At 58.7% G+C, this 57,671-nt stretch carries 51 protein-coding genes and 1 pseudogene (1 of these 52 running past the window's edge); 30 read left to right on the top strand and 22 right to left on the bottom strand.

Going from position 1 to position 57,671, the window contains the following annotated elements; all coding sequences use genetic code 11:
- Positions 1 to 509: 509 nt before the first annotated feature.
- Entirely contained in the window at positions 510 to 1,469 is a 960-nt protein-coding gene (locus AKL27_RS08150) for a cupin-like domain-containing protein (protein WP_050462317.1), read from the top strand.
- Positions 1,470 to 1,528: 59 nt separating this feature from the next.
- Entirely contained in the window at positions 1,529 to 1,909 is a 381-nt protein-coding gene (locus tag AKL27_RS08155) for a nuclear transport factor 2 family protein (RefSeq protein ID WP_050462318.1), read from the top strand.
- Positions 1,910 to 1,953: 44 nt separating this feature from the next.
- Here the strand turns inward: AKL27_RS08155 and AKL27_RS08160 are convergent, their stop codons facing one another.
- The gene (locus AKL27_RS08160) at positions 1,954 to 2,847 is read right to left on the bottom strand and encodes an SDR family oxidoreductase (protein WP_050462319.1); all 894 of its coding nucleotides are present in this window, start codon (positions 2,845 to 2,847) and stop codon (positions 1,954 to 1,956) included.
- Between the two features lie 125 nt (positions 2,848 to 2,972).
- Here AKL27_RS08160 and AKL27_RS08165 point away from each other — a divergent pair, with 125 nt between their 5' ends.
- The gene (locus AKL27_RS08165; protein WP_050462320.1) at positions 2,973 to 3,962 is read left to right on the top strand and encodes an AraC family transcriptional regulator; all 990 of its coding nucleotides are present in this window, start codon (positions 2,973 to 2,975) and stop codon (positions 3,960 to 3,962) included.
- A 111-nt stretch (positions 3,963 to 4,073) separates the two neighbouring features.
- Here the strand turns inward: AKL27_RS08165 and AKL27_RS08170 are convergent, their stop codons facing one another.
- Positions 4,074 to 4,712: a TetR/AcrR family transcriptional regulator gene (locus AKL27_RS08170; protein ID WP_050462321.1), complete on the bottom strand. Its 639-nt coding sequence runs from the start codon at positions 4,710 to 4,712 to the stop codon at positions 4,074 to 4,076.
- A gap of 242 nt (positions 4,713 to 4,954) precedes the next feature.
- Between AKL27_RS08170 and AKL27_RS08175 the strand changes: the two genes are divergently transcribed.
- Positions 4,955 to 6,199 carry a TCR/Tet family MFS transporter gene (locus AKL27_RS08175; protein ID WP_050462322.1) on the top strand — a complete coding sequence of 415 codons (1,245 nt, stop codon included), beginning with the start codon at positions 4,955 to 4,957 and terminating at the stop codon, positions 6,197 to 6,199.
- A gap of 211 nt (positions 6,200 to 6,410) precedes the next feature.
- Entirely contained in the window at positions 6,411 to 6,944 is a 534-nt protein-coding gene (locus AKL27_RS08180) for a hypothetical protein (RefSeq protein WP_157056850.1), read from the top strand.
- A gap of 108 nt (positions 6,945 to 7,052) precedes the next feature.
- Here the strand turns inward: AKL27_RS08180 and AKL27_RS08185 are convergent, their stop codons facing one another.
- From AKL27_RS08185 to AKL27_RS08195, 3 genes are all read right to left on the bottom strand, one after another.
- On the bottom strand, positions 7,053 to 8,240 hold the full coding sequence (locus AKL27_RS08185; RefSeq protein ID WP_050462324.1) for an ABC transporter substrate-binding protein: 1,188 nt from the start codon (positions 8,238 to 8,240) through the stop codon (positions 7,053 to 7,055).
- Between the two features lie 104 nt (positions 8,241 to 8,344).
- Positions 8,345 to 9,301: a PDR/VanB family oxidoreductase gene (locus AKL27_RS08190; protein ID WP_050462457.1), complete on the bottom strand. Its 957-nt coding sequence runs from the start codon at positions 9,299 to 9,301 to the stop codon at positions 8,345 to 8,347.
- A gap of 42 nt (positions 9,302 to 9,343) precedes the next feature.
- Positions 9,344 to 10,411, bottom strand: coding sequence for an aromatic ring-hydroxylating dioxygenase subunit alpha (locus tag AKL27_RS08195; RefSeq protein WP_050462325.1), 1,068 nt, complete (start codon positions 10,409 to 10,411; stop codon positions 9,344 to 9,346).
- 395 nt (positions 10,412 to 10,806) lie between these two features.
- On the opposite strand from AKL27_RS08195, the gene AKL27_RS08200 reads away from it, so the two are divergent.
- Positions 10,807 to 11,307: a MarR family winged helix-turn-helix transcriptional regulator gene (locus AKL27_RS08200; protein WP_050462326.1), complete on the top strand. Its 501-nt coding sequence runs from the start codon at positions 10,807 to 10,809 to the stop codon at positions 11,305 to 11,307.
- A 20-nt stretch (positions 11,308 to 11,327) separates the two neighbouring features.
- On the opposite strand, the gene AKL27_RS08205 is transcribed toward AKL27_RS08200, so the two are convergent.
- Positions 11,328 to 12,233: a LysR family transcriptional regulator gene (locus AKL27_RS08205; protein WP_050462327.1), complete on the bottom strand. Its 906-nt coding sequence runs from the start codon at positions 12,231 to 12,233 to the stop codon at positions 11,328 to 11,330.
- Between the two features lie 181 nt (positions 12,234 to 12,414).
- Between AKL27_RS08205 and AKL27_RS08210 the strand changes: the two genes are divergently transcribed.
- The 4 genes from AKL27_RS08210 (at position 12,415) to AKL27_RS08225 (ending at position 16,094) form a co-directional block, all read left to right on the top strand.
- A complete protein-coding gene (locus AKL27_RS08210; RefSeq protein WP_050462328.1) occupies positions 12,415 to 13,608 on the top strand; it encodes an ABC transporter substrate-binding protein in 1,194 nt (397 codons plus the stop codon).
- Between the two features lie 25 nt (positions 13,609 to 13,633).
- The gene (locus AKL27_RS08215) at positions 13,634 to 14,662 is read left to right on the top strand and encodes an aromatic ring-hydroxylating dioxygenase subunit alpha (protein ID WP_050462329.1); all 1,029 of its coding nucleotides are present in this window, start codon (positions 13,634 to 13,636) and stop codon (positions 14,660 to 14,662) included.
- A gap of 11 nt (positions 14,663 to 14,673) precedes the next feature.
- Positions 14,674 to 15,627 carry a PDR/VanB family oxidoreductase gene (locus AKL27_RS08220; RefSeq protein WP_050462330.1) on the top strand — a complete coding sequence of 318 codons (954 nt, stop codon included), beginning with the start codon at positions 14,674 to 14,676 and terminating at the stop codon, positions 15,625 to 15,627.
- 239 nt (positions 15,628 to 15,866) lie between these two features.
- Positions 15,867 to 16,094: a hypothetical protein gene (locus AKL27_RS08225; RefSeq protein ID WP_050462331.1), complete on the top strand. Its 228-nt coding sequence runs from the start codon at positions 15,867 to 15,869 to the stop codon at positions 16,092 to 16,094.
- 83 nt (positions 16,095 to 16,177) lie between these two features.
- Here AKL27_RS08225 and AKL27_RS08230 read toward each other — a convergent pair whose 3' ends face one another.
- The 7 genes from AKL27_RS08230 to AKL27_RS08260 form a co-directional block, all read right to left on the bottom strand.
- Positions 16,178 to 16,879 (bottom strand): ABC transporter ATP-binding protein, encoded by a 702-nt coding sequence (locus AKL27_RS08230; RefSeq protein WP_050462332.1) that lies wholly within the window; start codon positions 16,877 to 16,879, stop codon positions 16,178 to 16,180.
- Positions 16,872 to 17,630: an ABC transporter ATP-binding protein gene (locus AKL27_RS08235; RefSeq protein ID WP_050462333.1), complete on the bottom strand. Its 759-nt coding sequence runs from the start codon at positions 17,628 to 17,630 to the stop codon at positions 16,872 to 16,874. Before AKL27_RS08235 ends, AKL27_RS08230 begins: the two co-directional genes overlap by 8 nt.
- Entirely contained in the window at positions 17,630 to 18,622 is a 993-nt protein-coding gene (locus AKL27_RS08240) for a branched-chain amino acid ABC transporter permease (RefSeq protein ID WP_232310942.1), read from the bottom strand. Before AKL27_RS08240 ends, AKL27_RS08235 begins: the two co-directional genes overlap by 1 nt.
- A gap of 68 nt (positions 18,623 to 18,690) precedes the next feature.
- On the bottom strand, positions 18,691 to 19,557 hold the full coding sequence (locus tag AKL27_RS08245) for a branched-chain amino acid ABC transporter permease (protein ID WP_050462334.1): 867 nt from the start codon (positions 19,555 to 19,557) through the stop codon (positions 18,691 to 18,693).
- Positions 19,558 to 19,749: 192 nt separating this feature from the next.
- The gene (gene pcaF / locus AKL27_RS08250; RefSeq protein ID WP_050462335.1) at positions 19,750 to 20,952 is read right to left on the bottom strand and encodes a 3-oxoadipyl-CoA thiolase; all 1,203 of its coding nucleotides are present in this window, start codon (positions 20,950 to 20,952) and stop codon (positions 19,750 to 19,752) included.
- A 20-nt stretch (positions 20,953 to 20,972) separates the two neighbouring features.
- Complete coding sequence (locus AKL27_RS08255) at positions 20,973 to 21,611, bottom strand: CoA transferase subunit B (RefSeq protein ID WP_050462336.1); 639 nt, start codon at positions 21,609 to 21,611, stop codon at positions 20,973 to 20,975.
- Positions 21,612 to 21,613: 2 nt separating this feature from the next.
- Positions 21,614 to 22,276 carry a 3-oxoacid CoA-transferase subunit A gene (locus tag AKL27_RS08260; protein ID WP_050462337.1) on the bottom strand — a complete coding sequence of 221 codons (663 nt, stop codon included), beginning with the start codon at positions 22,274 to 22,276 and terminating at the stop codon, positions 21,614 to 21,616.
- Between the two features lie 314 nt (positions 22,277 to 22,590).
- Between AKL27_RS08260 and AKL27_RS08265 the strand changes: the two genes are divergently transcribed.
- Positions 22,591 to 23,481 carry an IclR family transcriptional regulator domain-containing protein gene (locus AKL27_RS08265; RefSeq protein WP_050462338.1) on the top strand — a complete coding sequence of 297 codons (891 nt, stop codon included), beginning with the start codon at positions 22,591 to 22,593 and terminating at the stop codon, positions 23,479 to 23,481.
- A 114-nt stretch (positions 23,482 to 23,595) separates the two neighbouring features.
- Here AKL27_RS08265 and AKL27_RS08270 read toward each other — a convergent pair whose 3' ends face one another.
- On the bottom strand, positions 23,596 to 24,693 hold the full coding sequence (locus tag AKL27_RS08270) for a porin (RefSeq protein ID WP_050462339.1): 1,098 nt from the start codon (positions 24,691 to 24,693) through the stop codon (positions 23,596 to 23,598).
- A gap of 562 nt (positions 24,694 to 25,255) precedes the next feature.
- Between AKL27_RS08270 and AKL27_RS08275 the strand changes: the two genes are divergently transcribed.
- The 16 genes and pseudogenes from AKL27_RS08275 (at position 25,256) to AKL27_RS08350 (ending at position 44,243) form a co-directional block, all read left to right on the top strand.
- A complete protein-coding gene (locus tag AKL27_RS08275; RefSeq protein WP_050462340.1) occupies positions 25,256 to 26,431 on the top strand; it encodes an ABC transporter substrate-binding protein in 1,176 nt (391 codons plus the stop codon).
- A 365-nt stretch (positions 26,432 to 26,796) separates the two neighbouring features.
- Complete coding sequence (locus tag AKL27_RS08280) at positions 26,797 to 27,588, top strand: crotonase/enoyl-CoA hydratase family protein (protein WP_050462341.1); 792 nt, start codon at positions 26,797 to 26,799, stop codon at positions 27,586 to 27,588.
- 74 nt (positions 27,589 to 27,662) lie between these two features.
- Entirely contained in the window at positions 27,663 to 29,513 is a 1,851-nt protein-coding gene (locus tag AKL27_RS08285) for a feruloyl-CoA synthase (protein WP_050462342.1), read from the top strand.
- A gap of 8 nt (positions 29,514 to 29,521) precedes the next feature.
- Positions 29,522 to 30,775: a thiolase family protein gene (locus AKL27_RS08290; RefSeq protein ID WP_050462343.1), complete on the top strand. Its 1,254-nt coding sequence runs from the start codon at positions 29,522 to 29,524 to the stop codon at positions 30,773 to 30,775.
- A 52-nt stretch (positions 30,776 to 30,827) separates the two neighbouring features.
- Positions 30,828 to 31,592, top strand: a complete 765-nt coding sequence (locus AKL27_RS08295) for an SDR family NAD(P)-dependent oxidoreductase (RefSeq protein WP_050462344.1) — start codon at positions 30,828 to 30,830, stop codon at positions 31,590 to 31,592.
- A gap of 45 nt (positions 31,593 to 31,637) precedes the next feature.
- The gene (locus AKL27_RS08300) at positions 31,638 to 32,057 is read left to right on the top strand and encodes an acyl-CoA thioesterase (protein WP_050462345.1); all 420 of its coding nucleotides are present in this window, start codon (positions 31,638 to 31,640) and stop codon (positions 32,055 to 32,057) included.
- Positions 32,058 to 32,134: 77 nt separating this feature from the next.
- Entirely contained in the window at positions 32,135 to 33,283 is a 1,149-nt protein-coding gene (locus tag AKL27_RS08305) for an ABC transporter substrate-binding protein (RefSeq protein ID WP_050462346.1), read from the top strand.
- A 92-nt stretch (positions 33,284 to 33,375) separates the two neighbouring features.
- Positions 33,376 to 34,413 carry a branched-chain amino acid ABC transporter permease gene (locus AKL27_RS08310; protein WP_050462347.1) on the top strand — a complete coding sequence of 346 codons (1,038 nt, stop codon included), beginning with the start codon at positions 33,376 to 33,378 and terminating at the stop codon, positions 34,411 to 34,413.
- Between the two features lie 5 nt (positions 34,414 to 34,418).
- On the top strand, positions 34,419 to 36,212 hold the full coding sequence (locus tag AKL27_RS08315; RefSeq protein ID WP_050462348.1) for a branched-chain amino acid ABC transporter ATP-binding protein/permease: 1,794 nt from the start codon (positions 34,419 to 34,421) through the stop codon (positions 36,210 to 36,212).
- Positions 36,209 to 36,937: pseudogene (locus AKL27_RS08320) on the top strand (ABC transporter ATP-binding protein); the annotation flags it as partial. The gene AKL27_RS08315 and the pseudogene AKL27_RS08320, both read left to right, overlap by 4 nt.
- Positions 36,938 to 36,983: 46 nt before the next feature.
- Positions 36,984 to 37,550, top strand: a complete 567-nt coding sequence (locus tag AKL27_RS08325; RefSeq protein WP_050462349.1) for a DUF3237 domain-containing protein — start codon at positions 36,984 to 36,986, stop codon at positions 37,548 to 37,550.
- Between the two features lie 32 nt (positions 37,551 to 37,582).
- Positions 37,583 to 39,400 carry an acyl-CoA dehydrogenase family protein gene (locus tag AKL27_RS08330; RefSeq protein WP_083438935.1) on the top strand — a complete coding sequence of 606 codons (1,818 nt, stop codon included), beginning with the start codon at positions 37,583 to 37,585 and terminating at the stop codon, positions 39,398 to 39,400.
- Entirely contained in the window at positions 39,378 to 39,887 is a 510-nt protein-coding gene (locus tag AKL27_RS08335; protein WP_050462350.1) for a MarR family winged helix-turn-helix transcriptional regulator, read from the top strand. Before AKL27_RS08330 ends, AKL27_RS08335 begins: the two co-directional genes overlap by 23 nt.
- Before the next feature lie 318 nt (positions 39,888 to 40,205).
- Positions 40,206 to 40,703, top strand: coding sequence for a sigma factor-like helix-turn-helix DNA-binding protein (locus AKL27_RS08340; RefSeq protein ID WP_232310935.1), 498 nt, complete (start codon positions 40,206 to 40,208; stop codon positions 40,701 to 40,703).
- A 26-nt stretch (positions 40,704 to 40,729) separates the two neighbouring features.
- The gene (locus tag AKL27_RS08345; RefSeq protein WP_050462351.1) at positions 40,730 to 41,713 is read left to right on the top strand and encodes a FecR family protein; all 984 of its coding nucleotides are present in this window, start codon (positions 40,730 to 40,732) and stop codon (positions 41,711 to 41,713) included.
- A gap of 91 nt (positions 41,714 to 41,804) precedes the next feature.
- Positions 41,805 to 44,243 carry a TonB-dependent siderophore receptor gene (locus AKL27_RS08350; RefSeq protein ID WP_083438936.1) on the top strand — a complete coding sequence of 813 codons (2,439 nt, stop codon included), beginning with the start codon at positions 41,805 to 41,807 and terminating at the stop codon, positions 44,241 to 44,243.
- 152 nt (positions 44,244 to 44,395) lie between these two features.
- Here AKL27_RS08350 and AKL27_RS08355 read toward each other — a convergent pair whose 3' ends face one another.
- The 5 genes from AKL27_RS08355 to AKL27_RS08375 all read right to left on the bottom strand — a co-directional run bounded on the left by AKL27_RS08355 (position 44,396) and on the right by AKL27_RS08375 (position 48,850).
- Positions 44,396 to 44,695, bottom strand: coding sequence for a DUF4148 domain-containing protein (locus tag AKL27_RS08355; protein WP_050462353.1), 300 nt, complete (start codon positions 44,693 to 44,695; stop codon positions 44,396 to 44,398).
- A gap of 269 nt (positions 44,696 to 44,964) precedes the next feature.
- Positions 44,965 to 45,336: a RidA family protein gene (locus AKL27_RS08360; protein ID WP_050462354.1), complete on the bottom strand. Its 372-nt coding sequence runs from the start codon at positions 45,334 to 45,336 to the stop codon at positions 44,965 to 44,967.
- Complete coding sequence (locus AKL27_RS08365; protein WP_050462355.1) at positions 45,333 to 46,208, bottom strand: alpha/beta hydrolase; 876 nt, start codon at positions 46,206 to 46,208, stop codon at positions 45,333 to 45,335. The genes AKL27_RS08360 and AKL27_RS08365 overlap by 4 nt, the downstream gene beginning before the upstream one ends.
- Positions 46,209 to 46,337: 129 nt before the next feature.
- Entirely contained in the window at positions 46,338 to 47,456 is a 1,119-nt protein-coding gene (locus tag AKL27_RS08370; protein ID WP_050462356.1) for a porin, read from the bottom strand.
- 122 nt (positions 47,457 to 47,578) lie between these two features.
- Positions 47,579 to 48,850 (bottom strand): MFS transporter, encoded by a 1,272-nt coding sequence (locus AKL27_RS08375; RefSeq protein ID WP_050462357.1) that lies wholly within the window; start codon positions 48,848 to 48,850, stop codon positions 47,579 to 47,581.
- Positions 48,851 to 49,285: 435 nt separating this feature from the next.
- Between AKL27_RS08375 and AKL27_RS08380 the strand changes: the two genes are divergently transcribed.
- Positions 49,286 to 50,035, top strand: a complete 750-nt coding sequence (locus tag AKL27_RS08380; RefSeq protein WP_083438937.1) for a GntR family transcriptional regulator — start codon at positions 49,286 to 49,288, stop codon at positions 50,033 to 50,035.
- Between the two features lie 23 nt (positions 50,036 to 50,058).
- On the opposite strand, the gene AKL27_RS08385 is transcribed toward AKL27_RS08380, so the two are convergent.
- Together AKL27_RS08385 and AKL27_RS08390 are read right to left on the bottom strand one after the other, a co-directional pair.
- Positions 50,059 to 51,375 (bottom strand): MFS transporter, encoded by a 1,317-nt coding sequence (locus AKL27_RS08385; RefSeq protein WP_050462359.1) that lies wholly within the window; start codon positions 51,373 to 51,375, stop codon positions 50,059 to 50,061.
- A gap of 258 nt (positions 51,376 to 51,633) precedes the next feature.
- Positions 51,634 to 52,734, bottom strand: coding sequence for an AI-2E family transporter (locus AKL27_RS08390; protein WP_332308336.1), 1,101 nt, complete (start codon positions 52,732 to 52,734; stop codon positions 51,634 to 51,636).
- A 510-nt stretch (positions 52,735 to 53,244) separates the two neighbouring features.
- Here AKL27_RS08390 and AKL27_RS08395 point away from each other — a divergent pair.
- Both AKL27_RS08395 and AKL27_RS08400 read left to right on the top strand, forming a co-directional pair.
- On the top strand, positions 53,245 to 54,768 hold the full coding sequence (locus tag AKL27_RS08395) for a CYTH and CHAD domain-containing protein (protein ID WP_198155915.1): 1,524 nt from the start codon (positions 53,245 to 53,247) through the stop codon (positions 54,766 to 54,768).
- 108 nt (positions 54,769 to 54,876) lie between these two features.
- On the top strand, positions 54,877 to 55,146 hold the full coding sequence (locus AKL27_RS08400; RefSeq protein ID WP_050462362.1) for a hypothetical protein: 270 nt from the start codon (positions 54,877 to 54,879) through the stop codon (positions 55,144 to 55,146).
- 232 nt (positions 55,147 to 55,378) lie between these two features.
- Here AKL27_RS08400 and AKL27_RS08405 read toward each other — a convergent pair whose 3' ends face one another.
- On the bottom strand, positions 55,379 to 57,671 hold the 3' portion of the coding sequence (locus tag AKL27_RS08405) for an efflux RND transporter permease subunit (protein ID WP_050462363.1). The gene runs 815 nt beyond the window's last position; only the last 2,293 of its 3,108 coding nucleotides appear in the window; its start codon lies off the right edge, out of view — the gene reads right to left on this strand; its stop codon occupies positions 55,379 to 55,381.

Raw genomic sequence — 57,671 nt, forward strand, 5'->3', positions numbered from 1 at the left:
AACAAGCGGTATTGCCGGATGGAACCGAGCGCGAAAATTTACCGCTGATAAAGAAAAAGCTGCCGACGCTTTCTCAAGCACCGGCCTGTGATGACGTCCGCAGCAGTGAAAGCGCTGTTGTCGAGGTTTCCTCCGCGAGCAGCGCCACAGATAAATAGAGGGGATTTGAACGCTGAATCCAGCGTGGCATGCTGGATGATTTCTTCCGGTGAGCGGGCGTTACTGCTCAGCTACTGCTCCCCGACGGCGGCTGCTCGAAACGCCGACCGCCAGCCGATATAAAACGCAGTGCCTTGAGCGGTGGCACGCAACATCAGCGCAGCAGTCCCGCTGTTGCCAACCTGGCTTGCAACCCGACGGTGTGTTTTCGAAACACCACGGATCAGGTTGCGGTGTATCCTTTCTCGTTTCGGATGGCATGTAAATACTGCAAATGCAGTACGCGTGCGGCGACGTGCCGGCACCGCAGCCATCCAGCCTCACGAAGAAATTTACACAGCGAAGAACAAATGAACCACGAAAAACCCGGCAGCCGGTCATCCCGGATACTGCCGCCCCGGCCGTCATCGGCGGCCATGTCGCCGGCAGACGTGCTGGCCAGAAAGCAGGCGCGGGAACACAAGGATGCGCTGGTGCGCGGCGTTACCTCAATTCAGGAGATGCGGGCGGCGATCAGACAGGCCAGTCGCGAGTTGCCTGCGATTTCTGCGGTGCCACGCCTGCGCTTGCCCGATGCGGCGACATTTCGCATGCGGGCGGCAGCAGGCTTGCCGTTCGTCATCAGCGGGCTGGTCGGCAAATGGCCGTTGTCGGCCCTGACGCCGCAAACGCTGCGCGACCGCTTTGGCGCGTTGCCCGTGCGCGCGCGCGTGGGTGACTATATCAATACCGCTTTCGCACCCGACCGGGCGATGCAAGACATGTCGCTGCTGGCCTACCTTGATCTGGTCGCCAATGACACGCAGGACCTGCCGCCGTATCTGGGCAATCTCGAATTGCGTGAATTGAATGCCTTGTGCCACTGGCCCGCCTGGTTCAAGAAAATGGGGCCGCCGCGTTTTTGGCTCGGTCCGTCAGGGACGGTGACGCCGCTGCACTGCGACTATGACGACAATATTTTTGCCCAGGTCTGGGGTCGCAAGCGGATTTTCCTGTCCCCGCCCCACCACGATGAATTCCTTTATCCGCGTGAAGCGAATGCCATTCTCTTCGGTTCGCCGTTCGACCCCGAAGCACCGGATTTCGACAATTTCCCGCTGGCCCGCCAGGCCACCATGATCGAGTGCATCATGCAGCCCGGTGAACTGCTGTATGTGCCGGCCGGGTGGTACCACCAGGTGCGCGCGCTGACTTTTTCGTTGTCGGCCAACCGCTGGGCGCGAGCACTGCCGCTGGTGCTGAACGGCGCCACTGCGCTGACGGCCGGTCCGGCCGATCAAGGCCGGATGACCGAAGCCGGTCAAGGTTGATGCCGCAACACATGCATAAACAATCACCATCGCCAATTTCATTTCATGAGGAACATGTAATGCCGGACACCCTGCCTGCTGCCGTTATCCAGCAACAACTCGATGCTTACAACGCAAAAGATCTCGACGCCTGGCTCGGCACCTATGCACCGGACGCTGAGCAATATACTTTGCACGGGGCACTGCTGGCGCGCGGCCATGCTGACATGCGCGCGCGCATGACAAGCCGCTTTGCAGAGCCGGATCTGCACGCCCGCCTCCTGTCTCGCAGCGTCATGGGCAACATTGTGGTCGACGTCGAAATCGTTACCCGCAATTTCCCCGAAGGTCGTGGCACAGTAGAAATGCTGTGCGTGTACGAGGTGGCCAACGGCGTCATCCAAAAAGCGTCGTTCGCCCTGGGAAAGAGCCAGCTCGATGCCCGTCAGGCAGCGCCATGAACGTATCGGCGGACGGCTGCTGACGCTGCCCCATCCTGGCAACCTTATACAGAACGGTATTGCATCCGTTCCAGATCGGCAATCAGGCCCGGCCCGCCCGGATGCCAGCCCAGCCAGTCCTGCGTGTTGGCACCGGACGCCGGCAAGTCCCGCCGGACAAAATCGCTGAGCCAGCCGAAATGCGCTGGCGCTTCGTCTTCAGAAAGACTGACCAGCGGCACTTGCAAACCGCGTCCGATGACTTCGGCAATATCCCGCAGCGCAATCCCCTCTTCCGCGACGGCATGGTAGCGACGGCCGGCTTGCTGTTTCTCCACCGCCAGCCGGTAGAGCCGGGCGACGTCGCTGATGTGCACCGCCGGCCAGCGGTTGCGGCCGTCGCCGACAAATGCCGCCACGCCTTTTTCGCGTGCCAGTGCAATCAGCGGACTGATGAGACCTTGCTTCACGGAATCGTGCACCTGCGGCAAACGCACTACCGAGACATTCACGCCGCAGCCGGCAAGCGCCACGCCGGCCAGCTCCGATGCCTTGCGCGGATTCGGATGAGCGGGATTGAAGTTGTCTTCAGTCGCCGGCTGACCTGACGTGATGGCGCCCATACCGGTAGTCGAGGTAACGATCAGGGGACGATTGCTGCCCATCAGTGCGGAACCCATCGCTTCGATGACTTGCCGGTCGGTTTCGCAATTGGCAGCGAACTGCGAGAAGTCGTGATTGAAGGCGGTATGAATGACGCCATCCGCTGCCGCAGCGCCACGCCGCAGACTGTCCAGGTCGTCCAGATCACCGCGAACCACTGCTGCGCCGGCCGCGATCAGCGCCTGCGCACCGGCTTCCGAACGGGTCAATCCGCGTACCTGATGGCCGGCCTGAATGAGTTCGGTGACGATGGCGGAACCAATGAAACCGGTCGCGCCGGTAAGAAAAATACGCATGTTGCATTCACCTTTGCTTGAGTTGAGGACGAACGCCGCCGTCCGGCAACACTGAATATAGGCGCTTGTCGCGATACCATCCATGCGATAAAGTCCGCATTATTAGCGCAATCGTCCGGAGATATATGGATCCGCTGTCAGAAGTGCTGGCCCTGTTCAAACCACGCAGTTATGTCGCCGGCGGTGTCGCCATTGACGGCGGCATGGCGATCCGGTGGCCGCAACATGCCGGCATCAAGTGTTACGCCGTGGTGTCCGGCCAATGCTGGTTATCGGTGGCAGGCGTTGCCGAAACGGTGCTGCTCACGGCTGGCGATTGTTATCTGTTGCCGCCCGGCGCACCGTTCCGGCTGGCGACCGATTTGTCGGCAACGCCGGTCGATTTCCAGACGCTGCGCGCAAAGTGGAAAGCCGCATCAGGCAGCGAGAGCGTCAGCGAACATGACGGCGGTTGCTATCTGGTTGGCGGCCACTTCGTGCTGACCGGCAGTCATGCCGACTTCCTGTTGAGCGCGCTGGCCCCCATCGTGCATATCCGCAAAGAATCGGACAAGGCGGCCATGCGCTGGTCGCTGGAACGCATGCAAGAAGAAGTGCGCCATCCGCAACCGGGCGCATCACTGATTACGCAACAACTCGCTTACATGATGCTGGTGCAGGCATTGCGGCTGCATCTGGCGGATGGCGCACAGGAAGGTGTCGGCTGGCTGTTCGCACTGGCAGATAAACAGATGGGTGCCGCCATCCGCGGCATGCATGATGATCCCGGACGCAAGTGGACCTTGCAGACTCTGGCACAACATGTCGGCATGTCGAGATCGGTCTTCGCGCTGCGCTTCAAACAGACGGTCGGAACCACACCGATGGAATACCTGACACGCTGGCGCATGCTGCTGGCCGGCGAGCGGCTGAAGAATTCATGCGAATCCACGTCGGCCATCGCGCTGTCACTCGGCTATGAATCCGAAAGTGCCTTTGGCAAAGCCTTCAAAAAAGTGATGCGGTGTACGCCAAGGGAGCATGGGCGCAATGCCGGAACTCAATCCGTTGCATTCGCCGCCACCGATGCCAGTGGCAATGATCATGCAATGGGGGCGGCAGTTTCCCTGTCATGAGAAGCGCTGCCGGTTCATCCTCGGGAGTGGCATCGACGCTCGGTTGATGTTCTTTGATCCTTGCTGAATTCTGGTACTGCATTGCCACCGCAGAGGTCGACGCCAGCGTGTTCAGACGTAAGGCGTACTGGCCATTGCCGTTTGCAGGCCGGCGCTGCCTTTATCGACAATCGCAAGAAAGACCGCTTTCGCCTGCGCCGTATCCTGTCCCTGGCGAAACGTCCGGTGGCCTTCGATCAAGGCCACGGTCCACGTCGCCAGCAACAGGCTGGCCGCCAGATGCGCGGCGGCATCCGTGGCTTCGCGCCCGGCACCGTCGGCCAGCGCCACCGCGACGACTTGCGCAATCTCGTCACGAATCGCGCGGGCCCGGGCCTTGAGCGTTTCGCTGCGCTCGATGGTCTCGATGAAGCCCTGGCTGTCGGCGGAAAACCGGACATAAGGGCTGCCTTCCGCCACCAGGCGATGGGCCAGCAGGCGCAACGTTTCGATTGGCGCGACGCCCGGCTCCGATTGCTGCAATGCTGCGCGCAACATGTCGCGCCCCTCTTCGTCGCGGTCGAAGAACATGTCCTCCTTGCGCGGAAAGTGATTGAACACCGTCATGCGCCCGACATCGGCAGCACTCGCGATCTCGTCCACCGTTACCCGGTCAAAACCGCGCTCCAGAAAAAGGCGCGTGGCGGCGGTCGAAATGCATTGCCGGATGGCAATGCGTTTGCGGGATCGGAGGTCGGATGGGGTTGTCATGTGGCGATGATGCCACGTTTCATGTACTGAGTACACTATTTCACATGAAAGATGAAATAACCGATTGATGGCGTATCGGACTTGCGATTACATTTCATGTACTGAGTACATATTGGAATCAAGTACATGAAACAACACACTGAGATTATCGTCACCAACACCGGACCGGTCCGACTACCGGCCACGATCACGCTGACTTCAGACCGCGTTCGTTCCGGCAACAACACGGAGCACCGCGCACCATGATCATTTCACCCCCCTCCAGATCCGCCACCAACCGTCCGCTGATCGTCATCTTCGCCACCATTGCACTGGATGCGGTTGGCATCGGCCTGATCTTTCCGATTCTGCCGGCACTGCTGCGAGATATCACCCACACGGACAACGTCGCTGCCGCCATCGGCATCATGATGGCGCTCTACGCCTGCATGCAATTCATCTTCGCGCCGCTGCTCGGTTCGCTCAGCGACCGGCTGGGCCGGCGCCCGGTGCTGCTGATCTCGCTCGCCGGCAGCGCCATCAACTACGTCTTCCTGGCCTGTGCGCCCAATCTCTGGATGTTGCTGCTGGGCCGTGCCATTGCCGGCCTGACGAGCGCCAACACCTCGGTGGCGACCGCCTATATCACCGATATTTCCAGCGCAGACAAACGCGCGCGTCGCTTCGGCCTCGCCAACGCCATGTTCGGTATCGGCTTCATCGTCGGTCCCGTGCTCGGCGGCGCTCTTGGTGACTATTGGCTGCGGCTGCCCTTCATTGCGGCGGCGCTGCTGAATGGCGGCAATCTGCTGCTGGCGTTGCTGATGCTGCCGGAATCCCGCACCCCGACCCGGGCGCAAACCGACTTCGCGGCGCTCAACCCGTTGCGGCACTTGCGTTGGGTCGGCTCGGTGAAAAGCCTGCTGCCGATCACCATCATCTTCTTCAGCTTCAGCGCCGCCGGCGAAGTCTATGGCACCTGCTGGGCGCTGTGGGGCGCCGATACCTTCCAATGGAACGGCCTCTCCATCGGCCTGTCGCTCGGCGCCTTTGGTGTCTGCCAGACGCTGGCGCAAGCCTTCCTTCCCGGTCCCGCCGTGAAACTGCTCGGCGAACGCGCGACCATTCTGGCCGGGGTCGCCAGCGCCAGCATTGCCTTGATCGTGATGGCCTTCGCCACCCGGAGCTGGATGATTTTTGCCATCATGCCGGTGTTCGCGCTCGGCGGCATCGGCGCACCGGCCCTGCAATCGCTGGCGACGCGCCTGGTTGACGAGAATCAGCAGGGGCAGTTTCAAGGCGTACTGGCATCCGCCGTGAGCCTGGCGTCGATCATCTGCCCGCTGGCATTCTCCGGCGTTTATTTCGTGGTCAGGGAACAATGGCCGGGCGCGATCTGGCTGTCGGCGCTGGTCGTGTACGCCGCCATCGTGCCGTTGGTGTTCGGCTTGCGTTTCAAGAATGCCACGGTGGCAGCGACAAGCCAGCGCCCCGTTTTGCCGCCATGACCTTCGTTGGCAAACGTCACCACTGTTGTATTTTTAGCGCCTTTTCTGAAGCGCTCACAGCAGACGCTGCGGAGCTGTTTCTGTTGCTTCGCGGGCATGATAGAGTTACTGCCGCTGGCAAACGGCCGCGCTTTCTTGCCGCCAGACCTGCCCCGGGAGATCCACGCCGGCAGACCGGCAGCACTTCCTTGATTCGATGAGGCAACACGGTATGAAAAGAATAACAAGCACGCTGTCGGCGTTGGTATTTCTGGCCGCATTCGCTGGTTGCGCCTATCAGGAACCAGCCAAAGATGAACCGCAGGCGACGCTGCACATCATCACCAATCTGCCGCATTTGTCGACCGCCGGATGGATGCTTTATGGCGATGCCGAATGCCAGACCGATCAGGCGATGCTGGGCGCATTCAGCAAACTGTATGCCGGCGACAAGCGGATACAACTGCGCGCCAATGAAAAGCGCTATCTGCGCGTGAATGCATCTTCCAACGCCGGCGTCGGAAGTCCGGAGGAATGCCTGAAAAATACCCGCGAAACAAGGTGCACCAAAACCGATATGTGTACGGCTGAGTTTGAGGTCGTCCCGGTCGCCGGCAAAGTCTACCGCGCCGAACTGATCGGCACCGGCCATCAGTGCGAAGTGCGCATTACGGATGAAAACACAGGCGAAGTACAGCAGGATATTCGCCGGATTCCGCTTCAGAGCGGATGCATGTCGGCAAAGTGGAAACCTAAAAATCAGTAACACGCGGACTTGCCGGAGCGGCTCCACGCCCGGCGTCAGCAATCCGTTTTGAAAAAAAGGCCTGCAACATCATCTGTTGCAGGCCTTTGCATTTCCAATGCGCCTGGATCAGACGCCCGGATCCTTGAAGTGTTCAACCTTGTCAAACTCGATGTTGTACATGCCGCCGTTGACCATTTCGGCTTTGCGGATGTAGACGTTTTGCACCATGTCGCGGGTTTCCGCATCGATCGATACCGGTCCGCGCACGCTGGTCCAGGCCATGCCTTTCATCGCTGCCAGCAACTTGTCGCCATCGCTGTCGCCGCCGGTTTTCTTGAGCGCCTGATACAACAGATGCATGCCGTCATAGCCGCCGACCGAGTGGAAGTTGGGGCGCATGCCCTTGTTCATCTTGCTGAAGTTGGTGACATATTCCTTGTTTTCCGGCGACGGGTGTGCGGCGGAATAATGATGGCTGCTGACCACGCCGGTAGCAGCGGCGCCGATGCTGGCCATCAAATCGTCATCCAGCACGTCGCCGGTACAGATCAGGCGAATGCCGGCCGCCGCCAGACCGCGCTCGGTAAACTGTTTGAGCACTGCCGCACCTTCACCGGACGGCACGAAGACAAACAAGGCTTCCGGCTTGGCATCCTTGACGCGTTGCAGGAACGGCGCGTAGTCAGGATTGCGCAATGGCGCGCGCAAGGTTTCGACAACCTTGCCACCAGCTTCGGTGAAGCGCTTGACGAATACCTTTTCAGCATCGATGCCGGGACCGTAATCGCTGACGAAGGTCACCACATTCCTGATCTTGTTCCTGGCCGCCCATTCCGCCAGCGGGGCCGTGATTTGCGGCACGGTAAAGCCGCTGCGCACGATGTACGGCGAACGTTGCGGAATGATGGAAGTGGCGGCTGCCATCACGATCATCGGTACCTTGCCTTGCGTGGCAACCGGTGCGGCGGCAAATGCCAGCGGCGTCAAACCGAAGCCGGCCAATACCTGCACCTTGTCGCGCGACACCAGCTCCTGCGCCAGACGCTTGGTGACATCCGGCGACAAGCCGCCATCGTCCTTGAGAATGATTTCAACCTGGCGACCCGCGACGGTTTCGCCGAATTTTTGCTGATACAGTTTGACGGCGGCGTCAATCTGCTTGCCGGTGGACGCGAACGGTCCGGACATCGGCACAATCAACCCGACTTTCAAGGGCTCCGCGGCAAATGCAACCGTCGGCAACAAACCTGCTGTCAGCGTTGCGGCTCCCCCCAGCAATACCTTGCGGCGCATGTCATTTACTTGATTTGGCATAGTCGTCTCTCTTCTCGTTATAGGATGGCTTTCAGAACGCATTTCATCAATACCGCACGGTGTTGTTCATGAAATGCATTCCAGCCAGTTGCAAAAATTCTTTCTCAAACGTCCAATACCAGCAGCGCGCTCTTGGCGCGCGAGCAGCATGGCGTGAACTGATCGTTGGCCGCGCGTTCGTCATCGGTCAGGTACAGATCGCGATGATCCGGCACGCCATCGATGACCCGCGTCAGACACGTGCCGCACACCCCCTGCTCGCATGAGACGGGAATATCGATGCCGTGTTGCGCCAATACCTGCACCACGTTTTCGCCGGCCGGAATGTTGATGACCTGGCCGCTGCTGGCGATCTTGACCTCGAACGGCTGATCGCCGGCGGCATCGACGGCCGCTGCACCGAAGTATTCCAGATGCACCTGCGACGACGGCCAGCCCAGACTCTTGGCGGTATTCACCACGTAATCGATGAAGCCGCCGGGACCGCAGACATACACATGGGTATCGGCATCCGGGGTGGCAAGCAGCGCTGGCAGATCGAGTTTCTGTTCAGCAGCACCGCTGTCGAAATGGAAGTGCACCTGCCCGGCGTATGCCGCATCGGCAATGCGCTGGCGGAACGCCGTGCGCTCTGGTGCGCGTGCGCAATAATGCATCTCGAATGCCGCCCCCGCCTGCGCCAGACTTTCTGCCATACAGAGGATCGGCGTGACGCCGATGCCACCGGCCAACAGCAGGCTGCGGCCAGCCGCCGTCAACGGGAAATGATTTTTCGGCGCACTGATTTCCAGTACGCTGCCGACCTCAATCCGATCATGCATGGCGGCCGAACCGCCGCGCGATGCCGGATCGCGCAACACGCCGATCACGTAGCGATGCGTTTCCTGCGGCGGATTGCACAGCGAATATTGACGGATCACACCGGCGTCGACATGCACGTCAATATGCGACCCCGCCGTGAACGAGGGCAGCGGCTGGCCGTCGACACGGACCAGTTCAAAACTGGCAATGTCTTCGGCTTCGCTGATCTTGCTGACTACTTTTACCTGATGCTGGCTCATGATGGGCAATGAAGAAAATCAAAAAATAAATGCTGGCAGGTCTCAGGCATTGACGGCTGCGGCAGGCGTGGCGGCAGTAACACCCTCCGCCTCCTTCGCCAGCCACTTGTCGAGAATCCGGCGCGACTGCACGCCACCGGCATCGATATTGAGCATCAGCAGCTTGCGCTCCGGATACTTGAGCAGATTGGCTTGTTGCAGCTCCAGCATTTCGCGGTCTTCGCCAAAGATTTTTCCTTGTCCTTCGCGGATGGCGTCGGTCAATTCCGTATCTTGCGGCTTGAAGTTGCGCGCCATGCCCCAGAAATACCAGTGCGAGGTTTCGGTTTCCGGCGTGATGAAGTCGACCACGATGCTCGATGCCTTGTGTTGCGGTGCGGCGTGATAACCGCCCTTGCCGGCATGCGCCACACCGACTTCGATCATGACATGGCTGGGCGGCGTAAAGCGGCAAATCTGCCAGCGGTCGACCGGCACATCATCGGCCAGATTATTCCCGCGCAAGGCACCGCGCCAGAAGGGCGGTGCCATGATGTTTTCCATGAAGCGGCTGGTGACCACCGTCTCGCCTTCCGTCTTGGTATTGACCGGCGCTTCATCGATTTCCTTTTGACCGATGCTGGAGGCATGCACATAGGTTTCATGTGTCAGGTCCATCAGATTGTCGATCATCAGACGGTATTCGCAATTGATGTGATACAGGCCGCCACCGTAAGCCCACTCCGGATTATCGGCCCATTCCAGATGATGGATCAGGGCCGGATCAGCCAGCGCCGGATCTCCGGTCCAGACCCAGATGAAGCCATAACGCTCTTCCACCGGATAGCTGCGAATGCACGGAAAACCGCGCACGCGTTGCCCCGGCATGCTGATCACTTTGCCGTCGCAACCCATTTCCAGGCCGTGATAACCACACACCAGTTCGCCATCGCGCACGAAACCCAGCGACAGCGGTGCGCCACGATGCGGACAAAAATCTTCCACTGCGGCCACCTTGTCGCCGGCGCCGCGATAGAACACGATCTTTTCTCCGCAGATTTTGCGACCCAGCGGTTTGGCAGCGATTTCGTCCGGGGTACAAGCGACGTACCAAGTATTTTTTGGAAACATGCGAATCTCCTCCTGGTTCAGGAATAGGGGTAATGTCAGTGCTGCATATCGGTACTGCAAATGTCCTGGCAAGCGCGACCGCCTTCTGCATGTGGTCTCAGACGAAGCCGGCGCGGACCTGCTCACGCTTGCCGGCATTCAGTTGGTGCTTGTCTCCTGCTTTAATTCTTGGTTCTGTTCGTTCTTTACTGCCGCATTCTGTTGCGCACCGAACTGCTTTTTTATTTAATATTCAGTGCACTGAATGTTTTCGAAAGTATACTCATTTGGAACTCGAAGTAAACTGACATTTACAGCTTTTCATCGTGCACCGCACAATTGACCGATAATCGAACGCGCGCAACGAAACTGAAGAACAAGACAACATGCGTAACACTTATCTCACCGAGACACCTATGCCCCGCGCCACTCCAAAAAAATTAAAAGAAAGCCAACTTGTTGATTTGTATGAACATCCAGGTCACTTGTTGCGTCGTGCACAACAGATTTCGGTGTCGATCTTTCTGGATGAGCTGGGCGGCGATGTGACGCCGGTGCAATATGCGATTTTGCGCACCCTGTCGAACCATCCGGGCATCGATCAGGTATCGCTGGCGGGACTGGTGGCAATCGACACCTCCACCGGCGCCACGGTCTGCGCCCGCCTCGAAGAAAAAGGCTTGCTGTTGCGCACCGTGATTCCGCACAACCGGCGCCAGCGCGCACTGACCATCACCGCCGCCGGCGAACAGATGCTGACCGATTTGATGCCAGGCGCACAACGTTTGCGCAAGCGCCTGTTGCAACCGCTGACGGCCGATGAACAGCAGCAATTCATGCAGCTGCTCAACAAGCTGGTGTACGTCAACAACGAACACAGCCGCGCGCCGCTGGCCAGCCCCAGGGACGACACCTGAACCGGAGGCAATGATGCGGATCAGGTGTTGCTGCTGAACATCTGCGCCAGCACCGAGCGCAACCACACGACGGCACCGTCTTTGTGATACTTGCGATGCCAGTGCTGACGCAAGTCGAAGTGCGGAATCTCCAGCGGCGGCTCCACCAGTCTGATATTGGCAAACTGCGCGAACGATTCGCCCACTGCGCGCGGCACCGTCACCAGCAAGTCGCTCGATGCGATAAGAAAGGGAATCGACATGAAGTGCGGCGTCGACAATACGATGCGGCGCTGGATTTTTTTCTTGATCAGGAATTGCTCGAACAATTCCTGACTGCGCCCTTCTGCCTTGATCACCGCATGGCCGAGACTGAGGAATTGCGCCATGCTTATCTTGCGCGACTTGATCGCATGGTTGGCGCTCAGCAAACAAATGAAGGTATGCGAGAACAAGCGCTGCTGGAAAAAATTGCGATTCTTCAAATCCGGAAAGTAACCCACCGCCAGATCGACATCACCGTTCTCCAGCGCCAGCGCCAGTTCCGGCGGCGGCAAGCTGACCGAGCAGATCGAAGCGCCCGGCGCGTCATGCCGCAAGCGGTCCAGCAACTTGGGTAAAAACGTCATCTCTCCGATATCCGACAAGGCCAGCGTGAACTTGCGGCTGGTCGTGGCCGGCGTGAACTCGGTGCTGGTCAACACGTCGGTGTGCAGGCGCTGCAAAATGTCCCGGGTCGGACTGATCAGCGTCAGCGCGCGCGGCGTCGGTTCCATGCCGTGTGCGGTGCGGACAAACAAGGGATCGCCGAGCGCATGCCGCAGTTTGTTGAGCGCCACGCTCACCGCCGGCTGACTCATGCCGAGCTTGCGGGCAGCAGCACTGACACTGCGTTCTTCGTAGATCGCCAGCGCCACCGGCAACAGGTTCAAATCAAATCCGCTCATCCGTTTCTCCTTCGCTCAGCCATGTTCGCCGCGCTTATCTCTATTCGATATTCGAATAAATATTATGCCGAAGATTCTATTTTCAAATAATTTGACTTCGGTATGATCGCTCACAACCGACCTGCAATAAAGAAAAAATTCAGCAGGCGGACAAAAAAAATCAAACTACAGGAGACTCAGGATGCATCGCATAAAAGTTGCGCTATCGGCCACGCTGGCCGGACTGGCCGGATTGAGCGGGCTGGCACTTGCCACTGCGGCACTGGCGCAGGCACCCGTCGTGCGCATCGGCGTGATCACGTCGCTGACCGGCGTTGCCGCGCAGAGCGGTGAACAAATGAAAGCCGGTATCGACACTTATCTGCGCTTGCACGGCGACACCGTCGCCGGCAAGAAATTGCAGATCATCTATAAAGATGACACCGGCCCGCAAGCCGATGTCGCCAAGCGCCTGGCAACCGAGCTGATCGGTCGCGAGCAGGCCGACATCATCACCGGTTTCGTCTTCACGCCGAATGCGATGGCGGTGGCCAGCGTAGTCGACCGCGCAAAAAAACCGATGGTGGTCATGAATGCGGCCTCATCGGCGGTCACCACCAAGTCGCCGTATATCACGCGCACCTCTTACACCATTGCGCAATCGGTCAAACCGCTGGCGCAATGGGCCTACAAAACCGGCTCGCGCCGGGTATTCTCGATTGTCTCGGATTACGCACCGGGTCTGGATGCCGATACCTGGTTCAGCAAAACCTTTACCGCGCTCGGTGGCACCGTCACCAGTTCGGTCCGGGTGCCGCTGACCACCGTCGATTACAGCGCCTACCTGCAACGCATCAAGGATGAGAAACCGGATGCGATTCACGTGTTCCTGCCCAATGGCCAGCCGATGGTGTCGTTCATCAAGGCCTATAAGGAAAAGGGGCTGGACAAGGCCGGCATCCGTTTTCTCGGCGGTGAAGGCTGGGCCGATGAAGATGTGCTGAGCATGGGCGGCGATGCCATGGTCGGCATCTACACCGCCGGCTTCTACTCGTTCTCGCGCCCGGGTCCGGAAAATGCAAAATTTCTGGAAGCGTTTTCGCAGACGGTCAATGGTCGCTTCAAGCCCAATTTTCTGTCGGTCTCGGCTTACGACGGCATGACGCTGATCGCCAAGACACTGACCAAGACCGGCGGCAACACCGATGCCACTGCATTCATGAATGCGGTCAAGGGCTATACCTCAAGCAGTCCGCGTGGCACCGTCACCATCGATGACAAGACCAACGATATCGTACAAACCATTTATATCCGCCGTATCGACAAGCAAGCGCCGGGCAAGTACGTGGCCACCGAAATCGATCGCTACGATGCGGTCAAAGATCCGGCCAAATAAATCTGCACATCTTCAGGAGTTCATCATGTTTCCGTTAAATCAATGGTATGTCGCAGGCTTTGCCTGGGAATTGCAGGACAAGCCGCTGGCACGTACCTTCCTCAATCACAAGGTGGTCCTGTTCCGCACCGGCAACGGCGAAGTGGCGGCACTGGAAGATCGCTGCTGCCACCGCAGCGTGCCGTTGTCTTGCGGCGCACTGGATGAGGGCGGGATTCGCTGCGGCTATCACGGCTTGTTGTACGGGGCCGATGGTCAGTGCATCGAAATCCCGGGACAAGTCAAGATTCCGGGCAAGGCCAGAGTGCGGGCCTACCGGGTCGCGGTGCGCAATCAGGTGATCTGGATCTGGATGGGCGAACAGGCCGACAGCGCACCCGATGGTCCGCCACCGGAAATTGCCGCGCATGACAATCCACGCTACAAGTTCAAGGGCGGCGCCTTTCACTACGATGCCCCCTATCAGTTGATTCATGACAACCTGCTCGACCTGAGCCATGTCGGTTATGTCCATGCGAAAACCATCGGCGGCAATCCCAAGGTGCACATGGAAGCGCCGACCAATGTCAGCAGCGACAACCATGATGTGCGCGTAGTGCGCTGGATGAAATCATCGCAACCGCCGGCAACGTACAGTGCGGCGTGGCCCTTCAAGGGCTTGATCGACCGCTGGCAAGAAATCGATTTTCACGTCAATCATCTCAACATCTTCACCGGCGCGGTCGATGCCAATACCGATGCACTCGACGATCCCCGGCGCGGCGGCTTTCATATGCGCGGCTTTCATGGCATCACACCGGAAACCGACACCACGTCGCATTACTTCTGGACCATGGCCAGTTCTTCGCATCCGGACATGCCCGACAATCTGGAACTGGTCTATCAGCAAACCGCGATGACATTTGAAGAGGACCGCGTCATCATCGAAGCGCAATACCGCAACATGTGTCAGTTTGACGGCGCACCGCAAATCGACATTCACGTCGATGCCGGCGCCAATCGCGCGCGCCGCATCATCAATATACTGAGCCAGCCGGCCGGACACCCGGCCTGAGCGACAGCATCATGAATGTGGTCATTTCTTCGATTGTTCCGGGCGGCGCCGGCATCCGCGTATTCGAGCTGCGCGCATGCGACGCCGGCCCCCTGCCGGCCTACGCTGCCGGCGCGCACATCGACGTCAGCCTGCCCAACGGGCTGACCCGGCAATATTCGCTGTGTTGCCGGGAACCGTCTGGCAACACTTACCGCATCGCGGTCAAGCGCGAGCCGCAATCTCGCGGCGGCTCCGACTGGCTGCATGCACAGGCGCAGGCCGGCAGCGTGTTGCAGATCAGCCATCCGCGCAATGCCTTCGCGCTGACAGCAAACGCCGGCATGCATCTGTTGCTGGCCGGTGGCATCGGCATCACGCCGATTCTGTCGATGGCATATGAACTGCTGCGTCGCGGCCAGCCGTTCCGGTTGCTGTACTTCGTGCGCGATGACAGCAGCATTGCCTTTGCCGAAGAACTGACGGCATCACCACTGGCGCCGCAGGTCCGGATATTCAGCGGACTGTCGCCGCAACAAAGTGCGGCAGCGATTGCCAGTACGCTGGATGCGGATGCGCAGCTTGCAGCCGACGTTCAGGTTTACACCTGCGGCCCGGGGGCATTCATGAACAGTGTGGTGGAACTGGCACAAGCCCGGTTCGGCGTCGCATCGGTGCACAAGGAATCGTTCAGCCTGACGCCACCGGGGCCATCAACTGCGGCATTCGTGTTGCGTCTGATCAGATCGGAGCGGGACATCGCTGTGGCCGCCGATCAGACCGCGCTGGCCTGCCTGCAGGCAGCCGGCATCGAGATTGACTGCTCATGCGAAGTGGGGGTGTGCGGTACTTGCCGTACCGTCGTCACTGACGGTATTGCGCAACATCATGATGCTTACCTGAGTCCGGCAGAAAAGCTGGCCAACAATTGCTTCATGCCCTGCGTGTCACGCGCCGCAACGGCGGTCTTGAGCATCGATTTGTAGACATCCCGAAAAACTGCTGTCAAACAAAAATAGGACTGAAAATTTTCAGTCCTATTTTTTTTCAATTCAATATCGAATCATTTTCCCATTGCATCTATAGCCGGGCATCGTAAAGAACCTCAATCTGGCCCTGCCAACACCCCGTTGGCAGGCGGCACGGATGATTCCATACCTGTTCTGTATCGGTGCCGTCACTATTTTCACTGAAAACTCCCTCGTTCATCACCAAGGAGAATCACATGCAACAACTCAGGACATTATCCGGAATCACCCTTGCTCTGGCTTTGCTGGGCACTGCACATCCTGCCAGGGCCGACGGCCAGAGCTGGTATCGCTGCTGGACCACCGTGCAACTGGGCATCGACACCTCGCCTGCCGCCTCCATGCAGCAAGCCATTGCGCTTTACGCCGAATGGGCCGGCGTGCGGCAACATACTGTCACCTGTGTCAAAACCAATCGTGACTGATTGATTGTTTTCACCGGCGCAGCAAAGGAAATGCAGATCGGATATCGCTATCCGGTCTGCAGACGTGAAATGACATTTCGCCGTCAGGCCACCGCGACCAGCCGGTCGAGCTTGTCGCCATCGGCCAGCAAGCTGGCACTGTCGGAATCATGCACGATACGGCCGCGATCCAGCACAATCGCGCGTTGCGTCAGCGACAGCGCCAGACGCGCATGCTGTTCGACCACAATCACCGACATGCCCTTGTCGGTCACCAGCGCCCGGATCACCCGCAGCAATTCCTGCACGATGATCGGCGCCAGCCCTTCCATCGGTTCATCCAGCAACAGGATGCGCGGATTCACCATCAGCGCGCGGGCAATCGCCAGCATCTGCTGTTCACCGCCCGACAACTGATTTCCCATATTGTTGCGGCGTTCCTGCAAACGCGGGAATACTTCATAGATCTTTTGTAGATTCCATTCGCCGGGGCGCGCCACTACGGTCAAGTGTTCTTCCACCGTCAGCGACGGGAACATGAAGCGCTCTTGCGGAATCCAGCCGAGCCCGGCATGCGCCCGCTTGTAGGTGGGTACCCGTGCAATGTCACTGCCGCACCAGCTGATCGTGCCCCGATGCAGACGGGTCAGTCCCATCAGCGTCACCAGCAAGCTGGTCTTGCCGACGCCATTGCGTCCCAGCAGGGCCAGGCTGTCGCCTTCTTGCATGGCAAACGAGACATCTTCCAGCACAATCGATTCGCCATAACCGGCAGTCACTTTATCCAGCGTCAGCAATTCAGGCATGTTCAGCCTCCCCCAGATACACTTCCTTGACGCGCGGATCGGCAGCGATTTCTGCCGGTGTGCCCTCGGTCAATACCTTGCCGCCAACCAGCACCGTAATGCGTTCGGCGAAACGAAATACCAGGCCCATGTCATGCTCGATAAAAACGATGGTCACGTCACGCGGCAATTGCGCGATGACTTCAAACAATTCCTTGCTTTCGGCAGAAGGAATACCGGCCGCCGGCTCATCGAGCAACAAGACTTTCGGCCTGGTCGCCAGCGCCAGCGCAATTTCCACCAGCCGCTGCTTGCCGTAAGCCAGACTGCGGGTAATGCTGTTGGCTTCTGCTTCCAGTTTGAGCGAACCCAACAAGGCCATCGCTTCGTCGATCACTTCCTGCTGACTGGCGACGGTCTTGCGCCAGACATATTGCATGCCGCGCCGCTCCGATATCGCCAGCACCACGGATTCCAGCACCGTCAGGCCGGCGAACAGCGTATTGATCTGGAAGGTGCGGGTCATGCCGCGCTTGACGCGCTGATGTTGCGCCAGTGCGGTGATGTCTTCATCGCCGAAAAATACCTTGCCACTGGTGGGCGCAAAAGTACCGGTCAGCAAATTGATGAAGGTGGTCTTGCCGGCACCGTTCGGTCCGATCAGCGCATGTCGTGCGCCGGGTGCGAAGCTCAGCGACACATCGCTGTTGGCCTTGAATGCGCCCCATTGCTTGGACAGACCTTCGGTGCGCAGAGTGGTATTGTTGCTCATCACTTGCTCCCTTCTGCGGAATTGCCGGTGCGCTTGCCAAACTTTTGCATCAGCGACGACAGCCCGCCGAGAATGCCGCCGCGGCCAAACATCACGATCACCACCAGCAACAAGCCGATCCAGAATTGCCAGTATGCCGGATTGAGACCGGAGATATAGTCTTGCGCCAGCATGAATACCAGCGCGCCGATCAGGCCGCCGTACAGGCGTCCGGTACCGCCCAGCACCAGGATGATCATCAGTTCTGCCGAACGCGGAAAGCCGAGCACATCGAGACCGACGAATTGCGTGGTCTGCGCCAGCAAGGCGCCGGCGACGCCGGCTACCGCGGCGCTGATGGTAAAGATCACGGTCAGGCGCTGATTGACATTGGCGCCGATGGCCGGCATGCGCAGACCGCCTTCGCGAATGCCGGTCAGGCCCAGGCCGAACGGCGAATTGACCAGCCGGCGCAACACCACGAAGATCGCAAACAACACTACCAGACTGTAGATATAGGCAGTCTTGCCGTTGAGGTCGAATTCGAACTGACCGAAAATATTGTTCATCACCATGCCCGACAAGCCATCCACACCGCCGGTAATGAACGCTGCCTTGTTGGCGGCTTCGAACAGCATCAGGCCGATCCCGAGCGTCACCATCAGACGCTTCAGATCATTGCCGCGCACCACCAGAAAACTGGTGATGAAACCGAACACGGCAGCCACCGCCGCAGCGGCCAGCAGACCGCTGATCGGCTCGCCCCAGCCATGCGCTGCCAGCAAACCGGCGGTGTAGGCGCCGAGGCCGAAAAAGGCGGCATGACCGAGCGAGACGATACCGGCATAGCCGAGAATCAGGTCAAGGGAAATGGCAAACAAGCCGATGATCATGATCTGGCTGATCAGCACCAGATAACCGGGGAACAGGAAATACGCCGCTACCGGCATCAGCCAGAACAGAATTTCCAGCGGCTTCCAGCGGTCATTCGGCAAACGCAAGCGTGACGTCATGGCGGCAGTCTTTATCGTAGTGGAACGTTGATCGGTGGCAGCAGCGGCAGCCGTATGCGTGGTGACACTCATGACCGCCTCCGCAACAAACCTGCCGGAAACAGAATCAGCAACAACACCATCAGGCCATAGATCACGAAAGCGCCGATCTCCGGTACGTAATATTTACCCGCCACGTCAAACACACCCAGAATCAGTGCCGCCACCAGCGGCCCCTTGATGGTGCCGGCACCGCCGACGGCCACGACCAGCAGGAAGTACACCATGTATTTGATCGGGAACGTCGGATCCAGACCCAGCACGTCAATGCCCAAACCGCCGCCGAGTCCGGCCAGACCGGAACCGAGCGCAAAGGTCAGGCTGAAGACGCGGCTGACATTGATGCCCAGTCCGGCCGCCGCCACCTGGTTATCCACCGAGGCACGGATTTGCGCGCCGAAACGCGTGCGCTCGATCAGCAAGCCCAGCGCCACCGTGATCAATACCACCACGCCGATCAGGAACACCCGGTAGGCGCCGACATCCAGTCCCAGCAACGACACCTGGCCGCGCAGCCAGTCCGGCAAATTGACCGGCTGCTGGGTTGGTCCCCAGACCCAGGTCGCGGCGGCCACGGCCATGAAGGTCAGACCGATCGAAAACAACACCTGATCCAGGTGCGAAGCCTTGTACAAGCGACGGTACAACAACCGCTCCAATACCAGACCGACCACTGCCGACGCCAGAAACGCCAGCGGCAGCGATGCCAGAAACGGCAGGCCGAAGCGGCTGAGCACGGTCACGCAGACATAACCGCCCAGCATGGCAAACGCGCCGTGCGCCAGATTGATGAAGTTCATCATGCCCATGGTCACCGACAAACCGACGCTGATCAGAAACAGCAGGCTGCCATACGCGATACCGTCAAACAGGACGCCGACCAGGTTGCCTAACATGACCGCTCCCCGTGGCGCTTGCCATGAAGATGTAATGTGCACGAACGTGTTTTCATGATGCTGTCTCTCTCCTCTTGAATGCTTGATGCGGCGTTTCACTTTTTTGCTGCCGGCACGCCGACCCCGGATACGCTGCCCGGGGCTGGAATGCTCTTGTTCTTTTATACTGACCTGCTGCGCGCTGGCCTCAGCTCACACCCGTTCGATCACGATGGCAATCCCCTGACCGACACCGATACACATGGTGCACAGTGCATAGCGGCCGCCGGTGCGATGCAATTGGTACATGGCGGTCGTCACCAGACGCGCGCCACTCATGCCGAGCGGATGGCCCAAGGCAATCGCGCCGCCGTTCGGATTGACGCGCGGATCATCGTCGCGCAAACCGAGCGTGCGCATTACCGCCAACCCTTGCGCCGCAAATGCTTCATTCAATTCGATCACGTCCATCTGATCCAGACGCAAACCAAGTTGCTGCAACAGCTTTTGTGTGGCCGGCGCCGGGCCGATGCCCATCACGCGCGGTGCCACGCCCGCAGTCGCCATGCCGACGATGCGCGCTTTCGGCGTCAGACCATAACGCGCAGCAGTCACTGCATTGGCCAGCAACAAGGCGCAAGCGCCGTCATTGACGCCTGACGCATTGCCGGCCGTGACGCTGCCATCCGGCCGCACCACGCCTTTCAGTTTGGCCAGGGCTTCCATGCTGGTCAGGCGCAAATGTTCATCATCGGTCACGCTGATGGCATCGCCCTTTTTCTGCGCTATCACGACCGGCGTGATTTCCTGCGCCAGAATGCCATCCTTTTGCGCCTGCGCCGCCTTGATCTGGCTGGCCAGCGCAAACTGGTCCTGGTCGGCGCGAGCGATATGATACGCGTCAGCAACGTTTTCCGCTGTTTCCGGCATTGCATCGACGCCATACAGACGCTTCATTTCGGGATTGACGAAACGCCAGCCGATAGTGGTGTCGTAAATATTGGCTTTGCGGGAAAAGGCACTGTCGGCCTTGCCCATCACAAATGGTGCGCGTGTCATCGACTCGACGCCGCCGGCAATCATCAGGCCGGTATCGCCGGCACGGATCGCGCGCGCCGCGCTGCCGACCGCGTCCATGCCTGAACCACACAGCCGGTTGACGGTCGAGCCCGGCACTTCTTGCGGCAAGCCGGCCAGCAAGGCCGACATGCGGGCGACGTTGCGATTGTCTTCGCCGGCCTGATTGGCGCAACCGAAAATCACGTCGTCAATGGCGCTCCAGTCGACTTGCGGATTGCGCGTCATCAATGCCCGTAGCGGCACCGCGCCGAGGTCGTCGGCGCGTACATCTTTGAGCGCGCCGCCGTAGCGACCGATCGGGGTGCGGATGGCATCGCAGATAAAAGCTTCAGTCATGACAATCAGTCTTTCAAAAATTAAGCCGGCAACAATGGGGCGTCGGTCAATTCTTGCAATTCGTCGAAGGACAGGCCGTCGACGATTTCGCGCACGACCAATCCTTGCGGCGTCACATCGAGTACCGCCAGATCGGTATAGATGCGGTTGACGCAGGCAATGCCGGTCAAGGGATAAGTGCATTGCTGCACGATCTTGCTTTCGCCGCTCTTGGTCTGATGTTCCATCATGACAAATACCTGCTTGGCGCCAATCGCCAGATCCATGGCGCCGCCCACGGCAGGAATCGCATCCGGCGCGCCGGTGTGCCAGTTGGCCAGATCGCCGCTGGCGGAAACCTGAAACGCGCCGAGCACGCAAATATCAAGATGGCCACCGCGCATCATGGCAAATGAATCACCGTGGTGAAAATACGCGCCGCCGGTCAGCAGCGTCACCGGTTGCTTGCCGGCATTGATCAGGTCTTCATCTTCCTCACCGGGCGCCGGCGCCGGCCCCATGCCGAGCAAGCCGTTTTCGCTGTGCAGGAATATTTCGCGTTCTTGCGGCAGGTAGTTGGCAACCTTGGTCGGCAAGCCGATACCCAGATTGACGTATGCACCTTCAGGAATGTCGAGTGCCACGCGCGCGGCGATCTGATCTCGTGTAAAGCGATTCATGACTATGCCTCCCGCACAATGCGTTGTACAAAAATGCCGGGCGTCACGATCACTTCCGGATCAAGCTGTCCCAACTCGACGACTTCGCTGACCTGAGCAATCGTGCACTTGGCGGCCATTGCCATGACCGGGCCGAAATTGCGCGCGGTCTTGCGGTAGACCAGATTACCCCAGCGGTCCCCGCGATGCGCCTTGATCAGCGCAAAGTCGGCATGGATCGGCGCTTCCAGCACATAGTGGCGACCATTGATCAGACGCGTTTCTTTGCCTTCGGCCAGCAAGGTGCCGTAACCGGTGGGCGAAAAGAAACCGCCGATACCGGCACCGGCAGCGCGGATGCGCTCGGCCAGATTACCCTGCGGCGTCAGTTCCAGTTCGATTTCGCCGGCATGAAACAAGGCATCGAATACATGCGAGTCAGTCTGGCGCGGGAATGAGCAAATGATTTTGCGTACCCGCCGGGCCTTGAGCAATGCCGCCAGCCCGGTGTCGCCGTTGCCGGCATTGTTGTTGACGATGGTCAGATCGCGCGCGCCCTGGGCAATCAATGCATCGATCAGCGCCGATGGCATGCCGGCATTGCCAAAACCACCGATCATCACGGTCGCGCCATCGTGCACCCCGGCGACCGCCTGTTCCAATGAATCAAAAATTTTGTCGATCACGTTTCGTCTCTTTCGTGAATCCGTCTGTTGAGAACCTGGGGCGATTTATCTGCCACACGGAAAGTGGCTCACTTGCCCGGCTCCATTGATTGCCATCGATCCGCGCCAGCGCTTGCTGGCATTGACTGTGCGGATGCTTTGGCAATTTTCTTAATTGTGCGATAAACGAACTAATGTTTGTTTTTCGCACACATTAGTGTACCGAGAGCCAACTCGCACCGTCAAGAAAAACGTCGCAATGCTGTTCGTTAGCCGCACAACATATTAGAATCAGCGTGAATATTTCCTACGCCTTCGCCTTTTTCGATATCACTATGACAAAAACACCCGTTAAAAGCAGCACGCGCAAGAGTCCGGTAAAGAAGCCCGCCGCAAAAACCGCCGTGGCACCAGAAGCGCGGGCAACACCGGAAGAAAAAGAACTCACCATCGCCGAAGAAATCGACGCCCTGACCGATCCCAGCTTCATGACTTCACTGGCGCGCGGACTGGCTGTGGTGCGCGCCTTCAGCGATCAGCGCCGGACACTGACCATCGCCCAGATCAGCCAGAAAACCGGTATTCCGCGTGCGGCCGTGCGGCGTTGTCTGCATACCCTGAAGCAATTGGGTTACGCCGATTCGGAAATGAACAATTTTTCGCTGCGGCCAAAAATCCTGACGCTCGGTTATTCGTACTTGTCGTCGACGCCGCTGACCGTATCGGCGCAGCCGTGCCTGAACAACATCACCCGCACCCTCAATGAATCCTGCTCGCTGGCCGTACTCGACGACAACGAAGTCTTGTATGTCTCGCGCTCGGCTACTTCGCGCGTGATGTCCGTGGCACTCAATACCGGCAGCCGTCTGCCAGCGTATTGCACATCGCTGGGTCGGGTGATGCTGGCGCATATGCCGGAGCCGGAACTGAAGGCGTACTTTGAAAAGGTAAAACTGCGCGCGTTCACCGATCGCACCGTGATTTCGCAAAAGCGCCTGCGCGAGATTCTGGCCGGTGTGCGTGAACAAGGTTACGCCCTGATCGATGAAGAACTGGAAATCGGTTTGCGTTCGATTGCCGTACCGGTACGCGGCGCCTCCGGCAATGTGCTGGCTGCACTGAACGTCGGCGCGCAAGCTACGCGCGTCAGCAAGCGGCAAATGGAAGAAGAGTTTTTGCCGGTACTGTTGCGCGGTTCGCAAGAACTGTCGGTATTGCTGCCATAAAAAATCTGCCCGCCGTTTCGATGGAAACGGCGGGCAGAAGGCCACGGCCTGCGCGCGAGCGCCGCCACAGATGTACGGTCGTCATGCAAAGTGACGACCGATTCTCCTCAAGAATCAGAAGGTGTGCTTGATACCTGCCATGACGCCAGCCTGATTCAGGCCGGCACCGACCGTACCACCTGCATCCAGCGCCACTTGTGCCTTGCCGGAATTTTTCATGTAACCGACCGAGGTATACACCGCAGTACGCTTGGACAGGTTGTATGTCAGACGTGCTACCGTCATGGTCGAATCGTTATCCGAGCCCTTGACGTTCAGACGTGCTACCTGACCATCCAGTACCAGCGCGGCCGAAATCGGATAGCTCGCACCGAGGAAATACAGGTCGGAGTCGGTGTTGACGGCACCGGCAGCACGCGTCTTGCGGTCGACTACACCAGCGCCGATCTTGGTATCACCGAGCATGAAGTAACCGGACAAGGTGATGCGCTGATCGGTATTGTCGCTGCTGGTCATGCCGTTGGCAGCGCCGGCATTGCCGTACAGGATGTCGTAGGAAGTGGAAACGCCATATCCCTTGCTGTCGTATGCCAGCATGCCGGTGACCTGGCGGCACGCCTTGGAATTGCCGGCCACTTCACCCGCGCAACCGGTTGCAGCCGGACCGCCGCTGGCCGAGTTGTCGCGGCCGAAGCTGTAAGTAGCACCGACGGTGAAACCGTTGAACGTACCAAGGTAACCGATGGAATTATCGCTGCGTGCATTCGGCAGATAAGTATCGATGCTGCCGATGGCAAAGATGTTGGGACCGAGCACGTCAGACTTGAGCATGGCCAGGTAAGTCATGTTGACCTGGCGACCCAGCATGATCTGCCCCCAGTTGTTTTTCAGGCCGACAAACGACTGCCGTCCGAACAGGCGGTTACCTTGTCCCATGGCGCCGGTATCAGGCGAGAAACCGGCTTCCAGCACGAACAATGCCTGCAAGCCGCCACCCAGATCTTCCGTACCCTTGAAGCCGATACGGGACGGGAACGAACCGGTCAGGCCCGGCATCTTGAAAACCGAATTGCCGGCCGGATTGGCATTGGTGGTGTACACCACGCCGGTATCGACGATACCGTAGATCGTGACCTGGCTTTGCGCCATGGCCGACATGCCACACAAACTACCGATCAGTGCGATGGCGCTGCACGCTGCTTTTTTCATCATTGCTATCTCCTCTTGTTTTGTGAAAAAACTTTTTTACCGGTTTGCTTACCGGCTCTGGTGTTGACATCTGCGGTGCCTGAATCCGTGCCGAGCTTGTCATCCCGACCTCGCTGCTTTGCAGTCAGTCGTCTCATGTCGCATGCACTCACGCCTGGTAACGAAATTGCGAGCGCACAACTCCCCGCCTTGCCTGGATGAGGCAACGCTGATTTTTGACATGCAGAACTGACTACGATGTGTCGCTACAGATGTGCCGTTCCGCGCGCGTCAACACCGACAGACTTCATCGGCGATGACCGTTGCGACCCGGACATCTGAACCACACTGGAAATTCGCCTCTTTAATTTACATTTTTGTTTTGTTCGATTACCGCACATTAAGTTGTCTATCGAACGTTTGTTGAGATACTATTGTTCTCGCCGATGCTTGTCAAGAATGCGAGTCACGACAAATTCCTGGCTACGTCGTCTGCAAGCAACAGATACAATTCAGCAGAAAAATAAATTCGCCGACAGCTTCGGCCTCATTTTCATTGACGAAATACGCACCAGAGGGAGACACCATGAGATTCAAAAAGACTGCATTGATGGCCATGTTCGCAGGCGTAAATTTTTTTTCCGCGCCGCTCGTACACGCTGAAGAAACCATCAAGATCGGATTGATTGCCGCGTTCTCCGGCCCGTTCGCCGACTACGGCAAACAGATGGAAGGCGGCATCAAGGCTTACATGGCGCAGCACGGCGACAGCGTCGCCGGCAAGAAGATTCAACTGATCGTCAAGGACACCACTGGCCCGTCACCGGAAATCGCCAAGCGTCTGGCGCAAGAGTTGGTGGTGCGCGACAAGGTCGATTTCCTGGCCGGCTTCGGACTGACGCCGGAAGCATTGGCAGTGGCGCCGATTGCGGAACAAGCCAAGAAGCCGATGATCATCATGAATGCGGCGACGTCGGTGATCACCACCAAATCGAATTACATCGCGCGCTTCTCCATGACGCTGCCGCAGGTGTCGGGACCAATGGCGACCTGGGCGTTGAAAAATGGCATCAAGAAAGTGGTGACACTGGTGGCCGATTACGGTCCGGGCATCGATGCCGAAACAGCATTCAAGACCAACCTGATCGGCGGCGGCGGCCAGGTGATCGAATCGATCCGGGTGCCACTGCGCAATCCGGAGTTCGCACCGTACATCCAGCGCATCAAGGATGCCAAACCGGAAGCAGTATTCATTTTCGTACCGGCCGGCGAACAAGGCATCGCCTTCATGAAGGGTTATCGTGAACGCGGCCTGGCGGAAGCCGGCATCAAGGTAATTGCCACCGGCGACCTGACGGATGATCACGTGCTGCCAGCCATGGGCGACGCCACACTTGGCGTCATCACTACCTTCCATTATTCGGCTGCTCACAACTCGCCGGAAAACAAAGCGTTCCTGAAGAGCTTCGCCGCTGCCAATCCCGGCGCCGGCCGTCCCAATTTCATGGCGGTGGCAGCTTACGATGGCATGGCGGCGATCTATGATGTCAGCCGCAAGCTCAACGGCAAGATCGATGGCGACAAGGCAATGGCGATTCTCAAGGGCATGAAGATGACCAGCCCGCGCGGCCCGATCACGATCGATCCGCAAACACGCGACATCGTGCAAACCGTGTACGTGCGCAAAGTGGAAAAGGTCGGCAATGAGGTCTACAACATCGAGTTCGATAAATTCACCGATGTCAAAGACACCGGTAAATAAACGCTGATACTGACGATCAGCTTGATCGCCAAAAAGCCCTGATGATGCGTTTGCACATCAGGGCTTTTTTCTGCGCCGGCAATTTTTCTGCATAGTGCCGGCGCGCCAATCTGCCTGTTCGCTTCACGACAGACGCATCGCGATGCGCCACGTGCGCCCCGCATTGCAACATCGTTTTCAAGTCTGCTCAGTCATTTTTTGCGCCAGCACCATCGGTTCGATAACCGCACTCTTTTACGTATATGAACACATGCAATGTCGTTTTTCAGCTTGCATTTGCGGCTCACAAACTTATACTGAATAACAGTTATAAGTTATAAGCAATCACGTCCGCATCGGATGCCTTTACCAATATCGAACCGACCATGACCACCCACACCGAAACCACGCCACTCCTGACCATCGAATTCAACGGCGCCATTGCCGTGGTCGGCATCAACCGCGCCGCCAAGCGCAATGCATTGAATGATCCGCTGGTGCATGCGTTGCGCCATTGCTTCGAAACCTTGCCGGCAGAAATCAAGGCCGTGGTATTGCACGGCAATGGCGGCCACTTCTGCGCCGGTCTCGACCTCAGCGAAATGCGCGAGCGTGATACCAGCGAAGGCATGTATCACTCGCGCATGTGGCATCACGCATTCGAACGCGTGCAGTTCGGCCGGGTGCCGGTGGTGGCGTTGCTGCATGGTGCGGTCATCGGCGGCGGGCTGGAACTGGCGTCAGCCGCACATATCCGGGTTGCGGAGAGCTCGGCGTTCTATGGTTTGCCGGAAGGACAGCGCGGACTGTTTGTCGGCGGCGGCGGTTCGGTGCGCATCTCGCGCCTGATCGGGGTGGCGGCAATGACCGACATGATGTTGACCGGCCGCGTGCTGTCGGCGCAAGAAGGACATGCCGCCGGCATCACCCAGTATCTGGTGGAAGATGGCGCCGGCATGGCGAAGGCGATGGAGTTGGCGCAACGTATCGCCAACAATGCGCCGATGACCAACTACGGCGTGATGCATGTATTACCGCGCATTGCCGATCAGTCGATTCAGGACGGCATGGTAACCGAATCGCTGATGGCCGCGGTAGCTGGCAGCGATCCCGATACCAAAGGTCGGCTGGCAGAATTTCTGGATCAGAAAAAACACAAGGTGCAACGCAACGTTTGAATGCATTGCTGATATTCCGGCAATACCGCGCAGCATCCGGCAACACCCACATAAATAAAAAACACGAGACAGGCATGAACACAATTCCACGCTATCGCAGCGTCAGGTTCGGCATCAGTGGTGTCGAAGTCAGCAGCACTGCCAGCGGCACTTCCATTGTCAAGACCATACAGCCGCTGGAAAGCTATCCGCTGCGGCTGACCGACCGGCTCACGCATTGGGCGGCGCAGACACCGGACCGCAGCTTCATCGCCAAACGCGATGCGCACGGTGTCTGGCGTCACATCAGCTATGCCGAAGCCTTGAATATCGCGCGCCACATTGGTCAAGGCTTGCTGGATCGCGGCCTGTCAGCCGAACGGCCCTTGCTGATCCTGTCGGAAAACGATCTGGAACACGCGATGCTGGCGCTGGCCTGTCAATATGTCGGCGTGCCTTATGCGCCGGTATCGTCGGCCTACTCGCTGTTGTCCAAGGATTATGCCAAGCTGCAACACGCCATCATACTGCTGACGCCGGGCCTGATCTTTGCCGCCGATGGCGAAAAATTTGCCGCCGCCGTCAATGCCACTGCCGGCAGCGACATCGAATTTCTGGTCACCGACAACCCGCCGTCGGGCCGTGCCGCGACACGATATGCCGATCTCGCGGCAACGCCCGTCACCGCGCAGGTCGATCAGGCGCATGCGGCGACCAATCCTGAAACCATCGTCAAATTCCTGTTCACCTCCGGCTCCACCAAAATGCCGAAGGCGGTGATCAATACTCAACGCATGATTTGCAGCAATCTGCAAATGATCAGGCAAACCTTTCCGTTCCTCGCGGAAGAGCCGCCGGTCCTGATCGACTGGCTGCCCTGGAATCACACATTCGGCAGCAATCACAATGTCGGCATCGTGCTGTTCAACGGTGGCACCATGTATATCGATGAGGGCAAGCCGACACCGCAGGGCATGGCCGTCACGCTCGCCAATCTGCGCGAAATCGCACCGACCATTTACTTCAACGTACCGATTGGCTGGGAAGGTATCGCCCATGCATTGGAGCAAGATGAAGCCTTGCGCAAGAAGTTCTACAGCCGCCTGAAAATGCAGTTCTATGCCGGTGCCGCGCTGGCGCAACCGGTGTGGGACAAACTGCACGCAACCGCAGAAGCCGAGTGCGGCGAACGCATCGTCATGTCATGCGGACTGGGCATGACCGAAACCGCACCATCAGCCTTGTTCGTGGTGCAGGAACAAGTGCATGCCGGGCAGATCGGCATCCCCACGCCGGGCATGGAAATCAAGCTGGTGCCGAATGGCGACAAACAGGAAATCCGTTACCGCGGCCCCAACGTCACCCCCGGTTACTGGCGCGCACCGGAACAAACCAGTGAGGCATTCGACGACGAAGGTTTCTTTTGTTCCGGCGATGCCGTCAAGTGGCTCAATCCCGACAATCACCATCTCGGCTTCATGTTCGATGGCCGGGTTGCAGAAGACTTCAAACTGTACACCGGCACCTGGGTCAGCGTCGGTCCCTTGCGGGCACGCATCGCCCATGAAGGCGCACCGTATTTGCAAGACGCCGTGGTGACCGGCCAGGATCGCCAGGAAGTCGGCATTCTGATCGTGCCGAATCTGGTGCAATGCCGCCAGTTGGCCAATCTGCCGGCGAGTGCCACATCGCAAGAAATCACTGCGGCGCCGGCAGTACGCGACTTCTTTGCCGGCATGCTGCAGCGACTGGCGGCGCAAGCCACCGGCAGCGCCAGCCGCATTACGCGGGCGCTGATCTTGCCGACCCCGCCCTCGTTCGACCAGGGAGAAATTACCGATAAGGGTTCGATCAATCAGCGCGCAGTACTGACCCGGCGCGCGACGCTGGTCACCGCCTTGTACGACGACCACCATCCCGACATCATCAAACCGGCAGGAGCGTAAGCAATATCATGGCAAACAAAGGATTCTATTCTGACTTCAGCGATGTCTGGATGATCGATGGCGTACGCACGCCGATGGTCGATTATTGCAGCGCCTTCAGTCTGTTGTCGCCGACCGACATGGGTATCAAGGTAGCGCGTGAAATTCTGCAGCGGACCAACGTGGCGGCCACCGACATCGGCTCCGTGATCGCCGGCAACATGGCGCCCGGCGATTGCTTTCAATACATGCTGCCGCGTCACATCGGCCTCTACGCCGGTATCCCGCAAGAAGTGCCGGCACTCATGGTGCAACGCATCTGCGGCACCGGCTTCGAACTGTTCCGGCAAGCCGGCGACCAGATCGAACGGGGCTATACCGATACTGCACTGGTGGTCGGCAGTGAATCGATGACGCGCAATCCGATTGTGTCGTTTGCCCATCGCAACGGATTCAAGCTCGGTGCCCCGGTCGATTTCAAGGACTATATGTGGGAAGCGCTGATCGATCCGGCACCGGGCATCACCATGCCGCAAACCGCCGAAAATCTGGCGCGAAAATACGGCATCAGCCGGCGCGAAGTAGATGAATATGCCGCGCTGTCATTCGAGCGCGCGGTACAGGCGCAGCAACAAGGTTTCCATGCCGGTGAAATCGTGCCGGTCACCAATGAGAGCTTCACCCTCGATGGCTACAGCACGCGGCATATCAAGTTGCAAGGCAAAGTCACCGACATTGCACAAGATACCCATCCGCGCCCATCACCGGTAGAAGTGCTCGGCAAGTTGCGCGCGCTCTATCCTGATGGCGTGCAAACCGGCGGCAACAGCTCGGCGCTGGTGGATGCCGCGGCGGCAGCGATTGTCACTTCCGGCGCCTACGCGCGCCGGCAAGGACATCAGCCATTGGCGCGCATCGTGGCTGCCGCCGTGGTCGGCGTCCCGCCGGAGATCATGGGTATCGGTCCGGCGCCGGCCATCCGTTTGCTGTTGCAACGCTTGGGCTTGTCGCTGGATGACATCGGCTGCTTTGAAATCAATGAAGCGCAAGGTGCGCAAACCATTGCCGTCGAACGTGAACTCGGTCTTGATCGCAGCAAACTCAATGTCAACGGCGGCGCCATTGCACTGGGGCATCCGCTGGCGGCGACCGGGGTACGACTGACGATTACGCTGGCGCGTGAAATGCGCCGTCGCCAGGTGCGTTACGGCATCGCCTCGGCCTGCATCGGCGGTGGCCAGGGCATTGCCCTGCTGCTCGAAAATCCGCTGCCGCCGGCCTGAGCCGGCACTGTTTGCCACACCCTCACATCATCTGAACCGAAGAGACAAGCTCATGCAATTACAAGAACAAGCAGCACTGGTGACCGGCGGCGCTTCCGGCCTCGGCGCCGAAGTGGTGCGCCAGTTGGCGCGGGCCGGCGCCCGCGTCACGATTCTCGATATCAACCTGGAGCTCGCACAAACTCTGGCCAACGAAGTTGGCGCCCATGCCGTGGCCTGCGACATCACCAGCAGCGACAGCGTGCAGCAGGCATTGCGATCGGCCAGCGAGGCGCATGGCCCGGCCCGCATTCTGATCAACTGTGCCGGCATCGGCGGCGCCAGGCGGCTGGTCGGCAAGGATGGGCAAGCGATGCCGCTGGACGATTTCAGCCGCGTCATCAATGTCAATCTGATCGGTACCTTCAACATGATCCGCCTGACTGCGACCGGCATGATCGCGCAAGAAGCCATGGCCGACGGCGAACGCGGCGTGATCATCAATACCGCCTCGGTGGCCGCTTATGACGGTCAGATCGGACAAGCCGCCTATGCCGCCTCGAAAGGTGGATTGACTTCACTGACCTTGCCGCTGGCGCGCGACCTGGCCCAGTTTGGCGTGCGCGTGATGACCATCGCACCCGGCTTGTTCCTGACGCCGCTGCTGTATCAGTTGCCGGAAGAAGTACAACAATCGCTGGCAGCATCGATTCCGTTTCCGAAGCGTCTCGGCAAGGCCGAAGAATTCGCGCAACTGGCACTGCACATCGTCGGCAACCTGTCGCTCAACGGCGAAGTGATTCGTCTTGACGGTGCGCTGCGTTTGCCGCCGCGCTGAAACAACACACCAAGCCTTCTCACCCATTTCTTACTGATCAGATTTATGGCCCGCGAACAAATCCACCGCATCAATGTTGAATTCGGCGACTGCGATCCTGCCGGCATCGTGTTCTTCCCGAATTTTTTCCGCTGGTACGACGCTTCATCGCGTCACTTCTTCCACGATTGCGGTGTACCGGCCTGGCGCGACACCGAAAAATCACACGGCATCATCGGCACCCCGGTGGTCGATATCAGTTCCCGTTTCATTCGTCCGGCAACCTACGGCGACGTGGTGGATGTACATACCTCGGTGATTGAATGGAACGAAAAAAGTTTCGTCATGCTGCATCAACTCAAGCGCAACGGTGAACTGTTGGCCGAGGGACGTGATACCCGCGTGTTCGCGATTCGTCATCCCGATGATCCGAATCGCATCAAGGCGATTCCGATTCCGGACGACATCAAACAACTGTGCAGCTGACCTCGCAGGTTGGCAGCACACAGACAAGCACGGACAAGTAATCCCCGCATTTTTACAAAGCTGTTCATAACAAGGAGATGGAGATGAAAAAAATATTCAAGGCCAGTTTGCTGGCATCCGCACTGGCGCTGGCGAGCAACGTCGCCCATGCCGATATCAATATCGGCGTGATTCTGTCGCTGACCGGTCCCGGCTCCGGTCTGGGCATTCCCGCCAAGAATGGCTTTGCCTTGTGGCCCGAGAGCATCGGCGGCGAGAAGATCAAACTGACCATTCTTGACGATGCCACCGACCCCACCATGGCCAGCAAGAATGCACGCCGTCTGGTCACGGAAGACAAGGTCGACCTGCTGATCGGTTCGGCCTCGGTGCCGGCCACGCTGACCATCGTCGATGTCGCCGCCGAAAGCCAGACCGTGCAACTGGCGGTGGCACCGGTGGAACTGCCGGAAGGCAAAGACACCTGGACCTTCCGTCTGCCGCAATCGACCGCGGTGATGGCCGGCGGTGTGGTCGACCACATGAAAAAAAATGGCGTCAAAACCTTTGCATTTCTTGGCTACTCCGATTCTTACGGCGAAAACTGGCTAAAAGAAACCGCACGTCTGGCCAAGCAGGCCGGCATCACCATGACCGTGGCGGAACGTTTTGGTCGCGCCGACACCAGCGTCACGGCGCAAGCCTTGCGCGTGGTCAGTTCCAATCCGGATGCGATTCTGGTGGTGGCTTCTGGCAGTGGCGCCGCAATGCCGCACAAGACCCTGATCGAGCGTGGCTACAAGGGCAAGATTTATCAAACCCACAGCGCCGCGTCACGCGATCTGATCCGTCTCGGCGGCAAGGATGTCGAGGGTTCCTTCGTTGTTTCCGGACCGGCAGTAGTGCCGGAAGCACTGGCCGACAGCAATCCGTCGAAAAAACTGGCGGCCGATTTTGTGCAACGCTATGAAAAACAATATGGCGCCGGCACCCGCAATCTGTTTGCAGCACATATCTACGATGCCCAACTGATCCTGCAACGCGTGATCCCGGAAGCTCTCAAGAAAGCCAAGCCCGGCACGCCGGCATTCCGCGCGGCACTCAAGGATGCACTGGAAAATTCCGGCAGCATTCCGATCTCGCAAGGAGTGATGCACTACACCGCCAAGGATCACTTCGGTCTGGGCGATGATGCCCGCATCATGCTGACCATCCAGAACGGCAACTGGAAAGCCGCTGCGCCGTAATCCGTATCGCGCTCACGCGCGGTATTCGTGTCGCACCGTCCCGGCCCTGCCGGGGCGGGTTGTCTCGTCCCACTTTCACGACTGACGCCATCATGGATTCCTCTATTGCCGCCATCTTGCTGCTCGATGGCGCCACCAACGGCATCATCTACGGACTCATCGCCATTGCGCTGGTTCTGGTATTTGCCGTCACCCGCATTCTCTTCATTCCCCAAGGCGAATTCGTCGCCTGGGGCGCATTGACGCTGGCCATGCTGCAACAGGGCCAGATTCCCGGACCGGTGTGGCTGCTGGCGTTGCTGGCGCTGTGCGCCACCGGTATGGAAGTGACGGCACTGGTGCGCAGCGGCCAGACTGCCGGCATCACCCGCGCCGTCATCAAAAATCTGCTGCTGCCGCTGCTGATCGTGGCCTTGCTGTGCTGGGCCGCGCCCAAACAATTTCCGTTGCCGGTACAAGTCGGGCTGACCTTGTTGCTGATCACGGCACTGGGGCCACTGATGTATCAGGTGATCTATGAATCACTGGCCGATTCCAGCGTCTTGTTGTTGCTGATCGTCTCGGTCGGCGTGCATCTGGCAATGACCGGACTGGGCCTGATCTTCTTTGGCGCCGAAGGTTTCCGTACTCCGGCATTCTGGGACAGTCGCTGGAATCTGGCCTCGGTCACGCTGAGCGGACAGACGCTGGTCGTGATCCTGACTGCCCTGATTCTGTTGATCGCGCTGTGGCTGATTTCTGAACGCACGCTGTATGGCAAGGCCTTGCGCGCCACCGCCGTCAACCGTCTCGGCGCCCGATTGATGGGGATTTCGACCACGCTGGCCGGCAAGCTGAGTTTTTCGGTGGCGGCCTTGATTGGTGGTTTGTCCGGCGTCCTCATCGGTCCGATCAGCACCATCTTTTACGACTCCGGATTTCTGATCGGCCTCAAAGGTTTCGTCGCCGCTACCATCGGCGGCCTCGCCAGCTTCCCGCTGGCCGCTGCCGGCGCACTGTTCGTCGGTTTGCTGGAATCATTCAGTTCGTTCTGGGCCAGTGACTACAAGGAAGTGATCGTGTTCCTGTCCTTGCTGCCGGTATTGCTGTGGCGGTCGTTTTCCGCTGTCCATGACGAAGACGAGGAATAAGCATCATGCGTTCAAAGAAAATTATCTTGCTCAGTGTGTTCCTGTTACTGGCGCTGCTGTTTCCCCTGGTGCCGACACCGCCGTTCTGGATCATCCAGGCCAACTACATCGGTCTGTATGCCCTGGTTGCCATCGGTCTGGTGCTGCTGACCGGAATCGGCGGCATGACCTCGTTCGGTCAGGCCGCATTCGTCGGCCTCGGCGCTTACACCACCGCTTACCTGTCCACTGCGCACGCCATGTCGCCATGGCTGACGCTGCCGGCCGGCTTGCTGCTGACCGGCATCAGCGCATTCATACTGGGACGCATCACGCTACGCATGTCCGGCCATTATTTGCCGCTGGCCACGATTGCCTGGGGCATCAGTCTGTACTTCCTGTTCGGTAAAGTGGCATTGCTCGGCAAGTACGATGGCTTGTCCGGCATTCCGGCCTTGCAATTGTTCGGCCTCGATCTGGGACAGGAACGCCGTATCTATTACCTGATCTGGGCGATTCTGCTGGGCGCCATCTGGCTCACGCTGAACCTGCTCGATTCGCGCGCCGGACGCGCCATCCGCGCACTCAAGGGCGGCCGCGTGATGGCGGAAGCGATGGGGGTCAATACCGGCCGCTACAAAATCCTGATCTTTGTCGTGGCGGCCTTGCTGGCATCGGTCTCCGGCTGGCTGTTCGCGCACATGCAACGCGCCGTGAATCCCTCGCCGTTCAGTATTGCCATGGGGATCGAATACCTGTTCATGGCAGTGATCGGCGGCATCGCCCATGTCTGGGGCGCATTGCTCGGCGCCACGGTACTGCGCTTGCTGGCCGATCAGTTGCAAGTCATCTTGCCGGCCCTGCTCGGCGATGGCGGCAACTACGAAAGCATCGTGTTTGGCGTGATCCTGATCCTATTGCTGAAATATGCACGCGGCGGATTGTGGCCTTGGCTGTGCGCCATCGGCAACCGGCTGTGGCCATCGGCGCCGCCGCTCGCCATCACGCCGGCGCCCTCCGCTCTGTCGCGGCGCGATATGCCGCCCAAGGGTAGTCCGCTGTTGCAAGTCGACGCGGTATCGATGAAGTTCGGTGGGCTGATTGCCGTCAATGCCATCAGCTTCGGCGTCAAGGCAGGCGAAATTGTCGGCCTGATCGGTCCCAATGGCGCCGGCAAATCGACCACCTTCAATCTGGTCTCCGGCTTGCTGACACCGACCAGCGGTGAAGTCACCTTCAACGCCGCCAGTGCCGTCGGTCTGCATTCGCGCGCCATCGCCCGGCGCGGCATGGCGCGCACCTTCCAGCACGTCAAACTGTTGCCGGCCATGAGCGTGCTGGAAAACGTGGCGCTCGGCGCCCATCAGCGCAGCCGCCAGGGATTTCTGACCAACGTGCTGGCCGCCATGCTACGCCTCGACCGCCGTGAAGAACAGCAACTGCTGAATGAAGCGGCATACGCGTTGCAACAGGTTGGCCTGCACCACCTGATGCACGAACAGGCCGGCAACCTGGCGCTCGGCCAGCAACGTCTGCTGGAAATCGCCCGTGCGCTGTGCGCCGATCCATTGCTGCTGTTGCTCGATGAACCGGCGGCCGGCTTGCGCCATCTGGAAAAGCAGGCGCTGAGCCAGGTCTTGCGCCAGCTGCGCGACAGCGGCATGAGTATCTTGCTGGTGGAACATGACATGGAATTTGTGATGCAACTGACCGATCACATCGTCGTCATGGAATTCGGCACCAAGATCGCGGAAGGCACGCCGCTGGAAATACAACAACATCCGGCTGTGATTGAAGCCTATCTGGGAGGAATCGAATGAGCGAAATACTGTTGGAGGTATCGCAGTTGTGCGCCCGTTACGGCAAAGTCGAAGCGTTGCACAACATTCAATTGCAACTGCAACGCGGCAACATCGCCACCGTCATCGGTCCCAATGGCGCCGGCAAGTCAACCCTGCTCAACGCCATCATGGGCGCATTGCCGTCACGCGGACAGATTCTCTATCAAGGCCGGGCGATCGAACGCACTTCGCTGGAGCAACGGGTACTGAGCGGTATCGCACTGGTGCCGGAACGGCGCGAATTGTTTTCCAGCATGTCGGTGGAAGACAACTTGCTGCTCGGCGGTTTTCGGCGCGTGCGTCTCGGTCATCCGCAACCGCTCGATCAACTGGCGACGGTTTTCGAATTATTCCCGCGCCTCAAGGAACGACGCACCCAACTGGCCGGCACCTTGTCCGGCGGCGAGCGGCAAATGCTGGCCATCGGCCGCGCACTGATGGCCAAACCGACGTTGCTGATGCTGGATGAACCCAGCCTCGGACTGGCGCCGCGCATCGTCAAGGAAATCCTGCACATCGTAGCTGAACTGCGCAACAACGGCATGTCGGTTTTGCTGATCGAACAAAATGCACGCGCCGCATTGCAGGTGGCCGACTATGGTTACGTACTGGAACTCGGCCAGATCTCGATGCAAGGTGCCGCCGTCGCGCTGGCCAACAATGAACAAGTGATACAGGCCTATCTCGGTTTCGCCAAAGCCGCCGGCTGCCCCCATAAAAACACCAACCAAAACATTACCGGAGACCCACATGAAAAAACTGACCACCAGGTTATCTGCCCTGCTGTTGATCCTGCTGCTGGGCAGCAGTCAGATCGCGGTTGCCGGCGATGCCGCCGGTGCCGCATTTGAACCGCCCAAACCCAATCTGACCCTGATGACGCGGTTTTCGGTGGATTTGACGGCACCGATCTGGGAGCTTGGCAAAACCAATGATCTCGGCAAGCGCCGCATCATTCCGATCACCGGCGGCAACTTCAAAGGCCCGCTGCTCAACGGCGACATCCTGAACAATGGCGCGGACTGGCAAGTCGTCAGTGCCGATGGTCTGGCCTGGATCGATACCCGTTATCTGCTGAAGATGGATGACGGCGAACTGGTCTATCTGCAAACCAAGGGTGTGCGCTACGGCCCGCCCGACGTCATGGCGGAAGTCGCCAAAGGCAAGCCGGTCGATCCCAACAAGTACTACTTCCGCTTGTACATGACCTTCGAAACGTCGTCGCCGAAATACGCCTGGCTCAATCGCGCCATGGGTGTCGGCTATGCCATGCGACTCGGCAATGCGGTGGTGTACGACGCTTATCTGCTGAACTGACATCCCTTCCCTGTATTGCGCGAGATTGCCTCATGATCCATTACGTTCCGCCGCTGCGCGACATGCAGTTTGTCCTCGACGATATGCTGGACGCACCCGGCGTGCTCGCCGACTTTCCGACGCATGCCGAAACCGATGCCAGCCTGATGCAACAGGTGTTGACCGAAGGCGGCCGCTTTGCGACCGAGATTCTGTTTCCGCTGAATGCCAGCGGCGATCATGAAGGCTGTCACTTTGATGGCGGCGCCGTGACTACGCCGGCCGGTTTCGTCGCTGCCTGGAAACAGTTTTGCGATGGCGGCTGGCCGGCGCTGGCATGCGCGCCCGAGCACGGCGGCCAAGGGTTGCCGCAGGTACTCAATTGCGCCTTGTTTGAAATGCTGAGCGCCGCCAATCACGGCTGGACCATGTACCCGGGCTTGTTGCACGGTGCCTGTGCCTGCCTCAGCCGCCATGCCAGTGAAGAATTGCAGCAACGCTATCTGCCGCCGCTGGTCAGTGGTGAGTGGCTGGCCACCATGTGCCTGACAGAAGCGCACGCCGGCAGCGATCTCGGTTTGTTGCGCACCCGCGCATTGCCGCAAGACGATGGCAGTTACGCCATCAGCGGCAGCAAGATTTTCATCTCCGGCGGCGAGCAAGATCTGACCGACAATATCGTGCATCTGGTACTTGCGCGGCTGCCGGATGCGCCTGTCGGCAGCAAGGGCTTGTCGCTGTTTTTGGTACCCAAGTATTTGCCGGACGGCGCACGCAATGCGGCGTACTGCACCGGCATTGAAGAAAAAATGGGGATCCACGGCAGCGCCACCTGCAGCATGCAGTTCGATGGCGCCACCGGCTGGCTGGTGGGAACGCCACAGCGCGGACTCAATGCCATGTTCGTGATGATGAATTCGGCTCGTCTGCATGTCGCCGCACAAGGCCTCGGCCTGGCCGACGCCGCGTATCAGCAAGCCCTGCACTATGCGCGCGAACGTTTGCAGTCGCGCGCTCCTGGTCAAGCCGCGCCACGCAGCAATGCCGCGGACGCCATCGTCATGCAGCCGGCCGTGCAGCGCTTGTTGATGAACCAGCGCAGTTATATCGAAGGTGGTCGCATGCTGACCTGTTGGAGCGGTCTGATGCTCGACAGCGCGGAAAGCCATCCCGATCCGGCAGTACGCGCGCTGATGCATGAACGGCTCGGCTTCATCACGCCGGTGCTCAAGGCGATGCTGACCACCCAGGGTTTTCAGGGCGCCAGCGATGCCTTGCAGGTATTCGGCGGCCATGGCTATGTCACCGAAACCGGTATCGATCAATACCTGCGCGATGCCCGCATCACCATGATCTATGAAGGCAGCAATGAAATCCAATGTGTCGATTTCCTGTTGCGCAAGATATTGGCCGATAACGGCACAGCGCTGGAAGATTTTTTAGCGCAGGTGGAACACACGGCGCACGCCGAAGCGGGCAGCGACCTCGGCATCCACGCCAGCCGGCTGCTGGAACTGACCCGCAACCTGCGCACCAGCGCCGCCGATATCCGCGCCCAGGCAATCAATTCGCCGCGCCTGCCTTATCTGCTGGCACCGGAAATGTTGCGCCTGACCGGCCATGCCGCACTGGCCTGGATGTGGCTGCGCGCCTCGCGTTCTGCGGCCGGCAAGCTGTCTGCCGAGCCGCGCTTTTACCAGAACAAGCGCGATACTGCATGTTATTATTTCACCTATATTTTTTCCGAAGTACATTGTCTGAACGCCACGATTGACGCCTGTCTGCACCATGCAAGGAGCAGTTCGCAAGATACCCGGTCAGCATTTCCATCAGACTTGACAGAACAAGATGCCACCCAAGAAGCAGGCTGAGCTCAAGCTCAGCGAAGCGGACGACGACAGCGCGGCAATGCCGCTGGACCAAAGCGTATTGCTGAGTCTGGTCGGCTACAACTGCCGTCGCGCCTACATCAACATCATGCCGCTGTTTCAGAAGCGCATGGCCAGGTTCGAATTGCGGCCGGTGGACTTCACCGTATTGAGTTTGCTGAGGGCCAATCCCAATATCAACCAGAAACGACTTTCGGTGGCGATCAATGTCTCGCCGCCGAATCTGGCGACCTTGCTGGACAAGCTGGAAAGTCGCGGTTTGCTGGTGCGGCAACGCAATCCTCTGGATCGCCGCTCACAAACGCTGGTCTTGACTGCCGACGGCGCACGCATGTGCGTCAAGGCCGAAAAGACCGCCAGCGAACTGGAAGACAAAGCCACCGCTGCGCTCAACCCCGACGAACGGGCGCAACTGATATTGCTGTTGCAGAAAATTTTCCTGACGGAAAATGATGAGACCGACGGCTGACATCCCGGGGGCGCAGCAACCGTGATATCTGCCGGCATGTCGCATTGTTTCCACTTCGGGGGCGAACAAATGGTGGCAAACCGGCAACCTCTTATTTCCATATTCTGATCCGTTCGGCCGCCTTTATCCCATAGCAGATCGGTGCCAAACGGCAGCAGCAAACATGTTCACTGATGAGCATGAACACTGCCGGCTCTGGCTTTCCGGGGCGGCGCCAAAAAATAAGCAGAAAAAGTTCAAGAAAACATCAGTATAATTTAATGAGAATTGTTTTCATTAAGATTTATACCTCACTCCCCTTGCTGCTTACTTTGTCGGATGTCGGTTATCGTGGTCTTGCCCTACTACAATGAACTGCTTGGTTTTTTCTCGCGCTCGCTGCGCGACCGCGACGCCGCCGCCGACATTGTCCATGAGTGCTATGCGCGGGTGCTGGCGATGGAAGCCAAGACCGCCATCCATGAACCGCGTGCCCTGCTTTACCGGGTCAGCAAAAATATCGTCACCGATAACGCGCGCCGCAAGATCGCCGAAACCCAGATGCTGGAAACGCTGGCGCTGATCGTGGCCGATGAATCTCCTTCTGTCGAACGTCAGGTCAGTTCGCGCCAACAACTCGACCGTTTGCTGAACCGCCTGGCCGTGATGCCGCGCAAGCGGCGCGACGCCTTCGTGCTGGTGCGCCTGTATGGTTTGACCCATGCCGAGGCGGCGCAGCAGATGCATTGCGCCGTCACCGCCATCGAAAAACACATCGTGCGCGGCGTAATCGACTGCATGGATCTGGCGCGCCTGCATGCCGATGCCTCTTCCTGACCCATCCGCCCATTCCTGCCGCCGCCATGTCGCCACGCCAGTCTTTCGAACACGCCTTGCTGCTGATTGCCCGCTTGCATGGCGGCAGTCCCGCCGCCGCACAATCGGCACGTGAGGAACTGGCCATTTGGCGCGAGCAAAGCGCGGACCACGAAGCCACTTATCAGTTGGCCATGGACGCCTGGGCCGGTTCCGACTTGCACGGTCTCAAGGATCGCGTACCGCGGCCGCAACCCAACGGCGCACCCGGCAAGCGGCGGGCAATACTGGCAGCATTGGGAATTGCCGGCATCACCACGCTGACCGGCGGTGCCGGACGCTGGTGGTGGTTGCAGCCGACCGAACAGGCAACGCTCAACACCGAGCGCGCGCAGACGCTGGCACGCCGCATGGACGACGGCACGCAACTGGATCTGGGCGCGCGCACCTCGGCCCGCGTGGCTTATTTCCGCAATCGCCGCGAGGTCTATTTGCACAGCGGCGAAATCCGCCTGCAAGTCGCCACCGATGCCAGCCGCCCGTTTCTGGTCAAAACCGCTTGGGGGCAAGTGCAAGTGCGCGGCACCGTGTTCACGGTCGCGGTGCGCGACAACGGCATGTCGGTAGCCGTGGCCGAAGGCCATGTCGCCGTCTGGGCCGGTCGCAGTGACGAGCGCCGGCAGGAATTCGACCAGCGACCGCCGGATATGGAATTGCGCGCCGGCGATGCGGTCATGGCCGACGCCAACGGCATCGGTACCAAACGCCCCATTCCGGTCGCCAGCATCGCTTCCTGGAAAGACGGCTGGCTGGTATTCGACGGCACAAGCCTGCACGAAGCCGTCAGCCGCTGGAACGACTACCTGTACCAGCCACTCGTGCTGGCCGACGATACCCGCCTGCACAACTTGCAACTTACCGGCAGTTTCCCGCTGCGCGATCCGAATGCGTTCCTGAGCGTGTTGCCCCGCATTTTGCCGGTACGGATCAGCCGCAATGACGACGGCACGGCGCTGATTCTGGCGCGCTGAAGTCGTGGCAATAATCCATTGAAAAATAATTGTCCGGTATTTGCGCGGCACTTCGTCTTCACTGTGACAACTTCACAAAAGGGACACAGAAATGCGCAAGACGGATCATTCCAGGAGGACACTTTCCATCGGCCTCAATCGTTCTGACAAGCGTCCGCCACCATTGACCGTACATTTGTCCGGCATGGTGCTGGCCTGCGCTGCGGCATGCACCGTCATGGGCGGCCTGCAACAGGCCCATGCACAAAGTTTGAACGCATCGCCGGCGCTGGCGCTCGAGAGACAATTCTCGGTACCAGCGCAACCGCTGGGACAAAGCATCAACGCGCTGGCGCGCCAGGCCGGGGTTGCCATATCGGTCGACGCCGCGCTGGTGGCAGACAAAACGGCACCGGCCGTGCAAGGTTCCATGACGCTGGGCCAGGCACTCGACAAAGCGCTGGCCGGCAGCGGACTGGCAGCCACCGCGAGCGGCTCGGCCATCGCTATCGGCATGCCCGGGAAAACCGGCGCCGGCCTGCTGCCGACCCTGACCATCAACGCCGCACGCGACACTGCCGACGGCCCGGTCAACGGCTATGTTGCCCGACGCAGCGCGACGGCCACCAAGACCGACACTCCGCTCACGGAAATCCCGCAATCGATTTCGATTATCGGTCGCGCCGAAATGGAAGCCCGCGGTACTCAGGACATGATGGACATCGTGGCGCAAACACCCGGCGTCACGGTCAATACATACGGCGCCGACAATCGCGGCTGGGAATACATTTCACTGCGCGGCTTCAATGCCTACTCCGGCAATTTTCGTGACGGCTTGCCGCAAACTCCTTTCATTCCGGTCTACTCCATGACGGAAACCTATGGACTGGAGCGGGTGGAAGTGTTGCGCGGCCCGGCCTCGGTGATGTTCGGCCAGGGCGACGTTGGCGGCGTCGTCAATCGCATCAGCAAGATGCCGGTCGCAGAACGCATTCGCGAAATCGAGGTCCAGTACGGCAGCTTCGACCGCAAACAACTGGCGTTTGATGTCGGCGACGCGTTCGACAGCAGCGGCGAGCTCAGCTACCGGCTGGTCGGCGTCGCTCTCGACAGCAACGACCAGGACCGCTATCCCGACGGCGCCCGCATCAACCGCACGCGCTATTCGCTGTCGCCATCGTTGCGCTGGCAACCGAGCGCGGCGACATCATTGACGGTGCTCACCGAATTCCTCAAGAACGATTCCGGCGAAGATCCTTACTATGCTATTGCCGGCGATGGCACCCTGACCAACATCAAGATGGGCGACCACTCCTTCAGCAAATTCCGCCATGAGCAGGCATCCGTTGGCTATCAGCTGGAACACGCCTTCAACGACAGCTGGAAACTCCGCCAAAACTTCCGCTACAGCGATGTCAAACTCAAGCGCAACGTCGTGTGGGTCGATGAGTTGCAAGCCGACGGCCATACCTATTCGCGTATCGCCCGGACATGGAATGACCGTTTGCGCCAAACCTCACTGGACACCCAGTTGCATGGAAAATTACCGGGCACCATCGCCTCGCAGACACTGCTGTTCGGTATCGACTGGAACTACAACCAGGGCAACGCCTATCGTTTCAAAGGACCGGCACCCGATCTCGATTTGCTCAACCCGATTTACGGGCTCGGCATTCCCACGCCGCAGACGCCGATCGCCAATTATGCCCAAACCACCAGCCAGATCGGCCTCTATGCGCAAGACCAGATCAAACTGTTCGAACGCTTGATCGTGACGCTCGGCGGTCGTCAGGACTATGTGAGAACCGCCACTGACGATGCGCTGAACAGCACCCGCAAGGTACAGAACGACAGCGTCTTCAGCGGCCGCATCGGACTCAGCTACTTGCTCGGCAACGGCTGGGCGCCCTATGCCAGTTATGGCGAATCGTTCTTGCCGTCAATCGGTGTCGACAGCAACAACAATCCCTTCAAACCCAGCCGTGGCAAACAGACCGAACTGGGCATCAAGTTCCAGCCGGAAAATTCGCGCAGCCTGTTCACCGCCGCCGTGTTCGACCTGACCAAAACCAACGTCATCACCTACGACAACATCACCGGCGATGCACGGCAAATCGGCAAACAGCGGACGCGCGGCATCGAACTGGAAGCCAAAGCCGAAATCGTTCGCAATCTGAATGTCATTGCGTCTTTTACCAAAATGAACATGAAAGTACTGGAAAGCGCCGACAGTACCGAAGCCGGCAAGGTGCCGGCAACCGTACCCAATCGCACTGCCTCGCTGTGGCTCGACTATGAAATCAGTGGCGGCCTCGGGATCGGCGGCGGCGTCAACTATGTCGGCGAGCGTCAGAATGACGAGGCCAATACTTCTGTCGAAGGCGGCTTCTCGCTGTTCAGCGCCATGATGCGCTACGAGCATGGACCATGGATGCTCAGGCTGAATGCGTCCAACTTGTTGAACAAGGGCTACAACACAATCTGCTACCACGGCGAATGCTACCGGGGTACCGAACGTGCCGTCACGGCCACCGTCAAATACCGGTTCTGACCAACCCGGCTGGCCGCTTGGCACGCCGCAAAAGAAAAAACCGTTGGGCCGGGAATGTCGTCCGGCGCAACGGTTTGATCAGGCAGCTTCGTGGCTGTTGCTGAAGCGAGGCCGGCGCGCTATCGCCAACCGCCCCGCTCAACATCGTTACCTCAGTGCATCGATACCATATCGGCATAGCTCTGCGGATGAGCACGCTCCTCCTGCTGGGCGACTTTCAATTCATCGATGACCTGGGCACGGGTCTTGGTCGACTTGAAATTTTGTTCTACCGGATATTCATCGTTCGACTGCAATAAACCCTGTGCACGTGCCTGTTGCAATTCAGCAATGACTTCCGCGCGCGTTTTGGTCGAAACGAGCTTGGTTTCTGGCGGATAAGGTGCTTCAGCCATGGCGGCACCGACAGCACTAAACAGGACCACGCCTGCAACGATATTCTTGATGTTCATGATTGCTCTCCAAAATGTGAATAAAGAGCCGGGCTTCGCTACGGAGTCCTGTTCGATTGCTTTTCATTCACCTTGAGCACATCTTAATTGTTTCAATTTGAAAGAAAAATGGCCTCCCGCGCAACATATCATTTCGAAAACAGCAACGATTAGCCTCTTGAAAAACAAGATGCCCGTACGCCTGCGGATAAGCGGCAGGCGCCTCGCCGTCGTCCCGTTCGCAGCACGCACGGCGCACTTGAGCGCCATACGTACCGCCGGGCGGCGTTTCAGGCCACGGCGTAAGCCACAATTTCTATCGCCATGCCCGGCACCACCAATGCGTTCACACCCACGGTAGAGCGGTTCGGATACGGCGCGTCAAAATATTCGCGATAGATCTGATCGACCGCCCGCATATCGCCGACATCGGTGAGATAGATCAATACCTGCGCCACATCCGCCATGCCGAGGCCGGCGGTGTGCAAGGTCTGTTTGAGGTTGTCGAATGTCAGTCTGGTCTGCGCCACAATCGACCCGGTATCGACCCTGCCGTCAGGCTGCACCGGGCCGTGTGTGGTGTAGAGCGTGTGACCGGCGCGAATCGCCCATGAAAAGGGTTGCCCCAGATCCGGCAAGCCGGTGTCGATATGCTGCTTCATGCTGCGGTCTCCTGCACAATGGCGCTGAGACGCCGGTACCAGGGATGATCGCCATCCTTGAGCGCCAGATGGGTCTGAAAATGGTCCAGTCCCGGTTCGACGTTGAAGGATTGCCGGCAATCCTGAAATGCCACCAGCGCGGCCAGCCGGCGATTCGAACTGAGAACGCGGGCGCTGTCGCGTTCGCCGTAGCTGAGCAGGATCGGAATCTGGTTGCCGTTGGTCCAGCACACCGGGCTCATGACCGCATCTTGCTCCGGCATCGACAACACCATCGTATAGACCCGCTCTTCCAGCGAGCCGGGCACGGGCGACGGATGATGCAAATCCATGATGCCGCTGACCGGCAGGCAGGCCCGGATGGCCGCCGGACTGACACCCGCGGCCGCAACCTCGGCGCCACGCAGCGCCGTCAGTGTCGCCAGATGGGCGCCGGCGGAATGGCCGGACAAATACAGATGCTGCGCCGAACCGCCATATTGGCCGATGTCTGCCGTCAGCGTCTGCAACAACAACAGGCAATCGTGGAACGACGCTGGCATGCGGCTGTGCGGCGCCAGCCGGTAACCCGGCGTGACCAGCACCATGCCCAGACGCACCACGTGCCCCGCCATGAAGGACGCATATTCCTTGTAGCCGTTGGTCCAGCCGCCGCCATGCCAGAACACCAGCACCGGGCGTTGTTCCATCCCCGGCTGATAATAGACATCGTAGCGTTGCGCCGGATCGTCGCCATAGGGCAGGTCGCGGCGACAGACGATATCGTCCGCGTGGGTATACGCCCAGGACAGTACCGTCTGTTCATACTGTATGGCCGCCTCAGATGGCAGCGGCAATTGCGTGGGTAAATTGCTGCTATTGAATGTAAGCAAGGTCGTCTTTCCTCAGAGATGATGAATTCACCACTACGTGAATTCTTGAATGTTTGAACTCAGGCAGCGAATTCAACGTAGTCCCCTGACCTTGCTTGATTCACCACCTGAAGCGTTCTTAACTGCGGCTCAAAACTTGTGCCGCATGCCGAATGACACGGAAGTCTGTTCACGTGAAGCGGACGGCGACATGTAATAGATCTGCGCGAATTTGGCATCCCCGGCGGCACGCTGATAAATCCCGACCAGGAACAGATCGGTGCGCTTGGTGAGGAAATAATCCAGTCCCAGACTGATCTGATGCCACTTCGGTTTGGCGTCGGCCAGCGTCGCCTTGCCATCGGTAAAGATGTAGGACGCACCGAGCATCAGTTGCGGCGTCAGATAGCGGGTGCCGGTGAATTGATAATTGGTGAGCGTCAGACTCGAGGCATCGAGATAATTGAATTTGACATTGGTGAGCAACAGCGACAGTTGATTGTCGCCAAACTTGTAAGAGCCGCCGGCACCAAACATCTGTTGTTTGTCGACTGCGGCGCCGGCAGCGCTGGTGATGAATGGCGAAGTGAAACCATAATCGAAATTGCCGACCGCGCCGTTGAGGTTGCTGGAGGAACCCGGCGCCCGCAACTGATGATAAGCGGCGCCCAGTTTGTACGGGCCGTTGCCGTACGAGGTGCCAATGCTGAAACTGCTGTTGTTGTTGACGCTGCCGGCAGCTTCGGAAAATCCATAGTCGCTGATGATCTGCACACCGTCGAAAACGGGAGACTTGTATTGCACCGAATTGCTGACGCGGAAGGTCGCGAACACATTATCGGCATCCCCTATCGGCGGCGCATAAGTGGCGAACTGTACCGCCGACTCGAAGGGCGCCAGTGTTTGCGCCATGCTGTCGATCTGACGCCCGAAACTGAGCGAACCCAGCGCGGCATCGGACAAGCCCACGAACGACTGCCGGCCAAACAGACGACCGCCTTGCCCGGCGGCACCGGTGGTGATGCTGAAGCCGTTTTCCAGCGTGAAAAATGCCTTGCGGCCGCCGCCCAGATCTTCCTGTCCGATAAAGCCGATGCGCGGTGGTTGCTGCGGTCCGTTCAACAAGCCGTAATTGCTCAGGCCCTTTTGATTGTCGGTATAAAACATACCGGTGGAAATGATGCCGTACATGGTGACTGACGACTGCGCAAATGCCGGTGCAGCAATCGCGGCGGCGATCAGGATAAACAATGCAGAGAATTTTTTCATGATTGCTCTCTTCGAAATGCGTTAAATATTCGTTAAGCGACAAGACGCGGGACGTGTCTGGAGAACGAGGCGGCGTGCGCCCCGGATGACCATCAGTCGGCGTTGAGTTTTAGCGTTGAGTTTTAGCGTCGGGCGTTGAACGGCAAGGTTGCCGCCAGCAAGGTCGCCACCAGCAAGCTGGCCGCCATGCCATACAGCGAGTACGAAAAGTCGGGAGACAGGCCGCGAATGAAACCGATTACATAGGGCCCCAGAAATCCCGACAAGCCGCTGATCGTATTGATCAGCGCCAGGCCGCCGGCCGCAGCCTGTCCGGTCAGAAACGCGGAAGGAACCGACCAGAACACGCCGAGCGCGCCGGAAATTCCAGCCATCGAAAAACAGACGGCGATGAACGCAATCAGCGGTGATGTCGCCATCGCACTGACCAGCAAGCCCAGCGCCCCGATCAGCAAAGCGAAGGTCAGATGCCAGCGCCGTTCGCCGCTGCGGTCCGAGTGTTTGCCGTTGAGAATCATCGACAGCGCACCGACGATGAACGGCACCGCACTGATCATGCTGACGGTCAGGATGGAATAGCCCGAAATCTGTTTGACGATTTGCGGCAGCCAGATGGTCAATCCGAAAAAGCCGAGACCGACGAAAAAGTACAGCACGCCGAGCATCCAGACAATCGGCGCGCGGAATGCCGCCCGCACATCCGAGATACCGGCATGGCCCGCAGCCACCTTGTCGTTGGCCAGCTTATTGGTCAGCCAGGTACGTTCTTGCAGCGACAACCAGCTTGCTTGCCCGGGCTTGTCCGTCAGATAGAAGAACGTGAAGATGCCCAGCAATACCGCGATGCCGCCTTCGATGATGAACACCCATTGCCAGCCGCTCACGCCCAGTGCGCTGTCCATTTGCAGGATCAGTCCCGACAGTGGCGCGCCGATGATCACCGCGACCGTATTGGCCGACATGATCTGGGCGATCACCTTGGCCCGGTGTTCCGACGGCACCCACAACGTCAGGTAATACAACATGCCCGGCAGATAACCGGCCTCGGCCACGCCCAGCAGGAAGCGCAAGGCATACAGCGAATGCTCGCCGACAATCCAGGCCTGCGCCATCGACACCAGTCCCCAGGAAACGATGATGCGCGTCAGCCAGCGACGCGCGCCGAACTTGTACAGCATCAGATTGCTGGGGATTTCAAACAGGATATAACCAAGAAAAAAGATCCCCGCGCCAAAGCCGAACACGGCAGGCGTGAAATGCAATTCCTCGTTCATTTGCAGCGCGGCGAAACTGATATTGACCCGGTCCAGAAAATTGACCAGCCAGAGTAAAAACAGCAACGGGACGATGCGCAGGGTGACTTTGCGCACAATCTCCTTTTCGGTTGAAGACATTATTTTCCCTCGTATTTCAGATACGTTTGCACGAATAACCAATGTTCGGTAGTCAGCCGGTGATATCCGCCGCCGCTCAAGATGGAACGACGCCAACCACACCTGCTGCTACTGGAATTCCGACATCACCGATAAAAATTCGCGAAGGAAATACTGCGCGTAGATGCGCACCGCACTCTCCCATCACCACTATCCCGACGTCTGCCTGACAGACGGCTGGCAGGCCCGGAAATACATAAGGGACCATGCTGATTTCCGCGCCCCGCCCCCATATTGATTCCGAACCATATCCGATTGCCGTGCAGCGATTCTATGCATTGAAATTTCGAAAGTAAACAATAATTTATAAATTAATTATTAATTTAGATTTTGTTTGTTTTTGGTGCATATTTTTAAATGTTATAAAATGCACTCTTTCGGACACCTGAAATACACATGAACACCACTGCCCACAAGGCACCCCTCTCTGAACGCATGGACGCTGCCGACAAAACCTTATCGCAGCGCGTCTATCGACTGATCCGCGCCGATGTGCTGAACGGCAGTATCGCGCCGGGTCAAAAGCTGATCTTGCGCGACTTGCAGAAACGGTATGAGCAAGGCATGAGCCCGATCCGCGAAGCGCTGATCTTGCTGGCCTCGGAAGGTTTGGTCGAAGGTGAAGGCCAGAAGGGATTCCGGGTCGCATCCATCTCCGTGGCGGAGCTGATCGATATCGCCAATACCCGGCAGCGGATTGAAGCACTGATGCTGGAAGCATCCATCAATGCCGGCGATGCCGACTGGGAAGGCCGTGTCGTGGCAGCCCATCACGCGCTGTCAAAGACGCCGCTGCCGACCGACATGAAAGAACAGGACGCGATCCAGTTGTGGGAACACCGGCACCGCGCATTTCATCAGGCGTTGCTGTCGGCGTGCGATTCGCCGTGGCTGCACAAATTCTATGCGCAACTCAGCACCCATACCGAACGCTACCGGCTGGTGCGCTTGTTTCATTCGCCATCGGATGTGCAACTGGCAGTCGATGTTGACCTGCAACACCGCGCCATCATGGAAGCCTGCCTGAAGCGCGATGTCGCGACCGCTACGCGCTTGTTGAGTGAACACATCGCCAATACCGCCAGGCTGGTCCAGCGTCTGTGGGAATCAAGAATGGCCGAGAACAGCGGCACCGGTCAGGAATAACCCGGCACCGGCAGCCAATTGCATCAGAGATTCTGTGGCTTCGGCACCAGCAATACCAGTATCGAACCCAATACCAGCACGCCCGCCAGCGCATACATGCTGTACACCGTGCTGCCGGTGACGGCGCTGATCCAGCCCACCAGCATGGTACTCAGGAATCCGGCCACGTTGCCCATGGAGTTGATGACCGCGATGCCGGCCACCGCAGCGGTGCCGCCCAGCAGCGCCGTGGGCAAACCCCAGAATACCGGCAAGGCGCTGATCATGAAGGCGGTGCCCACGGTCAGACCGATCATGGCCAGTATCGTGTTGCCACCGAAGTATGTACCGAAGAACACGCCGCAAGCACCGATGAAGGAAGCGATCGCCAGATGCCAGCGATATTCGCGGGAGCGGTCGGCGCTGCGGCTGAACAGGTTCATCACCACTACTGCGGCACCAAACGGAATCGCCGTCAGCAATCCGATCATCAGCGGTTGCGAAACACCGGTGGCCTTGATGATGGTCGGCATCCAGAAGCCCACCACATATTGCCCCATGACGATGCAGAAATATACCGCGCCCAGATGCCATACCGCCTTGCTGATGAAGCCATCGCGCAAGGTGTGGGTGGTTTTCTTGCTCGCTTCGTTATCAATCGCCGCCTGCATCTGGCGCTTTTCAGCATCCGTGAGCCAATCGGCATCGGCGATGCGGTCACGCAAATAAAACAGTACGAAGACGCCGGCGATCACGGCCGGAATCGCTTCGATCACGAACAGCCATTGCCAGCCGGTGAGACCGGCGAAACCATTCATGCTTTGCATGATGCCGCCCGACAATGGCGCACCGATCAGGCTCGATACCGGATTGGCGGTGATGAACAAGGCCATCATGCGCACCCGTCGTTCGACCGGAAACCAGTACGTCAGATACAGAATGATGCCGGGAAAGAAGCCGGCTTCCGCTACCCCGAGAAAGAAGCGCAGGATGTAGAACGAAGTGGGCGAAGAAACAAACATCATCAGCGCCGACAAGATGCCCCAGGTGATCATGATGCGCGCAATCCAGCGACGTGCGCCGAAGCGATGCAAGGCGAGGTTGCTCGGGATTTCAAAGATCAGATAACCGACAAAGAAAATCCCGGCGCCGAGACCATAGACGGCATCGTTAAATTTCAAATCCGTCAGCATCTGCAGCTTGGCGAAACCGACGTTGACGCGGTCCAGATAAGCAATCACGTAACACAGGAACAGCAAAGGCATGATTTTCCATGCGGTCCTGCGATAGGCTTCATTGAGCGATGACGCGGGCACGGCGCTGGCGGCCTGGCCGGCAGGTATGCTGCTTGCGATGGGCATGAGGAAATGTCTCCGGATTATTTTTTTCGCGTCCGCCATCCTGACCGCTGCAAACAATTCACAGCGAGCCGGACTGCATGATCAGCGCTGCTTCGGAGTATGCCAAAGCATGCTCACGGCGACTATTCGTGATTCGTGAAGAGCTTGTTATGTTTTGGTGAAGTCGTTACGGCAGGAAGAACGCGAGGCGGAGGCATGCATAAAAAGGGCTGCATCGCGGCAGCCCTTCTCCTTCACATCCGATGCCGCTGCGTCATGTCATGGCAAGCGCGCTGGCGTGTCGGCGACCGGCGCCGGCGGGGACGTCGCATCGGGTGCGGTGACTGTTACCGTCACCGGGACAGCAGGTGGATTGGCGAGTGCCGCAGCCTTGGCTTTGGCCCGTGCCGCCATGATGCGAACCGCCACGATCTTGGCCGCCGCCATTACCGGTACCGACAGGAAAATACCCACCACGCCGCCCAACTGATCGCCGGCCAGCAAACCGATGATCACCAGCAGCGGGCTGACTTCGACGCCCTCGCTCATCAGCATCGGATTGATCACGTAATCCTGGAACAGACGATAGGCCAGGAAAAATCCGGCCAGCCACAGCATGTGTTCATGCCCGCTCAGCAGGGCAATCGCCAGCGTGATGACAATCGCCCCCAGTGGTCCGGCGAATGGAATGAATTCCAGCAGCGCGGAAATCCCCGCCAGCAGCAGCGCATACGGCACGTCCAGCAATGAAAAGGCAATGCTGTAGGCTACCAGCGTGGCCAGTGACAACAGCAACAAGGCCCGGACATATTTGGAGAGCAGGACATCGAGATCATCGATGATGCCGCGCCACAAGGTTTTGTTGGTGCTGGCCATGCCGGACAAAAACTCGCGCCGCATTTCGGGCGCCTGCTTGATCAGCAAAAAGCTCAGTACCGGGATCAATACGACATAAATCAGATTGCCGGCGGCGTGCATCAGGCCTTCACCAAACTGCTTCGCCAACGGCACCGCCTGATCGGTGCCGGCCGCAATCTGGGTTCGTACAAACGACATGATGCGTTCGCGCATCGGTTCGATAAATCCGGGCAACGGAATCTTGTTGGACACATCTTCGGCATTGAGCTGGGTCGGCAATTTCTGACTCAGCGCCACCGCCTCCGATTCGATTTGCGAACCGAACAAGGCAACCGCAGTGCCGGCCAGACCGAGCACGACCAGAAATACCAGACTGATCGACACCGTCCGCGGCACCCGCTTGGGCAACCAGCGCTGCGTCAATTCCACCAGCGGAAACAGCACGTAGCTGAAGAACACCGCGAAGATCACCACGATGATGGTAGTCGCCGACAGATATACCGCGTAAAAAAGCAGCATCATCAATGCTGCTGTCCATACCACTTTTGCCGTCCGTGAATCAAAACCCAGCATGCGAGATCCATTCTTGTTAATGTTGTCGGTTCGAGATGCAGAACCCCGGTGCCATCTGCAATCACCGCTGACTGCCAGCTCGATTGTATGCCGTACGACCGGTGCGCACCCGGGAAAGTTTCTTGATCTGCACAATGACAACATCCCGGATACCTTGAATTTCCGGATGGCATCACGGCCTTGGCCGAGACCAACACACCCTTGTCGGATCCGGCTGTCAGTGCTTGCCTGCATGTCGGCAGGCAGGCGGGATTTACGCTGTCAGCTATTTAAGATAGCGGCGACGCAGTATCATGAACTACGGCGTCAAACCTGTTGCGCCGTGCGTCGTCTGATGCGGGCAGGCGGTATCGCTTGACCGGCGGCATCGCAAGCACGCGCAATGCCGCACGGCAACAGCCATTGTCGCAGCCTGATTTCAATATGCATCACTGCCTTACCTTGCACCAAAGGACCATCATGGAAACAGAACTGAAGCTGTTGCTGGCCGCCGCCGATGTCGCGGCCTTGCGCCGGCATCCGCTGCTGGCGAAACTGGCGGTGAGGCGCGAGCCGGCGCAATCGCTGGTCAGCACCTACTACGACACCCCGGACCTGTATCTGAAGCAGCATGGTTACGTCTTGCGGGTGCGGCAGAAAGGCCAACAGCGAATCCAGACTCTCAAGCACGATGGCATCGCAAGCGCCGGCCTGTACCAGCGCGCTGAATGGGAATGCCCGGTCAGTACGGCCGAGCCGGACTTGTCCCTGTTGCGTGCAATGCCCGCAATGCGCAAAAAAGTGGTGCGGATGTTAAGTGCTGCCGGACTCGCCGAGAACCTGACGCCGATCTTCAGTACCAAAATCCGACGCACCATCTGGCAACTCGACACCGCCCGCGGCGACCAGATCGAATTCGCGCTGGATCAGGGCCAGGTGGAATGCGGCACAGACAAACACGAGATCAGTGAAATCGAACTCGAACTCAAATCCGGGCAGCCAGGCGCATTATTCGAACTGGCGCTGAACCTGCACGACACGATAGCGCTGCGCGTCAGCACGACCAGCAAATCGGACCGTGGTTTCGATCTGCTGGCACCGCGCGCACTGACCCCGGTCAAAACCACGGCGATAGTGCTGCCCGCCAATTGCACCGCAGAAGATGGCATGCGGATTATCATCGGCAATTGTCTGGCCCAGATCCAGGATAACGAGGCCGGCGTTCTGCAAGGCCGTGACCCGGAGTACATTCACCAAATGCGTATCGGACTGCGCCGCTTGCGGCTGGCGCTGGAGTTGCTGCACGATATTGCGCCATGCAATCCAGAGATTGCGGAGAGTCTTGAATGGCTTGCGGCGCGGTTGGGGATGGCAAGAAACTGGGACGTGCTGGCCTTCGACATACTGCCTGGCATGGCACAAGAGATGCCGGCAGAAACGGAACTGCAAACATTGCAGTCAGCAGCAATCACCGTGGCCGACCGCCAGCGCCACAGCGCCGCAATCACCATCAGTTCAGCGCGCTATTCACAACTGCTGCTCCGGCTTGGCGGCTGGTTGCAAGGGCTGGATGTGGCGCAGTCATCGCCGACGGAGCAGCAGAAAATACCTTCTGTCCCGATGAAGAAATTTTCCTCGCAGATACTGGTCCACTACCGCAAAAAACTGAAACAGCGCGGCAAGAATCTCGCAATGCAAGATATTTCGGCGCATCATCACCTGCGCATTGCGGCCAAGAAGCTGCGCTATGCCAGCGAATTTTTCCAGTCGCGGCAGTCAGCCCCGACGACAAGTGCTTCAGCGGAAGCATTGAACCAGTTGCTGCACATCCTGGGACGGATCAATGACGTCGCGTGCGCCGGTGAACTGCTGCGCCATCTGGCCGAAGTCGCCCCGGAAACCGCACCCAGCGCCGGCTTTGCCCGCGGCTATCTCATCGGCGGAGCGGAAAAGGATGCCCGCGAGGCACGACGTATCTGGCAACAGCTTGTCAGACAGTCATGATCACGCGCCGTACAAGATCGGACAATGGATGCAGTAAATCTTGAATTTTTACCGGCATGACCTACAGTGGATGTCCAAGCCCTGCTTTCACCATTAAAGGAAACTGCCATGGATAAGAAAGAAGTATTGTTGCGCAGCCTGGTCGAACTGAAGGCCGCGCATGAAAAAGCCAACACTGCACTCGCCGAAATCATGACCGCCGCTGCCAACGCCGCAAAGGGCAAGGATGACCGCCCCGCCATTGCTGATCTGCGGCAATACAAACAAGCCATCACCGCCGCCAAGCTGCACGCCTCCCAGGCCGAAATGCTGCTGGTGGACTACATCATTCCGGCCCTCCCCGCTGACGACCAGCGCAAACCCGCTTACATGCAATAAGCCGGCCCGTTCGCGCAAGACCATAAAGAAGAGCCCGCACGCAGCGGGCCCGGTGGTTGGCGCCATGTGCTCAGAACATTCGTCCACGCTGCTGATTGCAATCGGTTCAACGTCGCCGACAGCTTTGCGGCCACTGTCGACATGCCGTGTCATCGAAGCCTGCCGGCGCAACCGTGAAGGCCACATCGGAATGGCGTCGCTCCTGCTGCGCAGCGGCACGCGCAGACAATGATCAGGATTTCTGCACGCGCGCCCTCAGTTTTTCGCTCCATCCGAGTACAAACACAAAAAACACCGGCACAAAAAATATCGCCAACAAGGTGGCACTCACCATTCCACCGAATACGCCAGTGCCAATCGCATGTTGCGTCTCCGAGCTGGCACCCGCGGCGATCATCAACGGCACGACCCCAAGCGCGAAGGCGAATGACGTCATCAGAATCGGACGCAAGCGCAACGTCGATGCCTGGATTGCAGCCTGCACCAGACTCATTCCCCCATCCCGCAGTTGCTTGGCAAATTCGACGATCAGGATGGCGTTCTTTGCCGACAAACCGATTACCGTGATCAGTCCGACTTTGAAAAAGACATCATTGGGCATGCCCCGAATCAGTACTGCTGCAACCGCACCAATCAGTCCAAGCGGAACAACAAGCATAACCGACAAGGGAATCGACCAGCTCTCGTACAAGGCGGCCAGCACCAGGAACACCACCAGCATGGATAACGCCATCAATATCGGCGCTTGCGCTGCCGACATCCGCTCCTGCAGCGATTGCCCCGTCCAGACAACGGAGAATCCCGGCGGCAACTGCTGCGCCAATTTTTCCATCTCCGCCATTGCTTCACCACTGGAAACACCCGGGGCCGCATTGCCGGCAATTCGTATCGCCGGGAATCCCTGGTAGCGAACCATTTGTATCGGCGTGTTTTCCCACACCGGCTTGACCAGCTCAGCCAAAGGCACCATGCCGCCATTGTCATTGCGGACATATAGCTTCAGGATGTCATCGATCTGCATGCGTGACCTTGCATCAGCCTGAACAATGACCTGTTGCATGCGCCCTTCATTGGGAAAGTCGTTTACATACAAAGACCCTATTGCCCCCGAGAGCGTGTCGCCAATGCTACTGAAGGAAACGCCGAGCGCTGCCGCCTTGTGGCGGTCAATGCCGAGACGCACGCTGGCGCCGGATGGCAAGCCTTCCGGGTAGACGCCTTTGAGCAATTTGCTGCGCGCCGCAAGTTCCAGCAGCTTGGCTTCTGCCGCCTTCAGTGCCGCGTAGCCTTGATTGGCGCGGTCCTGCAACCGCAAGGTAAAGCCGGAAGAGTTGCCCAGCTCATCGATGGCAGGCGGCATCAGACTCATGATCAGACCCTCCGAACTATTTTCCATGGCTGCTTGTGCGTGCATAACCTCCTCCATTGCATTGGAACCTTTCCTCTGGTTCCAATCCTTGAGTTCGGTAAAAGCCATCGCCGCATTCGGCCCGGAACCAGAGAAGCCGAAACCGAGTACCGACATGTTGGATTTGATGTCGGTACGCGTCTCCAGATAGCGCTCAAACTGTTTGACTATTTTTGAAGTCCGCTCGGCTGTCGCATCCGACGGCAGTTGGAATGAGGTCATAAAATACCCTTGATCTTCCTCCGGCAGGAAAGCGGACGGCAAGGAGCGCAAAGAGAAAAAGAGGATCCCCGAGATCGCGAGAAAGATCAACATCATGCGGCCGCTGCGCGCCACCAATCCGATGAGACGGGATTCGTATCGCTGTGTCAGGCTTGCGAAGCGCCGATTGAACCAGCCAAAAAATCCACGTTTCTGATGATGGTCGCGCTTGATCGGCTTCAGTAACGTGGCACATAAAGCCGGCGTCAAGCTCAGCGCCAGGAAGGCCGAGAACAAGATGGAAACAGCCATCGACAAGGCGAACTGCCTGTAGATTACGCCCACCGATCCGCCGGCCAGCGCCATGGGAATGAATACCGCCGTCAGCACCAGAGTGATACCGATGATGGCACCCGTGATCTCCTTCATGGCCTTGATGGTTGCCTCGCGCGGCTCCAGTCCCTCACTTGCCATGATGCGCTCAACGTTCTCCACGACGACGATGGCGTCGTCAACAATGATGCCGATAGCCAATACCATGCCAAACATGGTCAGCACATTCACCGAGAAGCCAACCACAAACATGACCGCCAGCGTTCCCATCAGCGCAATCGGTGCCACGATGGCGGGAATGAGCGTATAGCGCATGTTCTGAAGAAACAGGTACATCACGATGAACACCAGTACCATGGCCTCGATCAGTGTCTGCACCACCTTCTGGATGGATATTTTGACGAACGGCGCCGTGTTGTATGGCAAGGAGTAGCTCACGCCGGAAGGCAACACGGGGCGTAATTCAGCCATGCGCGCCTGAATGGCCTCTGCCGTACGCACTGCGTTTGCGCCTGGCGCCAGCTGTACGGCTGCGACTGCAGCGGGCTTGCCGTCCTCACGATTGGAGAATCCATAAGACTGC

The sequence above is a fragment of the Herbaspirillum autotrophicum genome (assembly GCF_001189915.1).
GTDB classification, from domain to species: Bacteria; Pseudomonadota; Gammaproteobacteria; order Burkholderiales; family Burkholderiaceae_D; genus Herbaspirillum; species Herbaspirillum autotrophicum.

Excerpts from the sequence above, each read along its gene's own strand:
- AKL27_RS08150 (WP_050462317.1), top strand. The coding sequence starts at position 510 with ATGAACCACGAAAAACCCGGCAGCCGGTCATCCCGGATACTGCCGCCC.
- AKL27_RS08155 (WP_050462318.1), top strand. The coding sequence starts at position 1,529 with ATGCCGGACACCCTGCCTGCTGCCGTTATCCAGCAACAACTCGATGCT.
- AKL27_RS08160 (WP_050462319.1), bottom strand. The coding sequence starts at position 2,847 with ATGCGTATTTTTCTTACCGGCGCGACCGGTTTCATTGGTTCCGCCATC.
- AKL27_RS08165 (WP_050462320.1), top strand. The coding sequence starts at position 2,973 with ATGGATCCGCTGTCAGAAGTGCTGGCCCTGTTCAAACCACGCAGTTAT.
- AKL27_RS08170 (WP_050462321.1), bottom strand. The coding sequence starts at position 4,712 with ATGACAACCCCATCCGACCTCCGATCCCGCAAACGCATTGCCATCCGG.
- AKL27_RS08175 (WP_050462322.1), top strand. The coding sequence starts at position 4,955 with ATGATCATTTCACCCCCCTCCAGATCCGCCACCAACCGTCCGCTGATC.
- AKL27_RS08180 (WP_157056850.1), top strand. The coding sequence starts at position 6,411 with ATGAAAAGAATAACAAGCACGCTGTCGGCGTTGGTATTTCTGGCCGCA.
- AKL27_RS08185 (WP_050462324.1), bottom strand. The coding sequence starts at position 8,240 with ATGCCAAATCAAGTAAATGACATGCGCCGCAAGGTATTGCTGGGGGGA.
- AKL27_RS08190 (WP_050462457.1), bottom strand. The coding sequence starts at position 9,301 with ATGAGCCAGCATCAGGTAAAAGTAGTCAGCAAGATCAGCGAAGCCGAA.
- AKL27_RS08195 (WP_050462325.1), bottom strand. The coding sequence starts at position 10,411 with ATGTTTCCAAAAAATACTTGGTACGTCGCTTGTACCCCGGACGAAATC.
- AKL27_RS08200 (WP_050462326.1), top strand. The coding sequence starts at position 10,807 with ATGCCCCGCGCCACTCCAAAAAAATTAAAAGAAAGCCAACTTGTTGAT.
- AKL27_RS08205 (WP_050462327.1), bottom strand. The coding sequence starts at position 12,233 with ATGAGCGGATTTGATTTGAACCTGTTGCCGGTGGCGCTGGCGATCTAC.
- AKL27_RS08210 (WP_050462328.1), top strand. The coding sequence starts at position 12,415 with ATGCATCGCATAAAAGTTGCGCTATCGGCCACGCTGGCCGGACTGGCC.
- AKL27_RS08215 (WP_050462329.1), top strand. The coding sequence starts at position 13,634 with ATGTTTCCGTTAAATCAATGGTATGTCGCAGGCTTTGCCTGGGAATTG.
- AKL27_RS08220 (WP_050462330.1), top strand. The coding sequence starts at position 14,674 with ATGAATGTGGTCATTTCTTCGATTGTTCCGGGCGGCGCCGGCATCCGC.
- AKL27_RS08225 (WP_050462331.1), top strand. The coding sequence starts at position 15,867 with ATGCAACAACTCAGGACATTATCCGGAATCACCCTTGCTCTGGCTTTG.
- AKL27_RS08230 (WP_050462332.1), bottom strand. The coding sequence starts at position 16,879 with ATGCCTGAATTGCTGACGCTGGATAAAGTGACTGCCGGTTATGGCGAA.
- AKL27_RS08235 (WP_050462333.1), bottom strand. The coding sequence starts at position 17,630 with ATGAGCAACAATACCACTCTGCGCACCGAAGGTCTGTCCAAGCAATGG.
- AKL27_RS08240 (WP_232310942.1), bottom strand. The coding sequence starts at position 18,622 with ATGACGTCACGCTTGCGTTTGCCGAATGACCGCTGGAAGCCGCTGGAA.
- AKL27_RS08245 (WP_050462334.1), bottom strand. The coding sequence starts at position 19,557 with ATGTTAGGCAACCTGGTCGGCGTCCTGTTTGACGGTATCGCGTATGGC.
- pcaF (WP_050462335.1), bottom strand. The coding sequence starts at position 20,952 with ATGACTGAAGCTTTTATCTGCGATGCCATCCGCACCCCGATCGGTCGC.
- AKL27_RS08255 (WP_050462336.1), bottom strand. The coding sequence starts at position 21,611 with ATGAATCGCTTTACACGAGATCAGATCGCCGCGCGCGTGGCACTCGAC.
- AKL27_RS08265 (WP_050462338.1), top strand. The coding sequence starts at position 22,591 with ATGACAAAAACACCCGTTAAAAGCAGCACGCGCAAGAGTCCGGTAAAG.
- AKL27_RS08270 (WP_050462339.1), bottom strand. The coding sequence starts at position 24,693 with ATGATGAAAAAAGCAGCGTGCAGCGCCATCGCACTGATCGGTAGTTTG.
- AKL27_RS08275 (WP_050462340.1), top strand. The coding sequence starts at position 25,256 with ATGAGATTCAAAAAGACTGCATTGATGGCCATGTTCGCAGGCGTAAAT.
- AKL27_RS08280 (WP_050462341.1), top strand. The coding sequence starts at position 26,797 with ATGACCACCCACACCGAAACCACGCCACTCCTGACCATCGAATTCAAC.
- AKL27_RS08285 (WP_050462342.1), top strand. The coding sequence starts at position 27,663 with ATGAACACAATTCCACGCTATCGCAGCGTCAGGTTCGGCATCAGTGGT.
- AKL27_RS08290 (WP_050462343.1), top strand. The coding sequence starts at position 29,522 with ATGGCAAACAAAGGATTCTATTCTGACTTCAGCGATGTCTGGATGATC.
- AKL27_RS08295 (WP_050462344.1), top strand. The coding sequence starts at position 30,828 with ATGCAATTACAAGAACAAGCAGCACTGGTGACCGGCGGCGCTTCCGGC.
- AKL27_RS08300 (WP_050462345.1), top strand. The coding sequence starts at position 31,638 with ATGGCCCGCGAACAAATCCACCGCATCAATGTTGAATTCGGCGACTGC.
- AKL27_RS08305 (WP_050462346.1), top strand. The coding sequence starts at position 32,135 with ATGGAGATGAAAAAAATATTCAAGGCCAGTTTGCTGGCATCCGCACTG.
- AKL27_RS08310 (WP_050462347.1), top strand. The coding sequence starts at position 33,376 with ATGGATTCCTCTATTGCCGCCATCTTGCTGCTCGATGGCGCCACCAAC.
- AKL27_RS08315 (WP_050462348.1), top strand. The coding sequence starts at position 34,419 with ATGCGTTCAAAGAAAATTATCTTGCTCAGTGTGTTCCTGTTACTGGCG.
- AKL27_RS08325 (WP_050462349.1), top strand. The coding sequence starts at position 36,984 with ATGAAAAAACTGACCACCAGGTTATCTGCCCTGCTGTTGATCCTGCTG.
- AKL27_RS08330 (WP_083438935.1), top strand. The coding sequence starts at position 37,583 with ATGATCCATTACGTTCCGCCGCTGCGCGACATGCAGTTTGTCCTCGAC.
- AKL27_RS08335 (WP_050462350.1), top strand. The coding sequence starts at position 39,378 with ATGCCACCCAAGAAGCAGGCTGAGCTCAAGCTCAGCGAAGCGGACGAC.
- AKL27_RS08340 (WP_232310935.1), top strand. The coding sequence starts at position 40,206 with ATGTCGGTTATCGTGGTCTTGCCCTACTACAATGAACTGCTTGGTTTT.
- AKL27_RS08345 (WP_050462351.1), top strand. The coding sequence starts at position 40,730 with ATGTCGCCACGCCAGTCTTTCGAACACGCCTTGCTGCTGATTGCCCGC.
- AKL27_RS08350 (WP_083438936.1), top strand. The coding sequence starts at position 41,805 with ATGCGCAAGACGGATCATTCCAGGAGGACACTTTCCATCGGCCTCAAT.
- AKL27_RS08355 (WP_050462353.1), bottom strand. The coding sequence starts at position 44,695 with ATGAACATCAAGAATATCGTTGCAGGCGTGGTCCTGTTTAGTGCTGTC.
- AKL27_RS08360 (WP_050462354.1), bottom strand. The coding sequence starts at position 45,336 with ATGAAGCAGCATATCGACACCGGCTTGCCGGATCTGGGGCAACCCTTT.
- AKL27_RS08370 (WP_050462356.1), bottom strand. The coding sequence starts at position 47,456 with ATGAAAAAATTCTCTGCATTGTTTATCCTGATCGCCGCCGCGATTGCT.
- AKL27_RS08375 (WP_050462357.1), bottom strand. The coding sequence starts at position 48,850 with ATGTCTTCAACCGAAAAGGAGATTGTGCGCAAAGTCACCCTGCGCATC.
- AKL27_RS08380 (WP_083438937.1), top strand. The coding sequence starts at position 49,286 with ATGAACACCACTGCCCACAAGGCACCCCTCTCTGAACGCATGGACGCT.
- AKL27_RS08385 (WP_050462359.1), bottom strand. The coding sequence starts at position 51,375 with ATGCCCATCGCAAGCAGCATACCTGCCGGCCAGGCCGCCAGCGCCGTG.
- AKL27_RS08390 (WP_332308336.1), bottom strand. The coding sequence starts at position 52,734 with ATGATGCTGCTTTTTTACGCGGTATATCTGTCGGCGACTACCATCATC.
- AKL27_RS08395 (WP_198155915.1), top strand. The coding sequence starts at position 53,245 with ATGGAAACAGAACTGAAGCTGTTGCTGGCCGCCGCCGATGTCGCGGCC.
- AKL27_RS08400 (WP_050462362.1), top strand. The coding sequence starts at position 54,877 with ATGGATAAGAAAGAAGTATTGTTGCGCAGCCTGGTCGAACTGAAGGCC.